The sequence below is a fragment of the Streptococcus dentiloxodontae genome (assembly GCF_053206925.1).
Genome location: NZ_JBRUHR010000021.1, coordinates 1 through 41,060, shown reverse-complemented (window position 1 = coordinate 41,060; position 41,060 = coordinate 1). Strand labels below are relative to the sequence as shown.

35 protein-coding genes are annotated in these 41,060 nt (G+C 41.0%); 30 read left to right on the top strand and 5 right to left on the bottom strand.

The genetic code is table 11. The annotated features are described in order from the left end of the window. Positions 1–212 precede the first annotated feature (212 nt). The 12 genes from ACVRZ8_RS09305 to ACVRZ8_RS09250 all read left to right on the top strand — a co-directional run bounded on the left by ACVRZ8_RS09305 (position 213) and on the right by ACVRZ8_RS09250 (position 18,373). Entirely contained in the window at positions 213–1,256 is a 1,044-nt protein-coding gene (locus ACVRZ8_RS09305; protein WP_447449050.1) for a LacI family DNA-binding transcriptional regulator, read from the top strand. Between the two features lie 497 nt (positions 1,257–1,753). Then, positions 1,754–3,946, top strand: a complete 2,193-nt coding sequence (locus tag ACVRZ8_RS09300) for a PTS transporter subunit IIBC (protein WP_447449049.1) — start codon at positions 1,754–1,756, stop codon at positions 3,944–3,946. A 54-nt stretch (positions 3,947–4,000) separates the two neighbouring features. Next, positions 4,001–4,822 (top strand): endonuclease/exonuclease/phosphatase family protein, encoded by an 822-nt coding sequence (locus ACVRZ8_RS09295; RefSeq protein ID WP_447449053.1) that lies wholly within the window; start codon positions 4,001–4,003, stop codon positions 4,820–4,822. Then, the gene (locus tag ACVRZ8_RS09290; RefSeq protein ID WP_447449048.1) at positions 4,822–5,790 is read left to right on the top strand and encodes an aldose epimerase family protein; all 969 of its coding nucleotides are present in this window, start codon (positions 4,822–4,824) and stop codon (positions 5,788–5,790) included. Before ACVRZ8_RS09295 ends, ACVRZ8_RS09290 begins: the two co-directional genes overlap by 1 nt. A 22-nt stretch (positions 5,791–5,812) precedes the next feature. Beyond that, positions 5,813–8,068 (top strand): glycoside hydrolase family 65 protein, encoded by a 2,256-nt coding sequence (locus ACVRZ8_RS09285; RefSeq protein ID WP_447449047.1) that lies wholly within the window; start codon positions 5,813–5,815, stop codon positions 8,066–8,068. Between the two features lie 9 nt (positions 8,069–8,077). Continuing rightward, entirely contained in the window at positions 8,078–8,737 is a 660-nt protein-coding gene (gene pgmB / locus ACVRZ8_RS09280) for a beta-phosphoglucomutase (protein ID WP_447449046.1), read from the top strand. 288 nt (positions 8,738–9,025) lie between these two features. After that, positions 9,026–9,820 (top strand): hypothetical protein, encoded by a 795-nt coding sequence (locus ACVRZ8_RS09275; protein WP_447449045.1) that lies wholly within the window; start codon positions 9,026–9,028, stop codon positions 9,818–9,820. A gap of 323 nt (positions 9,821–10,143) precedes the next feature. Continuing rightward, complete coding sequence (dapD, locus tag ACVRZ8_RS09270) at positions 10,144–10,842, top strand: 2,3,4,5-tetrahydropyridine-2,6-dicarboxylate N-acetyltransferase (RefSeq protein ID WP_447449044.1); 699 nt, start codon at positions 10,144–10,146, stop codon at positions 10,840–10,842. A gap of 73 nt (positions 10,843–10,915) precedes the next feature. Further along, positions 10,916–12,049 (top strand): N-acetyldiaminopimelate deacetylase, encoded by a 1,134-nt coding sequence (locus ACVRZ8_RS09265; RefSeq protein WP_447449043.1) that lies wholly within the window; start codon positions 10,916–10,918, stop codon positions 12,047–12,049. 173 nt (positions 12,050–12,222) lie between these two features. Then, positions 12,223–16,899: an antigen I/II family LPXTG-anchored adhesin gene (locus ACVRZ8_RS09260; protein ID WP_447449042.1), complete on the top strand. Its 4,677-nt coding sequence runs from the start codon at positions 12,223–12,225 to the stop codon at positions 16,897–16,899. Positions 16,900–17,171: 272 nt separating this feature from the next. Continuing rightward, positions 17,172–17,702 (top strand): 5-formyltetrahydrofolate cyclo-ligase, encoded by a 531-nt coding sequence (locus tag ACVRZ8_RS09255; RefSeq protein WP_447449041.1) that lies wholly within the window; start codon positions 17,172–17,174, stop codon positions 17,700–17,702. Continuing rightward, positions 17,693–18,373: a rhomboid family intramembrane serine protease gene (locus tag ACVRZ8_RS09250; RefSeq protein ID WP_447449040.1), complete on the top strand. Its 681-nt coding sequence runs from the start codon at positions 17,693–17,695 to the stop codon at positions 18,371–18,373. Before ACVRZ8_RS09255 ends, ACVRZ8_RS09250 begins: the two co-directional genes overlap by 10 nt. A gap of 27 nt (positions 18,374–18,400) precedes the next feature. Here the strand turns inward: ACVRZ8_RS09250 and galU are convergent, their stop codons facing one another. Both galU and ACVRZ8_RS09240 read right to left on the bottom strand, forming a co-directional pair. Then, on the bottom strand, positions 18,401–19,312 hold the full coding sequence (gene galU, locus ACVRZ8_RS09245; protein ID WP_447449039.1) for a UTP--glucose-1-phosphate uridylyltransferase GalU: 912 nt from the start codon (positions 19,310–19,312) through the stop codon (positions 18,401–18,403). Position 19,313: 1 nt separating this feature from the next. After that, positions 19,314–20,342 carry an NAD(P)H-dependent glycerol-3-phosphate dehydrogenase gene (locus tag ACVRZ8_RS09240; protein ID WP_447449052.1) on the bottom strand — a complete coding sequence of 343 codons (1,029 nt, stop codon included), beginning with the start codon at positions 20,340–20,342 and terminating at the stop codon, positions 19,314–19,316. A 298-nt stretch (positions 20,343–20,640) separates the two neighbouring features. On the opposite strand from ACVRZ8_RS09240, the gene ACVRZ8_RS09235 reads away from it, so the two are divergent. Both ACVRZ8_RS09235 and ACVRZ8_RS09230 read left to right on the top strand, forming a co-directional pair. Then, a complete protein-coding gene (locus ACVRZ8_RS09235; RefSeq protein ID WP_447449038.1) occupies positions 20,641–22,347 on the top strand; it encodes an ABC transporter ATP-binding protein in 1,707 nt (568 codons plus the stop codon). Between the two features lie 201 nt (positions 22,348–22,548). Continuing rightward, on the top strand, positions 22,549–24,312 hold the full coding sequence (locus tag ACVRZ8_RS09230) for an ABC transporter ATP-binding protein (RefSeq protein ID WP_447449037.1): 1,764 nt from the start codon (positions 22,549–22,551) through the stop codon (positions 24,310–24,312). A 679-nt stretch (positions 24,313–24,991) separates the two neighbouring features. Here the strand turns inward: ACVRZ8_RS09230 and ACVRZ8_RS09225 are convergent. Beyond that, positions 24,992–25,783, bottom strand: coding sequence for a formate/nitrite transporter family protein (locus tag ACVRZ8_RS09225; protein WP_447449036.1), 792 nt, complete (start codon positions 25,781–25,783; stop codon positions 24,992–24,994). A gap of 120 nt (positions 25,784–25,903) precedes the next feature. Between ACVRZ8_RS09225 and ACVRZ8_RS09220 the strand changes: the two genes are divergently transcribed. The 12 genes from ACVRZ8_RS09220 (at position 25,904) to ACVRZ8_RS09165 (ending at position 33,708) form a co-directional block, all read left to right on the top strand. Continuing rightward, entirely contained in the window at positions 25,904–26,272 is a 369-nt protein-coding gene (locus tag ACVRZ8_RS09220; protein ID WP_447449035.1) for a YbaN family protein, read from the top strand. A gap of 23 nt (positions 26,273–26,295) precedes the next feature. Further along, positions 26,296–26,742: a dUTP diphosphatase gene (locus ACVRZ8_RS09215; protein ID WP_447449034.1), complete on the top strand. Its 447-nt coding sequence runs from the start codon at positions 26,296–26,298 to the stop codon at positions 26,740–26,742. Next, on the top strand, positions 26,739–27,212 hold the full coding sequence (locus ACVRZ8_RS09210; RefSeq protein ID WP_447449033.1) for an isochorismatase family protein: 474 nt from the start codon (positions 26,739–26,741) through the stop codon (positions 27,210–27,212). Before ACVRZ8_RS09215 ends, ACVRZ8_RS09210 begins: the two co-directional genes overlap by 4 nt. Positions 27,213–27,391: 179 nt before the next feature. Continuing rightward, positions 27,392–28,759, top strand: coding sequence for a DNA repair protein RadA (gene radA / locus ACVRZ8_RS09205; protein WP_447449051.1), 1,368 nt, complete (start codon positions 27,392–27,394; stop codon positions 28,757–28,759). A gap of 124 nt (positions 28,760–28,883) precedes the next feature. After that, on the top strand, positions 28,884–29,759 hold the full coding sequence (locus tag ACVRZ8_RS09200) for an SHOCT domain-containing protein (protein WP_447449032.1): 876 nt from the start codon (positions 28,884–28,886) through the stop codon (positions 29,757–29,759). Between the two features lie 151 nt (positions 29,760–29,910). Continuing rightward, entirely contained in the window at positions 29,911–30,444 is a 534-nt protein-coding gene (locus ACVRZ8_RS09195) for a hypothetical protein (RefSeq protein WP_447449031.1), read from the top strand. Continuing rightward, complete coding sequence (locus ACVRZ8_RS09190) at positions 30,435–30,683, top strand: hypothetical protein (protein WP_447449029.1); 249 nt, start codon at positions 30,435–30,437, stop codon at positions 30,681–30,683. The genes ACVRZ8_RS09195 and ACVRZ8_RS09190 overlap by 10 nt, the downstream gene beginning before the upstream one ends. A gap of 59 nt (positions 30,684–30,742) precedes the next feature. Beyond that, on the top strand, positions 30,743–31,276 hold the full coding sequence (locus tag ACVRZ8_RS09185; RefSeq protein WP_447449028.1) for a hypothetical protein: 534 nt from the start codon (positions 30,743–30,745) through the stop codon (positions 31,274–31,276). Next, the gene (locus tag ACVRZ8_RS09180) at positions 31,267–31,812 is read left to right on the top strand and encodes a hypothetical protein (protein WP_447449027.1); all 546 of its coding nucleotides are present in this window, start codon (positions 31,267–31,269) and stop codon (positions 31,810–31,812) included. The genes ACVRZ8_RS09185 and ACVRZ8_RS09180 overlap by 10 nt, the downstream gene beginning before the upstream one ends. After that, a complete protein-coding gene (locus ACVRZ8_RS09175) occupies positions 31,803–32,051 on the top strand; it encodes a hypothetical protein (protein WP_447449026.1) in 249 nt (82 codons plus the stop codon). The genes ACVRZ8_RS09180 and ACVRZ8_RS09175 overlap by 10 nt, the downstream gene beginning before the upstream one ends. Before the next feature lie 65 nt (positions 32,052–32,116). Beyond that, positions 32,117–32,650, top strand: coding sequence for a hypothetical protein (locus tag ACVRZ8_RS09170; protein ID WP_447449025.1), 534 nt, complete (start codon positions 32,117–32,119; stop codon positions 32,648–32,650). Continuing rightward, positions 32,641–33,708, top strand: coding sequence for a hypothetical protein (locus tag ACVRZ8_RS09165; RefSeq protein ID WP_447449024.1), 1,068 nt, complete (start codon positions 32,641–32,643; stop codon positions 33,706–33,708). The genes ACVRZ8_RS09170 and ACVRZ8_RS09165 overlap by 10 nt, the downstream gene beginning before the upstream one ends. Before the next feature lie 380 nt (positions 33,709–34,088). Here ACVRZ8_RS09165 and ACVRZ8_RS09160 read toward each other — a convergent pair whose 3' ends face one another. Then, positions 34,089–36,386: a carbohydrate-binding domain-containing protein gene (locus tag ACVRZ8_RS09160; RefSeq protein ID WP_447449023.1), complete on the bottom strand. Its 2,298-nt coding sequence runs from the start codon at positions 36,384–36,386 to the stop codon at positions 34,089–34,091. Positions 36,387–36,591: 205 nt separating this feature from the next. Here ACVRZ8_RS09160 and ACVRZ8_RS09155 point away from each other — a divergent pair, with 205 nt between their 5' ends. Further along, positions 36,592–37,095: a beta-class carbonic anhydrase gene (locus ACVRZ8_RS09155; RefSeq protein WP_447449022.1), complete on the top strand. Its 504-nt coding sequence runs from the start codon at positions 36,592–36,594 to the stop codon at positions 37,093–37,095. 105 nt (positions 37,096–37,200) lie between these two features. Further along, positions 37,201–37,917 carry a TIGR00266 family protein gene (locus tag ACVRZ8_RS09150; RefSeq protein WP_447449021.1) on the top strand — a complete coding sequence of 239 codons (717 nt, stop codon included), beginning with the start codon at positions 37,201–37,203 and terminating at the stop codon, positions 37,915–37,917. Between the two features lie 90 nt (positions 37,918–38,007). On the opposite strand, the gene ACVRZ8_RS09145 is transcribed toward ACVRZ8_RS09150, so the two are convergent. Then, positions 38,008–38,400 (bottom strand): Lrp/AsnC family transcriptional regulator, encoded by a 393-nt coding sequence (locus ACVRZ8_RS09145; protein WP_447449020.1) that lies wholly within the window; start codon positions 38,398–38,400, stop codon positions 38,008–38,010. Positions 38,401–38,515: 115 nt separating this feature from the next. On the opposite strand from ACVRZ8_RS09145, the gene ACVRZ8_RS09140 reads away from it, so the two are divergent. Both ACVRZ8_RS09140 and gltX read left to right on the top strand, forming a co-directional pair. Continuing rightward, the gene (locus ACVRZ8_RS09140) at positions 38,516–39,064 is read left to right on the top strand and encodes a cysteine hydrolase family protein (RefSeq protein ID WP_447449019.1); all 549 of its coding nucleotides are present in this window, start codon (positions 38,516–38,518) and stop codon (positions 39,062–39,064) included. A gap of 61 nt (positions 39,065–39,125) precedes the next feature. After that, positions 39,126–40,580, top strand: coding sequence for a glutamate--tRNA ligase (gene gltX, locus ACVRZ8_RS09135; protein ID WP_447449018.1), 1,455 nt, complete (start codon positions 39,126–39,128; stop codon positions 40,578–40,580). Positions 40,581–41,060: the final 480 nt, after the last annotated feature.

Genomic DNA, 41,060 nt, shown 5'->3' with positions numbered 1-41,060 from the left:
CATAGGAATCTTTCTAATGATGGTTTTGTCGCTTTTCATTATAAGTCATATGGGACTTTTTGTGTATACACTCAAAAAGCCCTATAATATCTGAATGAGATTTACCCACTACAGATATTATAGAGCCATTTAAACAGTCCTGTTTTTTTAATTGATAAATAGTTGACAGCTGAACTTTAAATGGCTATTCTAAAAGGAGGAAGGAGAAGCTTATGGTTACAATAAAAGACGTCGCAAAAAGAGCAGGCGTGTCAGTCTCGACAGCTTCTCGTGTCTTGCACAACAATAGAATGATTAGTGAAGCGACTAAAAAACGTGTCAGACAGGCTATGAAAGAGCTGAATTATTCTCCCAATTATTCTGCTCAAAATCTTGTTAAACGCCAATCAAATACCATTGCCATTGTTTTACCTGTGAGAGAGAATTTTGAGGCATTGGGAAACAATCCTTTCTTTATGCAGATTATCCAAGGAATTGCCAGTGTCTGCACGGATAAAGGATTTATGGTTAGTTTAGCAAGCGGCCGCAGTGAAGAAGAGCTGATTCAAAATGTTGATACCTTAATTAAAAGCGGAAAGATTCAAAAATTTATTTTTCTTTATTCCAAAAAAGACGACCCTGTTTTCAATTCGGCTCAAAAAGAAGATGTGGATTGTGTGGTTGTCGGACAGGGTCATGGTACTGAAAATAACCGAACGTATTTTGTTGATAATGACAATCAAAAAGCTGGTTTTGATGCAACTCAGTTCTTATTGTCCAGAGGCTACCATCATATTTTATTTGCTTATACGAATTTAGATGAAACCGTTCAGGCTGCTCGTTTTGAGGGGTATTTACAAGCGATTAAAGAACAGAATCTGCTTCCTCAAAGTCTGCTTTTCTCTAGAGTTGATGAAGCTGAAAATTTGCAGCATTTCAGTGATTTTTTGGAAGAACACCGCAGTCTGGATGCCATTATTGCTAGCGATGATATGTTGGCGATTCGTATCCAGAGGCAGTTATCTTGGTTAGATAAGTCAGATAAACAGATTGGTATGCTGAGTTTTAATAATTCCCTGGTGACAGAGTTAGCCAGCCCTTCTTTGACTTCTGTGGAAATTTTTCCCTATCAGCTAGGTGAGGCTGCAGCTCAATTATTATTAAAGGAACACCGCTCTTTAGACAAACAGCCTGTTTTACTTCCTCATGAAATTATCGAAAGAGCCTCTACTGCAAGAGGTTGGGCAAAAAGTCCAACCTCCAAGTATACATTATAAAGCAGTGGTTGGGACTCAAAAATCCAGTGAATGTTTTGAGGTAAACAAGTGGCTTTAGCTAACCTAGAGTTTCCCCTGCATAGTTCCTTGGCACTTCAGGGTCATCAACAACTGTTGAATGGCAATTTCGTTCGCGTTTTGCGCTTTTGACCTGACCTAATTTGAGGTCCAATTTCACTTGACTTTATCTGCTAACTCAAAAGGATCCCCCAACCTTTTGAGCTATACAGAGGTGGGTTAAAGAGGTTTGAAAGACTTTTTTATCGGGAGATAAAACTTGCGAAGCAGATGTCAAAAACAGTCTGGGGATAGACTATTTTAGAACAACAAGTAAAAATAACACTTTGCTGACGAACTTTTTTGTTAGTTATGATGTTCTTTCTTACTTCCTTTTAAATTTTATTTAAGGAAGCGCTTTACAAAAAAAATAAAAGTGCTATAATAGAAGTATAAAAACTACGCAAACGTTTGCATAACGTTTCGCTAAGGAGGAAAACATGAATAAACTGAAAGAAAAATTCGGTTTCGAATTCTGGCAAAAATTCGGTAAATGTCTGATGGTTGTTATCGCTGTTATGCCAGCAGCGGGGCTTATGGTTAGTATTGGTAACTCACTCACCTTGATAGATCCAACCAATACAATTCTTGTAACTGTTGCTAATGTTATTGCACAGATTGGTTGGGGAATTATCAATAACCTTCACATTCTGTTTGCCTTAGCTATTGGTGGCAGTTGGGCTAAGGAACGTGCTGGTGGTGCTTTTGCTGCTGGTATCGCATTTATCCTTATTAACCTCATTACTGGTCACGTTTATGGCGTTACACTTGATATGATTGCTGATACGTCAAGCAAGGTTCACAATATTTTTGGCGGAACCATGCTAGTATCTGATTATTTCATTAGTGTACTTGGACAGCCAGCGCTTAACATGGGTGTTTTCGTTGGTATCATTTCAGGTTTTGTTGGGGCTACAGCTTACAATAAATACTATAACTTCCGTAAACTTCCAGATGTGCTGTCATTCTTTAACGGGAAACGTTTTGTACCATTTGTAGTTATCTATCGTTCAACACTTGTTGGTTTGCTTATGGCACTTGTTTGGCCAGTTATCCAATCTGCTATCAATGGCTTTGGTATGTGGATTGCTTCTTCTCAAGATACAGCACCATTCTTTGCACCATTCCTCTACGGAACGCTTGAACGTTTGCTTCTTCCATTTGGTCTTCACCACATGTTGACTATCCCAATGAACTATACTCAGTTGGGTGGTACTTATGAAATTATGACTGGTGCTCAAGCTGGTAAAACCGTTCTTGGTCAAGACCCACTCTGGTTGGCATGGATCCAAGACTTGATCCACTTTAAACAAAGTGGTGATACCTCAAGTTATAATCACTTGATTGAAACAGTGACACCTGCTCGCTTTAAAGTTGGGCAAATGATTGGTTCAACCGGTACACTTATGGGGCTTGCCTTTGCTATGTACAAAAATGTTGACTCAGACAAGAAGAAAAAATACACTGCTATGTTTATTTCAACAGCAGTTGCAACCTTCTTGACTGGTGTTACAGAACCAATTGAATACATGTTTATGTTTGTTGCGATGCCACTTTATATTGTTTATGCCCTTGTTCAAGGGGTAACATTTGGTTTGGCCGATGTGCTCAATCTTCGTGTTCACTCATTTGGTAATATTGAGCTCTTGACACGTACACCAATGATAATTCAGGGTGGCATTTTCATGGATTTGGTGAACTTTATCATCGTTTCAATCCTTTCAGGTGTGGTTATGTACTTCATCGCCAATTTCATGATTAAGAAATTTAACTTTGCAACTCCAGGACGTAACGGTAACTACGACGATTTATCAGCTGAAGAAGAATCAGCTTCTGGAACAACATCATCAAATGGCAGTGCGGATGCCAATTCACAAGTTGTTAAAATCATCAATGCCCTCGGTGGTAAAGCTAACATTGCAGATGTTGATGCTTGTATGACACGCCTGCGTATCAGTGTAAATGACACAAATAAAGTAGCTTCTGAGGAAACATGGAAAAAACTTGGAGCTATGGGACTTATTCTTAAAGGTAACGGGGTTCAAGCTGTTTATGGTCCTAAGGCTGATGTATTGAAATCAGATATCCAAGATTTGCTTGACTCTGGAGTAGATATTCCTACTGTTGAACTTGATGACAGTACTGAATCAAGTTCTGAGGAAACAAGTTTCCAAGGAATTACAGAAGAAGTTCAGACAGTTGCTAGCGGTCAGGTTATTCCAATTGACCAGGTTAAGGATCCTGTCTTCTCTCAAAAAATGATGGGAGATGGTTTCGCTGTTGAGCCGGACAATGGCAGCGTCTATTCTCCTGTGACAGGTGTTGTAACCAGTGTCTTCCCAACAAAACATGCTGTTGGTTTATTAACAGATAATGGTTTAGAAGTTTTGGTTCATGTTGGTTTGGATACGGTTGCTTTAAATGGTGCGCCATTCTCAACAAAAGTTACAGATGGTCAACGTGTTACAGCAGGTGATCTATTGTTAGTAGCTGACCTAGATGCAATTAAATCTGCTGACCGAGAAACAACAATTGTCGTTGTATTTACCAATACAGCAGAAATTAAATCAGTCACTTTAGAAAAAACAGGACAGGTTGCTGAAAAAGCAATTGTCGCAAAAGTTGAAATTTAAAAATTAAGCATCGTTTGGCAAATTTGTCAAACGATTACTTATAGGAGTCTTGTCATTATGAAATGTTTAACGCTAAATGTTCATAGTTGGTTGGAAGACAATCAACAGCAAAAATTTGATTCTTTGCTCCAACATTTACTAACAGAAGATTACGATATGATTTGTTTACAGGAAATTAATCAATTAATATCCTGTAAAGCCGTGACAGCTCCTCTTAATTATCTTGCTTTAGATATTAACCCAGATATTCATGAAGATAATTATGCCCTACTTCTTGTCGAAGAGCTGGCGCAGCGAGGTCACAATTACTATTGGTCATGGGCTTATAATCATATTGGTTATGGAAAATATCATGAGGGTGTTGCTATTTTAAGTAAAGATAGCTTTACTCCAGAGGCCGTCCTGATTTCAAACGAAGATGATGAGACAGATTATCATACAAGACGAAGTCTGGTAGCTAAATTCAATAAACAGTTTTCTTTAACCGCTGTCAGTTTGCACCTTTCATGGTGGAATAAGGGCTTCCAGTCAGAATGGCAGCGCTTATCAGATTATTTAGAAAAGGCTGGGGAACCCTTAATTCTTATGGGAGATTTTAATAATCCTACAGACAAAGAAGGGTATCAGGCGATACTGTCAAGCCAGTTACGCCTAAAGGACAGCCACACAGCAGCAAAAATAATTACTGGCGACTATACAATTGCTGATGATATTGATGGCTGGGAAGGCAATCAAAACCGGTTAAAGGTTGACCATGCTTTTTTAAGTAAGAAATTACAGATTCAGTCTTCTGAAGTTGTCTTGGACAATAACCGTTACCCTGCAGTCAGTGATCATTTTGGTCTGGCGGTTTGCTTTGATTTGGAGGGAAGCTGATGGAATATTTTGGCGACTACCAAGGAAGGCCTGTTTATAAATTCACCTTAGAAAACGCTCAAGGAACTCAGGTTAGCGTGTTAACAATAGGAGGGCTTATCCATCAGTACTCTGTCTTACAAGGTGATGATAGGATAAATACTGTGGTGTCGCTTCCTAGTGTTGATGACTATTATCGCAACCCTTTTCAAATCAATAAACAAATTGGCCGAGTAGCAGGCCGAATAAAAGATGCCAATTTCTCTATGGGGGATAAGAAGATTAGCTTACAGCCCAATGATCATGGGAATATATTGCATGGCGGAGATAAGGGATTGGCTTACCAGCATTTTGAAGGCAAACAGATAACATCTGCTAGCTTGCAGCTGCATACAGTAATGAAAGAGCAAGAAGATGGTTTTCCAGGAGACTTGGATTTAAAAATTACGTATGATTTGCAGCAGGATAATCGTTTGAATATCACTTATCAAGCGACGGCTCTTAATAAGGATACGGTTTTTGATCCGACTGTTCATATTTATTGGCAGTTGAGCGATCAGCTGTCTCACACAAAACTTTGGATAGATTCAGCTGAACGGGCAGAGGTTACAGATCAGCTTGTTCCAACAGGACAATTTCAGAAGTGTGAGGGCAGTGGCTATGATTTTAAAAAGGAAAGAAATCTAGCTGAGGCACTTGCTGCGTTAGGACATGGTATAGATGATGCTTATCATCTTACTGCTAAAACTGAAAGTCCCTGTGCCATTATCAGAGACGGTTTGAGACATCTCAAAATATCGGTTTACAGTCAGCGAAATGCCTTGGTGGTGTTTACAGCAGATCCCCTGTCAAAGGGCAACCTTTCGGCTGTAGCTACAGAACCCCAGACTCTTCCAGATGCGGTTCATCATCCATCGTTTGGAGATATTGTTATCAAAAAGGGGCAAACTAAGACAATCCAATTAGCTTTTAAAGCAGAAACAATCTGAAAATAGAAAGTAGAGACATAATATGAAACGTATTTTTGACATCAACCCTTGGCAAATCATTTCACACGAATTAAAAAGTGAAGACAAGCGTCTCCAAGAAAGCATGACAAGTATCGGTAATGAATATATGGGAATGCGGGGAATGTTTGAGGAAACCTACTCTGCTGATACTCATAAAGGAATCTACCTTGGCGGCGTTTGGTTCCCAGATAAGACACGTGTTGGCTGGTGGAAAAATGGCTATCCTGAATACTTTGGAAAAGCTATTAATGCTGTGGATTTCGTTAGCTTAGATATTAAAATTAATGGAGAATCTGTTGACCTAGCCAAAGACCAATTTAGTGCTTATGAAGTCAATCTTGACATGCAAGAAGGCATTCTTTACCGCTCATATATTGTTGAAAAAGGCAGTGCTAAGGTTAAAATCAGTTTTCAACGTTTGGTCAGCGTTGCTTTCAAGGAACTCTATGCTAACCGCATTAGCGTTGAAAATCTTGGTCAAGAATCTGTCGCGCTTGAAATCGATTCCTTTATTGATGCAGATGTTTTCAATGAAGATTCAAACTATGATGAACAATTCTGGGACGTTTTGGATAAATCAGCTACCGACTCAGGAGCGACTTTGGTTGCCAGAACCATTGCAAATCCTTTCGGAGTCCCTCAATTTACTACACAAATGACGGCTCATCATTTGACGGATTTGGCTGCAAGTTCTCCTGTTTTGACAGATAAATCAACGACTAATAAATTTAAAGGTCAGCTAGAAGCAGGTCAAACCAGTATTTTTGAAAAACGTGTTCTTGTGCTGACTTCTCGTGATTACGATACTAGAGAGGCCCTTCAAGCGGCTTCTGATAAATTGGCTGATTTAGAAGCACAGCTTTCATTTGAACAGATTAAAGATGATCAAGTAAAGGCTTGGAAAGAACGCTGGAAAAAAGCTGACGTCACTATTGAAGGAAATGACGAAGCCCAACAAGGGATTCGCTTTAACCTTTTCCAACTCTTTTCAACTTATTATGGCCAAGATGCCCGTTTAAATATTGGTCCTAAAGGTTTCACAGGTGAAAAATATGGCGGTGCAACATACTGGGATACAGAAGCCTTTGCAGTTCCTCTATTTTTATCAGTCGCAGACAAGTCAGTTACTGAGAACCTTTTGAAATACCGTCACGAACAACTAGAGGGTGCTTATCACAATGCGAAACAGCAAAATCTAGCAGGTGCCTTGTATCCGATGGTAACCTTTAACGGAATTGAATGCCACAACGAATGGGAAATTACTTTTGAGGAGATCCATCGTAACGGAAGTATTGCCTATGCCATCTACAATTACACTCGTTATACAGGAGATGACAGCTATGCCACTCATGATGGTTTTGATGTCCTAGTTGGTATTGCTCGTTTCTGGGCTGATCGTGTACACTATTCACAGCGCAATGATAAGTATATGATTCACGGAGTAACAGGACCAAATGAGTATGAAAATAACATTAATAATAACTGGTATACCAATATTCTTGCTCGCTGGTGTCTGACTTATACTAACGAAGTTGCTGACAAGGTTTCGCCAGAAAAATTGGCAGAGCTTGGTCTTGAAAAAGCAGAACGTCAGCGCTGGCAGGAAATTGTTGAGAAAATGTATCTGCCAGAAGACAAGGAATTGGGTATCTTTGTACAGCATGATGGTTTTCTTGACAAAGATTTAACACCAGTTGCAGAATTGGCTCCAGAAAATCTGCCTTTAAATCAAAACTGGTCATGGGATAGAATTTTGCGTTCGCCTTATATCAAACAGGCTGATGTGCTGCAAGGAATCTATTACTTTATCGACGATTTCTCTCAAGAAGAAAAGAAACGTAATTTCAACTTTTATGAGCCTTTGACAGTACATGAATCCAGCTTGTCACCATCTATTCACTCTATCTTAGCAGCGGATTTACACGACAAGGCTAAGGCTGTTGAAATGTATGCGCGCACGGCTCGTCTTGATCTGGACAACTACAATAACGATACAGAAGACGGCCTGCATATCACTTCGATGACAGGTAGCTGGCTGTCTATTGTTCAAGGATTTGCAGGAATGCGTATTCGTGATGGCAAATTATACTTCTCACCATTTGTTCCAGAGGAATGGACAGGTTATCATTTCCATATTAATTTCCGAGGACGTCTATTAAAAGTTATTGTTGCTAAAGATGATGCACGTATTGAGCTTTTGTCTGGTGATGATTTGGTTATTGTCCTTAATGATAAAGAAGTAACATTGACAAAATAGGAGAATTTTATGAAAGGTGCACTATTTGATTTAGACGGTATCATCGCAGATACAGCAGTATATCATTTTGAAGCTTGGCGAAATTTAATAAAAAAACATTTCAATGCTGAAATTCCTGATAGCTTGGAAGAAAAAACCAAAGGCGTCAGCCGCGAGGATTCCCTGCGTGTTATTTTAGATTACTTGAATATCACAGTTTCGGAGAATGAATTTGCTGCGCTTGCAGCAGAAAAAAATACCGCCTATGTTGAAGCCTTGGATGGCTTAAGCAGAAAAGATATTCTGCCAGGTATTGAACAGCTTATTGCTGATTTTAAAGCTCATCATGTCAAATTAGCCTTAGCTTCTGCCAGCAAAAATGGGCCTATCATTTTAGAAAAGCTGGGCTTGTCAGCTGATTTTGATGCTATTGCAGATCCTAGCAAGGTTGCAGCAGGCAAACCAGCTCCGGATATTTTTCTGGCAGCTGCAGCAGCTATTGATTTGTCTCCTGAGTTCTGTGTTGGTCTTGAAGATTCAGTAGCAGGAGTGACCGCTATTAATGATGCAGGAGCGGTTTCCATTGCAGCAGGCGGCAAAGAGCTTGATCATGCTCATCAGCGTTTTGACAGCACAGCAGATTTCACCTATGCTGCTATTGAAGCGGCTTGGGAAAAATACCATCATTGATATTGAGTCTCGTTAACAAATAATAAAGCAGTTTGCATCTCTGAACAAAGAGCTTTCATTAGGTATAAAATCCTAGTGAAGGCTTTTTTTATTTGTTGATTTTTCTGAGTTCTCAAGGATTTACAGACTTGTGTGAATAGCTGTCTGTAAGTTTATTTTAGAGGGATCTAGCCTTCTTATTTCTTGAATTTATCAAAAATAACAATCAACTTTCATTTTGTTGACATTTAGGAGCAAGAGAAGCATTTTTTTATGAAAGCGCTATAATATAAAGGAGAGGGGGATGTTATGCGTATGAAAAAAATTATAGTAAGTATTACATTAGTTTTATCCTTATTTGTTTTTGTTGGCTGTCAAACAAAGACAAATTCCAATAAGACCCAAAACAGCTCTTCTGCTAAAAAATTGGATAAATCTGAGATTATTGAGAAATTATCAAAAGCGAATCAATCATTGGAGGAGCTAACTCAAACAGTTACAGCTTCTATCACGAATGGCAGTAAAAACTCGAAACAAGTTCTAAAAAGTGATGCTGTCTATGCTTCTAATGGAGAAGATTTTGACAAATTGCATTATACTCAAAAGAACTATGAGAACGGTCAATTAGTTTTAGACCAAGAGAAAATTTTTTCGGCTGATAAGGAACTGCTTTATACTGTCACTAAAAAAGATGGCAGCAGAGACGAGACATATACCTATAATTATACGATAAACAGTCTAAAACCTGATGTGAAGAGCCTTGTTGATGTTGTTGCTGATATGGAAGATGATCTTGACCTTGAAACCAGAAGTAACGGTTATGTTTTAACATTAAATAACCAAGAAGTTGATTTTCAAGAGCTTTTTTCAGATGAATTTAATTTAAATCTAGGAGATGATGAATCATCTGATATTGATAAAGAATTAGAAGCTGTTATAGATAAAAAAACGTTTTATTTAACTTCCATAACCCTTAAAGCAAGCTCAAAGGTTAATGATTCTTCACTTGTGATTTCTATTAAATGTGACAATTGGAATGATGTAGACCGCTCTTTATTTGACATTCCAGAAGAACCAAGTAGCACAAGTGATGCAGCTGCTTGATAATTTTAAGTGCACAAATAAAAGCGGGACAAAGGGGAATACCTACTGCGTCTTACAAGTAAAACGACAAAAAGAAGCTGAGTACTTTTGTTCCAGCTTCTTTTTCAACACTTCATTTTAAGCAGTTGGCTTGAAAGGGTCTCATATTATTAATTGCTCTGCTGATGAGTTGGTCTCAAAATTGGAAGAGTGCAAAAGTATTCGCTAGGATTTTTAATTTGTCAAAAGCTATCAGAAAAAATTCCTTATTAGCAGTTTTCACAGCTTTCTAAGCGTCTGAATTTTTGTTATAATAAATCTAACTTAAATTTGAGGAGAAAATCATGACTGCACAAAAAATGTCTGCGCAAGAAATTATTGCTTTTATTGGAAATGCTGAGAAGAAAACCAATGTCAAGGTAACCTTTGAAGGAGAATTGGCTGGTGCTGTTCCTGAAGCGGTTGTCAAACTTGGCAATGTTCTTTTCGGAGACTGGAAAGATGTTGAGCCGCTTCTTGCTAATCTGACGGAAGACAAGGACTATGTGGTGGAGCAAGACGGCCGTAATTCTGCTGTGCCCTTGCTTGATAAACGCAACATCAATGCTCGTATTGAGCCAGGTGCTGTTATCCGTGACCAAGTGACCATTGAAGATAATGCTGTGGTTATGATGGGTGCTGTCATCAATATTGGTGCTGAAATCGGTAGCGGGACAATGATTGATATGGGAGCTATCCTTGGCGGCCGTGCAACGGTTGGTAAAAATAGCCATATCGGTGCAGGCGCTGTACTTGCTGGGGTCATTGAGCCTGCTTCAGCTGATCCTGTTCGTATCGGAGATAATGTTTTAGTCGGTGCCAATGCGGTTATCATTGAAGGTGTACAAGTGGGCAATGGTTCAGTTGTTGCAGCAGGTGCTATTGTCACCCAAGATGTCCCTGAAAATGTCGTCGTAGCTGGTGTGCCTGCGCGTGTTATCAAAGAAATTGATGAAAAAACACAGCAAAAAACGGCTTTGGAAGACGCTTTGCGTAATTTGTAATTAAAAATGAAAGTGGGTCAACAAACCGAATAGCTGGTTTCCTGTCCCACTCTTTTTCTTGAAAGGATAACAGATGACACTTGATTTAATCAAAATTCGTCGTGATTTACACCAAATTCCAGAGATTGGTCTGGAAGAATTCAAAACACAGGCTTATCTCTTGGAGCGTATTGCAGAAATAACGGCAGAAAAAGACTTTGTCGAGCAGCGGACTTGGCGGACAGGCATTCTGGTCTTTCTGAAGGGTTCGGCGCCTGAAAAAACAATCGGTTGGCGGACGGATATTGATGCTCTGCCAATTGTCGAAGAAACGGGTCTGGAATTTGCCAGCAGGCATGAAGGCCGTATGCATGCCTGCGGTCACGACATGCACATGACGACTGCTCTAGGCTTGCTTAATGAGTTGGTGCAAATGCAGCCAAAAAATAACCTCCTCTTTCTCTTCCAGCCAGCTGAAGAAAATGAAGCAGGCGGTATGCTCATGTATGAAGACGGTGCTTTTGGAGACTGGCTGCCTGATGAATTTTACGGCTTGCATGTTCGTCCTGATTTCAAGGTTGGTGATATTGCAACCAATACAGGAACGCTCTTTGCAGGAACCTGTGAAGTGTTAATCACCTTTAAAGGTAAAGGAGGACATGCGGCCTTTCCGCATGAAGCCAATGATTCCTTAGTAGCTGCTTCTTACTTTGTGACGCAGGTGCAGACGATTATCAGCCGCAATGTGGATCCTATCCAAGGCGGTGTGGTGACCTTTGGTTCTTTTCATGCAGGAACAACTAACAATGTTATCGCTGAGACCGCCCAGCTTCACGGGACCATTCGCACCCTGACTCAGAAGATGAGCCTGCTTATCCAAAAACGTGTGACTGATCTGGCTAAGGGTGTGGCCGCTTCTTTTGGCATGGAGGTAGATATTGAGCTTAAGCAAGGCGGCTACTTGCCCGTTGAGAACAATCCTGACTTAGCGCATGAGCTGATGGATTTTTTTGGCAATAGCTCAGCTGTCAATCTGATTGACTGTCCTCCTGCTATGACGGGAGAAGATTTCGGCTATCTTCTTCATCAGGTTCCTGGGGTTATGTTCTGGCTGGGAGTTGATACGCCTTATGCGCTTCATCACCCAAAAATGAGCCCTAAGGAAGAAGCTCTGCCATTTGCCGTAGCGGAAATTTCAAAATTTTTAAAGAGCAAGGCCAACCACTAATTTCTATCCAATCCTTCTGAGTTATCAGAGGGATTTTAAATTGACAAAATAACTTTTTTTACGGAAATATTAATTTTTTCAAAAATTACTTGATTGATTAGAGAAAAGTGATATAATTAAATATGCATTCATATGTAAGAAAACTTTAAGTAAATGAGGAATTAGTTGAGGAAATGAATAAGAAAGAAATCTACGGTTTTCGTAAAAGTAAGATTAGTAAAACCTTGTGTGGGGCCATTTTAGGAACTGCTGTTTTGGCTGCTATGTCGGGTCAATCAGCTGCAGCTGAAGAGACGACTACGACAAGCAGTGTTGATACTGCTGTGGTTGGTACAGAAACAGGCAATCCAGCTACAAATCTGCCAGACGCTCAGGAAAATCCTAGTGACGAAGCCACTAAGAGTCAGGAACAGGCCGGAGAAACAGAAGGTTCTCTACCAGTTAATGTCTCTACAACAGAGCTTGATCAGGCTGCAGAGGAAGCTAAGGCAGCGGGTGTTACTGTTGAGCAAGACGACATCGTCGATGAAGGAACGGTTAAAACTGCTGAAGAGGCTGCCCAAAAAGAAGCTGAGATCACAGAAGATTATGCACAGCAAGCTGAAGAAATCAAGAAAACGACCGATCAATACAAGGCAGATGTAGCCGCAAATCAAGCCGAAACGGCTCGTATCAATGCGGAAAATCAGGCAAAAAAAGAGCAGTATGAAAAAGATATGGCTGCTCACGAGGCTGAAGTCAAACGTATTACTGATGCCAATGCTGCGGCTAAAGCGGACTATGAAGCTAAGCTAGCTCAGTATCAAAAAGATTTAGCTGCTGTCCAAAAAGCTAATACGGATGCTCAATCGGCTTATGCTGCAGCTAAGGAAGCCTATGATAAGGAATTAGCCCGTGTACAGGCTGCTAATGCAGCGGCAAAGAAAGCCTATGATGAAGCAGTGGCAGCTAACAATGCCAAGAATGCAGCCATTACAGCTGAAAATGAAGCAATTAAGCAGCGCAACGCAGACGCTAAAGCGACTTATGAAGCAGCGCTGAAGAAGTACCAAGAAGACTTAGCAGCGGTTCAAAAGGCTAATGCGGATAACGATGCAGATTATGCAGCTAAGAAAGCCGCCTATGATGCGGAATTGGCTCGTGTCCAAAAGGCTAATGCAGACGCTAAAGCTGCCTATGAACAGGCAGTAGCAGATAACACAGCGAAAAACCAAGCCATTACAGCTGAAAATGAAGCAATTAAGCAACGTAACGCAGACACTAAAGCTGCATACGAAGCAGCAGTGAAAAAATACGAGGAAGACCTCGCTGCTGTTCAAAAGGCTAATGCAGATAATGAAGCAGATTATCAGGCTAAATTGGCCGCCTATCAAACAGAGCTGGCCCGTGTTCAAAAAGCTAATGCAGATGCTAAAGCAGCCTATGATCAAGCTGTCGCTGAAAATACCGCTAAAAATGATGCGATCAAAGCTGAAAATGAAGCCATCAAGCAACGTAATGCTCAAACAAAATCTGACTATGAAGCGGAACTGGCTAAGTATCAGTCAGACCTTGCCAAATATCAGCAAGACCTTGCAGATTACCCAAGAAAACTGCAGGAATATCAAGACGAACAAGCTGCCATTGCGGCTGCCCTTGCAGAACTTGAGAAACATAAAAATGAAGATGGTAACCTGACAGAGCCATCAGCTCAAAGCTTGGTTTATGATTCAGAACCAAATGCCCAATTATCAATAACCACTGATGGAAAAATGCTGAAAGCTTCTGCGGTTGATGAGGCTTTCAGCCATGATACAGAACAATATTCTAAGAAGAATCTTCAGCTTGATAACCTTGATGTTAGTTACCTTCAACAGTCTGATGATGTCGCTTCATCAATGGAGCTTTACGGCAATATTGGTGATAAGGCTGGCTGGACAACTACTATCGGCAATAGCACAGAGGTCAAGTGGGCTTCCGTTCTTTTGGAGCGCGGTCAAAGTGTGACAGCCACATATACCAATCTTGAAAAATCTTACTACAATGGTAAGAAGATCTCTAAGGTTGTCTTCAAGTACACGCTCGATCCTGATTCAAAATTCCAAAATGTTGACAAGGCTTGGTTGGGAATCTTTACGGATCCGACCCTTGGTGTTTTTGCCTCTGCTTACAGTGGTACCTCAGAAAGCAATACGTCTATCTTTGTTAAAAACGAGTTTACTTTCTATGATGAGGACGGCAATCCGATTGATTTTGATAATGCCCTTCTGTCTGTTGCTTCCCTCAATCGTGAAAATAACTCGATTGAGATGGCTAAGGACTACACAGGTGATTTTGTTAAGATTGCCGGCTCTTCTGTTGGTGAAAAAGATGGCAAGATCTATGCGACAGATACGCTTAACTTCAAGCAAGGTCAGGGCGGTGCTCGCTGGACCATGTATAAGCGAGGTAGTGAGGAAGGTTCAGGTTGGGACTCTTCTGATGCCCCTAACTCTTGGTATGGAGCAGGTGCCATCCGTATGTCTGGTCCAAACAACAGCATTACGCTAGGAGCTATTTCATCAACTCTAGTTCTGCCAGCGGATGCAACCATGGCTGTCGATGCTCCTAAGAGACCAAACATCTGGTACTCACTCAATGGTAAGATTCGTGCGGTCAATGTTCCTAAGATCACCAAGGAAAATCCAGAACCGCCAGTAGCACCAACACAGCCAACAGCACCAGTTTATGAACAGGAAAAAGATCTGGAGCCAGCACCGCTTGAACCAACTTATGAAGCAGAGCCAACGCCACCGACTAAGACTCCAGAACAAGCAGAGCCAGATGCGCCAACGCCACCAACTTATGAAGTAGAAAAAGATCTGGAGCCAGCACCGGTAGAGCCAACTTATGAAACCGAGCCAACGCCACCGACCCCAACGACTCCTCAATCGGAGCCAACTAAACCAACGGAACCACAATATGAAACCGAGAAGCCTCTGGAACCAGCACCGGTAGAGCCGACTTATGAAAATGAGCCGACCCCACCGACGCCAGTCACTCCTCAGGAAGAACCAACTAAGCCAGAAGAGCCGACTTATGAAACCCTGCCAACGCCTCCAGCTGATCCAGTTTACACAGATGCTCCAACGCCACCAGCTGTGCCAACCGTTCATTTCCATTACCACAAACTGGCTGTTCAGCCTCAAGTCAATAAAGAAATCAAGAACAACAATGATGTGGATATTGATAAAACCTTGGTGGCTAAGCAATCTGTAGTGAAATTCCAGCTCAAAACAGCCGACCTTCCAGCTGGACGTGACGAGACGACCTCCTTCGTCTTGGTTGACCCGCTGCCATCTGGTTACAATTTAAACTTGGAAGCAACAAAAGCAGTCAGTCCGGGATTTGATGTCACTCATGATGCTGATAAGAACATCGTTACTTTCACAGCAACGGCTGAAACCTTGGCGAAGTTCAATGCTGACTTGACTAAGTCTGTGGCAACAATTTACCCAACGGTAGTAGGACAGGTTCTAAACGACGGTGCAACTTATAAAAACAACTTCACCCTTACGGTCAATGACGCTTACGGTATCAAGTCTAATGTTGTCCGTGTGACCACTCCTGGTAAGCCAAATGACCCTGATAATCCAAGCAATAACTACATCAAGCCGCACAAAGTTAATAAAAATGAAAACGGTGTGGTGATTGACGGCAAGACAGTTCTAGCTGGAACGACCAACTATTATGAACTGACTTGGGATTTGGATCAGTACAAGGGAGATAAATCTTCAGAAGATACCATTCAAAAAGGGTTCTTCTATGTTGATGATTATCCAGAAGAAGCACTTGATTTGCGTTCGGATTTGGTGAAGATTACGGATGCCAATGGCAAAGAAGTAACCGGTATTACCGTTGAAAACTTTAACAATGTTTCAGAAGCACCAGATCACATCCAAGATTTGCTGAATAAGACAGGTATTACACCAAAAGGTGCCTTCCAATTATTCTCAGTAGATGATCCGCAGTCCTTCTATGACGCTTATGTTGTTAAGGGAATCAACTTGACTATTATTGATCCAATGAAGGTTAAGGCTGAGATGGGCAAGACCGGCGGCAGTTACGAGAATAAAGCCTATCAAATTGACTTTGGCAATGGCTATGAATCCAATGTCGTGGTCAACAATGTGCCTAAGATAGATCCTAAGAAGGATGTAACTTTAACGCTTGATCCGGCTGATACAACTAATGTTGATGGCCAAACGGTTGCGCTCAATCAAATCTTCAACTATCGTTTGATTGGCGGTATCATTCCGATAAATCATTCTGAAGAGCTCTTTGAGTACAGCTTCTACGATAACTATGATCAAACAGGAGATCAATATACTGGTCAATATAAAGCTTTTGCCAAAGCTGATATTACTTTGAAAGACGGTACAGTAATTAAGGCTGGAACAGATCTGACACAGTACACAGAATCAGTTGTAGATACTGCTAATGGTTCAATTACCATTACTTTCAAAGAAGATTTCTTGCGTTCAATATCTGTTGATTCCATGTTCCAAGCAGAAGTCTACCTTCAAATGAAGCGTATCGCAGTCGGTACCTTTGAAAACACCTATGTTAATACGGTCAATGGTGTCGCTTATGCTTCCAATACAGTCAAAACGACAACCCCTGCCCCTGTTCCGCAGGATCCTGACACTCCGCATAGTGCAGTCTCTGTTCACTATTCATTTGAAGAAACTCCTGCTCGCACCCAAACAGCAAATGAACTGCCAACTACTGGTACGGCTGATAACCTTTACATGCCTGTATTAGGCTGGACAGCTATCTTGGCAGGATTGGGGCTAACTGGTTTGAAACGCAAACAGAAAAAACAAAACTAAGAACAAATCCTTGGGGATGAGGATTAGCTCGTTAGTTATTGTTACGCTTAGTCCATTTAGATGTGACTGAACTTTCGTCAATACCTATTTTACAGCATCCGGTAGAGACATAAATAACATGATGAAAACCGCTCCGTTTGTATGGGACGGTTTTTTTGTATGGCCGAGAAACTTTGTTGATTTTAGAAAATGCGGTGATATGTTTAATTGTTTTCGGGCACCTTAGTGCTTCTGTTACTGCTTTTTTAGAAAATTTTTGCTATTATATCTTTATGACAAAATCAGATATTCGACAGCAGGTCTTAGCGCAGCTTAAAGCACAGCCTTCTGAAAGGAAAAAAATAACAGATTTGCGGCTGCTTGCTGCATTGACAGCTCTGCCATGTTACAAAAAAGCCAGAACGCTGGCAACCTATTTAGCCTTTTCGCATGAATACGATACGCAGCTGTTGATTGAACAGGCCAGACGAGACGGAAAACGAATTGTGGTGCCCAAAACCTATCCTAAAGGACAGATGATTTTTGTGGATTATGATGAAAATGATCTTATGGAAACCCGATTTGGTTTGTTGGAGCCAATGAGCAGTCAGGCTGTGGACAAGTCTAAGATTGACCTGATTCATGTACCTGGTCTGGCTTTTAATGCGGCTGGTTATCGTATTGGCTACGGGGCAGGTTATTATGACCGCTATTTAACAGATTATAAAGGAGCAACTGTCAGCACTATTTATGCTTGTCAGCGGCAGGACTTTTTGCCAGATGAGTATGATATAGCTGTTAAGGAGGTAGTGCAATGCAAGTAACAAATTGGCGTAAGACCCCTGTGACCGTTTTTTTGGTAGGAGTGACAGCTTTTGTATTTATCAGCCAATATTTTCTTTTTGGCTTTAATGCAACTTCTCCCATTAATCTTTTTAAAATAGGAGCCATGTGGGGAAACTATGTTCAGCATGTTCCTAGCAGTCTTTGGCGTCTGGTGACTCCCATTTTTATTCATATTGGCCTGCAGCATTTTCTGTTCAATATTATCACGCTTTATTTTCTGGGACAAATGGCAGAGCAAATTTTTGGCTCACTGCGATTTTTCATTTTTTACCTGTTGTCAGGAATTATGGGAAATGCCTTCACACTTTTGTTGACACCAGATGCGGTTGCAGCAGGAGCATCTACTTCTTTGTTTGGCTTATTTGCGGCTATTGTCGTGTTGGGTTATTTTGGACGAAATCCTTATTTAAAACAATTAGGACGCTCCTATGCGGCTTTGATCATTCTCAATTTACTGTTTAACCTCATTACTCCGGGTGTTGGAATTGTAGGACATCTGGGCGGTTTAGTCGGTGGCGCTCTGGCAGCAGTATTTATTCCTAATCAAGTAGAATCCAATACTTTTTCAAAGATCTGGCAAGCAACTGCTTTTGCTGCTTATATTGCTTTATTGGCTGCAGTATTGGTTTATGTTTATGTTCTTCAATAAAAAAAATCTCGGGTATCCGAGATTTTTTTAGTCTTCTTTGAGCTCACCAGAGAGTTCACGCCCCAGTTCAATAATATGCTGTTTAAGGATGTCTTTGATTTGAGGATGCTTGAGAGCATAGTCAATAGAAGTTTTCATAAAACCGAACTTATCTCCGACATCGTAGCGTTCGCCAGTAAACTCACGAGCAAAGACACGCTGCGTTTTATTCAGTGTATCAATGGCATCAGTTAGCTGAATCTCATTGCCAGCTCCGGGCTCCTGTTTTTCCAAAATAGCGAAAATTTCAGGTGTCAGCAGGTAACGCCCGATAATAGCTAAGTCGCTTGGGGCATCTTCTGGATCTGGTTTTTCGACAAAGGTTTCAACGCTGTAAAGACCTGCTTCTCCATCACCTTGAGGTGCGATAACTCCGTATGCAGAAACCTCTTCATGAGGCACAGGCATAACAGCAATAGTAGAGGCATGAGTGTGCTCATAATCATTCATGAGCTGTTTGGTCAGAGGCACGGCATTGTCATTGGTAATATCCATCAAATCATCGCCCAGCATAACTACAAATGGTTCATTGCCCACAAAAGCCTTGGCTTGGAGAACAGCGTCGCCAAGTCCGCGCGGATGGCTTTGACGAATGAAATGAAGGTTGATAGCTGTCGTATCGTTAACTAATTTGAGAAGATCCGTTTTACCCTTTTGTTCTAGGTTGTACTCCAGCTCAAAGTTTGAGTCAAAATGGTCTTCGATAGAGCGTTTTGATTTTCCTGTAACCACTAAGATATCTTCAATACCTGATTTAAGGGCTTCTTCAACAATAAATTGGATGGTTGGTTTATCAACAATTGGCAGCATCTCTTTGGCTAGAGCCTTGGTTGCTGGCAAAAAACGTGTTCCTAATCCTGCTGCGGGAATAACAGCCTTTCTCACTTTGGTATGTTTCATACTAATTCTCCTTTTTATCCCATTCGTTTTCAGATTTGAATTCTGTTGACATCATCTCTAAAATGGCAGTCTTAATATCTGCCCCTTCATAGATAACACGGTAGATGGCAGTGGTAATAGGCATGTAAACATCTAATTCCTGAGAAATTTCATAGGCAACCTTAGTTGTTGAAATCCCTTCAATGACCATGCCCATATTGCGTTCAACATCTTCCAATTTTTCACCGCGCCCCAGAGCATCTCCAGCTCGCCAATTCCGAGAATGAACAGATGTCCCAGTAACGATGAGATCCCCGACACCAGATAAACCGCTGTAGGTTAATGGATCTGCCCCCATTTTCACCCCTAGACGTGTAATTTCGGCCAGTCCGCGTGTGATAATAGCAGCTTTAGCGTTGTCTCCATACCCCATACCATGAAGAGCTCCCGCTCCGACCGCGATAATATTTTTTAAAGCGCCAGCGGTTTCCACCCCAACGACGTCAGTATTGGTATAAAGACGGAAGTAGTTGTTGCTAAAAACGTTCTGCACATATTTTGCTGCTTCAATATCCTTAGAGGCAGCAGTAATAAGGGTAATGTCGCGGACAATGGTCTCCTCAGCATGGCTGGGACCAGAAACGACTACAATGTCACTGCGCAAATCAGCAGGAATCTCTTCTTCCAAGATGGTAGATAGGCGTTCGTGGGTAACAGGCTCTAGTCCCTTAGAAGCATGCATAACAGTCGCCTTGTGATTGAGAGTTTCTGCAACTTGTTTCGCTACGAGGCGCGTAACTTTGGTCGGAACAACAAAGAGCACAGCATCCACACTGTCAAGAGCTTCTGCTAAATCTTTGTAGGCCTTGATATTCTCATCCAAAATCGCATCTTTGAAATAACGTGTATTAGTGTGTTTTTCGTTGATTTCATCAATTTGCTCGGGGATATTCCCCCAGATACGAACGTCGTGACCATTATCGTTTAGGACTTGAGCTAAAGCGGTTCCCCATGAACCGGGGCCCAAAACAGCAATTTTTTGTTTTTCCATGTTATAACTAATAAATGGCAGATCTGCTTTATAATCGAAAGTCTGCACGATTCCTTTCATAGTAGTAGCCCTAAGGCCAATCTCAAGCTATCTGCTGTTTGAAGGCAGATAACTTATGCTCTCACATTATAACATAGGAAGGGCTTTCTTGTCTTATTTTTGCCGTCTGTAAAGAAGCTAATTGAGCTAATTTGTTTGACTTTCTAAAATTTTTTGATTATAATAGAAAACAATTAAATGTATTAATAAGAGGCCCTGCAGGTGCGTGTTGGGGCTTTTCTTACGCTTGGGAGGAAATATGCTTTTTAGAGTTCTTAAACCCTATAAATGGCAAGCTTTGCTATCAGTCATTCTGGTCTCAGCTTATGTCGCCAGCATGCTTTTGCAGCCTCGTTATTTAACCAATGTGTTAAATGCGGTGCGTCACAACAATCAAGAGCAAATCTATTCGGTCGGGATTTTACTGCTCGTCATTGCTGGTATTGGGCTGCTTTGCGGAGGGATCAATACGATCGTTTCAGCTTATATCGCACAGGGTGTTTCAGCGGATATTCGTGAAGAAACCTTCAAGAAGATTCAGACTTTTTCTTATGCTAATATTGAAGAATTTAACGCAGGGAATCTCGTTGTACGTATGACCAATGATGTCAATCAGATTCAAAATCTTATCATGATGACTTTTCAAGTCCTGATTCGTTTGCCTCTGCTTTTCATAGGAGCTTTCATCTTTGCCGTCCAAACCCTGCCCAGCCTCTGGTGGGTCATCGTGGCAATGGTTGTCTTGTTTGGAGGGATTTCTTTTGGAATCACAGGAGCTATGTCAGCTAAGTTTGGACGTTTCCAAGAGCTGATGGATAAAATGAATGCTGTTGCCAAAGAAAATTTGCGCGGCGTTCGTGTGGTTAAATCGTTTGTTCAAGAGCGTCAGCAGTATGCCAAATTCCGTGATATATCAGATGAACTTTTTGGCTTAAATCTTTATATTGGCAATGGCTTTGCCATCATGCAGCCTGTTCTTACCTTTATCGCCTTTATGGCCATTTATGTAGCTATCTGGTTTGTTTCGACCCTCGTCGAGACAGACAGTTCAGCTATTGATTCGATCACGTCATTTGTGACTTATCTCATGCAGATTATGTTTGCGCTTGTGATGGTTAGTTTTATGGGGATGCAAATCAGCCGTGCTTTCATTTCCCTTCGCCGTATTCAGGAAATACTTGCGGCTGAGCCGGCCATGACCTTTGCGACCAATGAGGTTGAAGATTTAGAAGGCAGTCTGGTCTTTGATCATGTGACCTTTACTTATCCTAATGACGATGAAGCCATGCTTAAAGATATTAGTTTTGAAGTACAGGCAGGTGAGATGGTCGGTGTAGTTGGGGCTACTGGTGCTGGGAAATCAACGCTGGCGCAGTTAATTCCGCGGCTTTTTGATCCTCAGGAAGGTGCTGTCAAGATTGGCGGCCGTGATCTTCGCAATCTCAGTCAAGAAACGATGCGTCGAACAGTTTCAATTGTTCTGCAAAAGGCTATCCTCTTTTCAGGAACAATCGCAGATAATCTCCGTCAAGGAAAAGCTGACGCTGATCAATTTGCGCTTGAGCGTGCGGCTACGATTGCTCAAGCCAAGGAATTTATCGATCGTATGGATGAGTCTTACCAGAGTCATGTGGAAGAGCGCGGAAACAACTTTTCAGGCGGTCAAAAGCAACGCATGTCTATCGCACGCGGGGTTATCGGCAATCCTAAAATTCTCGTTTTGGACGATTCAACTTCGGCGCTTGATGCCAAATCTGAAAAGCTGGTACAAGAAGCCCTCAACCACGATCTCAAAGATACGACTACCATTATCATTGCTCAGAAGATTTCTTCAGTTGTTAAGGCAGATAAGATTTTGGTGCTTGATGAAGGCCGTCTCATCGGACAGGGCACTCACAAAGAACTTGTTGCAAACAACGATGTCTATCGTGAAATCTATGAAACGCAAAAAGGAAAGGAGGCTTAGGACGTATAGCTACGTTCTAAGGTTGGAAATACCGGCAGTATACTCTTTTAGTTTATCTTTTATTACTTCGTTAGCTCACTTTGCCGTACTCCAGTACAGCCTGCAGTTTGCTGCCTTGTGCTAAAAGCAACCTAAAAGACTATAATTATTAACTAGCCGTGTGAGGCTTACTCACGGATTCTTCCGACAGATGAACTTATTATGAAAACAGCTCGTTTTTTCTGGTTTTATTTAAAAAAACATAAAATAGCAATGTTTGTCATTGTGCTTTCGATCATCCTATCGACCTTCTTACAAGTTATGGCTCCTGTCTATATGGGACAGGCTATCGCTGAACTGTCAACGGTTGCCAGTCAATTTGCCAAGACGGGTCAGACAGATCTCTCTAATTTCTGGTCTATCATGGCTAAGCTGTTCTTAGCTTACCTATTTACAGCCGTTTCAATGGCTGTCTACACTCTGCTTTTCTCACGGATTGTGGCTTTCTCAACTCATCGTATGCGAAAGGGTCTCTTTGGAAAACTGGGACGGCTGACTGTAGCTTTCTTTGATCGCCATCAAGACGGGGATATTCTGTCTCGTTTCACCTCGGATTTGGATAATATTCAAAACTCTCTTAATCAATCGTTAGCCTCTGTTGTTCAAAATGTAATTCTCTACATTGGACTTGTTATTGTCATGTTTGTGCAAGATGTGCGTCTAGCTTGGGTGACAATGGCAACCACACCGATAGCTTTACTGATTTTAACAGTTATTGTTCGTACGGCTCGCAAGTACACCGATCTCCAGCAAGAGGAGGTTGGCAGTCTTAATGCTTATATGGACGAAAAAATTTCAGGCCAAAAGGCGATTATCGTTCAAGGTTTACAAAAAGATGCTATTGACGGTTTTATTGAACGTAATAACCGTGTTCGCAAGGCCACTTTTAAGGGTCGTCTCTTCTCAGGTCTGCTTTTTCCTATCATGAATGGAATGAGTCTTATCAATACAGCTATTGTCATCTTTGCAGGCTCTGCTATTCTTTTAAATGACAAGTCCATGCCGACTGCAGCGGCACTTGGTCTGGTCGTGACCTTTGTCCAGTTTTCACAGCAATACTACCAGCCCATCATGCAAATTGCAGCAAGCTGGGGAGAACTTCAGCTGGCATTTACAGGAGCTGAGCGTATTCAGGAAATGCTTGATGAAAAAGAAGAAGTTCGTCCGAAAGATGCTCCTAAGTTTACAGAACTCAAAGAAGGTGTTGAAATTAAGGACATTACTTTTGGCTACCTTCCTGCCCAAAAGGTGCTTCAAAATGTAAGTATTTCAGCCCCTAAAGGTAAAATGATTGCTGTTGTTGGGCCGACAGGATCTGGTAAAACTACCATCATGAATCTCATCAATCGTTTTTACGATGTGGATGCAGGAGCTATTGCATTTGATGGCCGTGATATTCGTGATTATGACCTTGACAGTTTGCGTGGCAATGTCGGAATCGTGCTACAGGAGTCGGTGCTCTTTTCTGGAACGATTGCGGAAAATATCCGCTTTGGCAATGACGAACTTTCTCAAGAAATGGTAGAAACGGCCGCGCGTGCTACACATATCCATGACTTTATCATGAGCTTGCCTGAGGGGTATGACACCTATGTGACGGATGATGAGAATATCTTTTCGACAGGTCAAAAGCAGCTCATTTCGATTGCACGGACACTCTTAACAGATCCGCAGGTCTTGATTTTGGACGAAGCAACGTCAAATGTTGATACCGTGACAGAAAGTAAGATTCAGCGTGCTATGGAGGCCGTTGTTGCGGGACGCACTAGCTTTGTTATTGCTCACCGTCTCAAAACGATTCTTAATGCAGATGAGATTATCGTTCTCAAAGATGGCAAAGTGTTAGAGCAGGGCAATCATTTTGAACTTCTCAAACAAAAAGGCTTTTATGCTGAACTTTACCACAATCAATTTGTTTTTGAATAAATAAAAAAACTTGAAGCTGGGACGAAAGTGCTCAGCTTCGTTTGTTTATATAGTCATAATGATAAGATGCAGTGGTTGAGTGGGCTCTAATACATTGATAAATCAGCTTTTAGGGTCCTTTTTGATGTCAAGTTTCACTTGACTTTATTTCCAACCTCAACTAGACAATTCCTGACTAGTTGAGCTGTGTGGAGGTGGGTTGAAAAGGTTTGGGAGACCTTTTTAATCGGGAAATAAAACTTGCAAAGCAAGTGTCAAAAAAGTCCACTGGGCTGTTTTAGGTCAGCAACTAAAAACTAGAGCTTGATGAGAAATCAAGTTTCTACGAAACTACTAATTTCTGCCCCACTCTCTTTCTATAAGTCAATAAGACTTGAAATGAAAAGAGTTTTTTATGATGAGTAAGAGGGCGTATACTATTCTTGAAATCGCGAACTGCTTATTCTAGACTAGCTTATTGCTCAGATTTACAAGGTAACTGTTCCCTTGGTTCCTGCCTATTTAAATACTGCTGTTATTGGCTGAGTTTTTCTTATCATGCTAAGGACGGGCTATAGCAGCTCCATTGTTTTACCATCATTTTTTGCCTGCGGGAATGCTGTATTGGATTTGCCACAATGATAATAGTATTTGTCCCAAAAAATCTCTCAGAATGTTTTTTCCAAGAGATTATTTTTAGTTATTGTTCAATATGTTTCGTTTTGGTTTGATTGAGCCAGGCATAGGCGATACCGATAAAGAGGCCTCCGCCAATCCAGTTACCAAAAAAGACGACAACCCACTGACGCAGAACATTAAAGACATCCAGTCCTTTAATTCCTTGAATGTCGCTGAAAGCTGCCAGCATAAACGAAGCGAAGTTTGCTATTAAGTGTTCATTGACAAGAAAAACAAACATGAAAATGGCAGAAACAACAAGCGGAATTTTAGCAGCTTCTTCCTTCACCAAAAGATAAGCGAGGATAGCAACATTGACGAACATGTTGGCAGTAATACCTTCGATGAAATTTTGCCAGTCAGTTTTGGCTAATTTAGTTTCAACAGCTGTGACAAGAAAACTAGTATCTTGAAGATGATCGTAGGAAAAAGACTGGTTGAAAAGATAAGCCAGAATACTTGCGCCGACAAAGTTAAAGAAAGTACAATAAACTAAAATCAGCACTGCTTTTGACCAAGAAATTTGCTTGTAATAAGCACCAGCTGTTAAGTACATCATATTCGATGTTGCCAGCTCGCCATTAAAAAAGAGGACATAGGCCAAACCAAAGGCAAAAATAAAGGCAAAAACAAAGCGTGCTAATGCAGGAAACTGCCCCGCAATAATATCAGCTCCTACGACTCCGACAGCGGTACTCATGGTTAGAAAAGCGCCAGCAAACATAGAACGCAGGGCATAGCGAGAGAGGCTTTCATCAAAAAGGGCTTCCTTTTTACTGCAAGCCGCACCAATTTTTTCTTGGAAGGGATTCATAGGGGCTCTCCTTGTTCACTTATTTTCAAAAAGTATATCATAAATAAGAAAATATTGAAAGGGGTTTCACAGTGTTTTTCCTGCTTGTTCATTTTAAGGCCGGCATGGTAAAATAAGCCTATGAAGAAATTTAGTTTGCTTTTAGCTGGCTTTGTGAGTCTGGCTCTTGGTTTGATAGGAGTTCTTCTGCCTATTTTGCCGACCACCCCCTTTCTCCTTTTGTCTGGCTCTTGTTTTGCAGCTTCTTCGGAGGGTTTTGATCAATGGCTGCGCAAAACCAAGGTTTACCGGTTTTATGTTGCGGATTATGCAGAGACTAAGGCTATTGCCAAAAAACGTAAAAAATGGATTCTCCTGCAAATCTATGTACTCATGGGAATTTCCATCTTTTTTGCTCCGCTATTGCCTGTAAAAATCGGCTTAGGACTGTTGACACTTTTTATTACTTACTACATTATCTGGAAAATTCCGAATAAACCAGAAGACTAGACTATATAAAAACGAGGTATTTTATGACTAAAATTCGTGGATTTGAACTTATCTCAGCTTACACAGACCAGACCTTGCTGCCAAAAAGAGAGACGGCTCACGCAGCGGGTTATGATTTGAAAGCAGCGAAGCGAACAGAGATTCCAGCGGGCGAAATTGTGCTGGTGCCAACAGGGGTCAAGGCTTACATGCAGCCAGGCGAGGTTCTCTATCTTTACGATCGTTCGTCCAACCCCCGCAAGAAAGGCTTGGTGCTGATTAACTCGGTCGGTGTTATTGATGGAGATTATTACGATAATCCTGCAAACGAAGGCCATATCTTTGCCCAAATGAAAAATATCACAGATGAAATGGTCGTCCTTGAAGCAGGCGAGCGCATTGTTCAAGGGGTTTTTGTGCCATTTTTGGTTGCTGATGGTGATGAAGCTAGCGGTGCACGGACAGGCGGATTTGGAAGTACAGGGAAATGACAGCAGACTATTTACTGGTTATTGATATGCAAACAGACTATGTTGGGGAGAAAAAAGGTTATCCTGCTTCCTTGCTGGCAGCAGTGAACGCTAAAATTGCCAGCTACCCTGCAGAACGCGTGCTGTATGTGGTCAATCGCTTTTTCTGGGAACTGAACTCTAAGCCCAAAACTTTTGCTCAGGGTTTATCGGTAGTGTCTGATTATATCTTTGAAAAGCGGCGCGCCTCCTGCTTGACTAATCCGACTTTAAAGGATTTTCTGAAAAACAGCGGAGCAAAAAGCTTAGAATTTATCGGCGTTGATGGCAACGGCTGTGTCAATGGCTCTGTATTGGCAGCGGTGCGTGAAGGTTATCAGGTCAGCGCTGATTTGGCTGCAATCGGTGTTCTCAATAAAAAGAAATTTCAAAGGACGCTGCAGCACTGGGACGTCTGTCAAGTAGAAATGAAAAGTGAACTAGATGGATGATTAGAAATAAATAACAAACCATGATAGATACAAGAATTACGTGTACATTTTCTAGTTGTTTTGGATAAGCACAGGCAGTATAAAATGATGGTGCTTATAAGATTAGAACATACTTATGTGTCTGTTTGTTCAGCAGAAGAAAAATAGTTATCTAATAAATTTATAAAAGGAGAACAATCATCGCTAAGAAAAAATCAACCTTTGTCTGTCAGGAATGCGGCTACAATTCGCCCAAATATTTGGGACGTTGTCCTAATTGTTCGTCCTGGTCTTCTTTTGTTGAAGAAATTGCAGTTGAAGAGGTTAAGAATGCTCGCGTCAGCTTGACCGGTGAAAAAAGCAAGCCTGTCAAAATCAAGGATGTGGATTCTATTAACTATAACCGCACCAAAACCGATATGGACGAATTTAACCGTGTCCTTGGCGGCGGTGTGGTACCGGGCAGTCTGGTGCTCATCGGTGGGGATCCTGGTATCGGAAAGTCAACCCTGCTCCTGCAGGTTTCGACCCAGCTGGCTGATAAGGGGACTGTTCTTTATGTTTCCGGAGAAGAATCGGCTCAGCAGATTAAACTGCGCAGTGAGCGCCTAGGTGATATTGATAATGAGTTTTATCTCTATGCAGAAACCAATATGCAGAGTATTCGTGCGGAGATTGAAAAAATTCAACCTGATTTTTTAATTATTGACTCGATTCAAACCATTATGAATCCTGAAATCTCCAGTGTTCAGGGTTCGGTTTCGCAGGTGCGTGAGGTGACCGCAGAGCTCATGCAGTTAGCTAAGACCAACAGTATCGCCACCTTTATCGTTGGTCATGTGACCAAAGAAGGCACCTTAGCGGGACCGCGCATGCTGGAGCATATGGTGGATACAGTGCTTTACTTTGAAGGAGAGCGCCACCATACCTTTCGTATCCTGCGGGCAGTCAAAAACCGCTTTGGTTCGACCAATGAAATCGGGATTTTTGAGATGCGTTCAGGCGGGCTGGCTGAGGTTATCAATCCCAGTCAAGTCTTTCTGGAGGAACGTCTTGATGGTGCAACAGGCTCAGCAGTCGTTGTGACCATGGAGGGGACCCGGCCTATTCTGGCAGAGGTGCAGGCCTTAGTGACGCCGACCGTTTTTGGCAATGCCAAGCGCACAGCCACAGGCCTAGACTTTAATCGTGTCAGCCTGATTATGGCAGTTTTGGAGAAACGCTGCGGGCTTTTGCTGCAAAATCAGGATGCCTACCTCAAATCAGCCGGCGGCGTCAAACTGGATGAACCAGCCATTGACTTGGCGGTCGCGGTAGCCATTGCTTCCAGCTACAAAGAAAAACCGACCAATCCGCAGGAAGCCTTTATCGGTGAAATTGGTCTGACCGGCGAAGTCCGTCGGGTTAATCGTATCGAGCAGCGTATCAATGAAGCTGCGAAGCTAGGCTTCACCAAAGTTTATGCCCCTAAAAATGCTCTGCAGGGTATTGAAGTTCCCAATGGCATCGCTGTTATGGGTGTTGCGACGGTGGGTGAGGTTTTAAAAGAGGTATTCTCTGATAATTAAAGCAATCATAAAAAAACTTGATTGACATTTTTTAATTTATTCTAATATTTTCTTAGAAAATATTGCTTGTCATAATGTGACCTGCTATAATGGGTTTATTAAGAAATTTGGAGGGGTATATAACATGAATCAGCAAGAGTGGCTTGATTATTTTAAAGCAGTAAATGGCCGTGAACCTAGTATTCCAGAAATGGCAGAGGCTGCAAAACGCGGAGAATTTTCTACGGAGGCTAAGGTCTCAGAAACATCTGAGAGTTATACGCAGCAAGCGCAAGCCAATAGTCAGCAGACAAGTAAGGCGAGTGAGCAATCACAATTTACACAAGCAAATAGTAATTCTTCGCAGTCTTATCAACAACAGGTACAGCAGGGAGCAACTACTAACGAACAGTTCACACAATTTGCCAATCAAGCCAATCAGACTATTCAGCAGGCTGGTGATAACATTCAGGCTATGTGGAAAAAACAAAATAATTATACAAAGACGAACATTATCATGCTGTGTATTGGGATGATTCCAACATTTTTCATTTGTATGTTCATTTATGGGCTGCATCTGGAATCATCTTACAGTTATTCTGGTTACAGTGGACTTACCTTTGGTTTGATTATTACTGTCTTGCTAATCAGTCTGATAGCCAATCTGATTTATTACATCCCAGCTTTGGTTAATAAAAGTCCTTATAAATGGTTGATTTTCTTTCTAAATCTATTTTTTGCCTGGACAATCCTAGGTTGGTTGGTTATTCTCATTATTTCTATTTCTACCAATAGCAGCCAGTCACAGCGCCAGAACAGTGAGATGATGATGCATATGATGGCCAGTAATCAGGAAGCTAACCGTCAAATGGCGCAAAATCAATTCCAATCACAGCAGCAGTCATCTTCTAATAGGGCAACTGTTACTGATGAACTGATGAAACTGCAAGGACTTAAAGATGCCGGTATTTTGACCGAAGATGAGTTCCAAGCTCAGAAGGCGAAAATTTTAGGGCAATAATTTAAAAGAGAACAAGACTCAATCATGATTTTAAGAGAATCAAAGAGTCTTGCTCTCTTATTTTTATATCTTTTGAAAAATCATTCATCAAGACTCCATTGGGGTGATATACTGGCCTTAATAACGAATGATAATAAAGAGAGGCTCTAACATGAAACAGAACTCACAAGATCGCATTTACCAGCTTTACCGCCATGCCTTCCAGCTTTTGGAAGAACAAATCGCCTTTTACATCAAGGAACATTACTCCGGAGTCAGTAAGATTGAATTCTCGCCTATCTTTATAGATGGGGATGGACGATTTACGATGTTTAGTATAGATGTTGTACCAGTCATTTACGATAATGATGGCAATCGGGCAATATTAGGTGGGGAAATCGGTAATGTTATTTATGATTCTTATGGATTATTGAGTGGGATAGATTCACTTGATATAGATGTTTATGGTAATGATTTTATTTATTTATCACACTCTAATTCGGGTGAAGAAATCAATGTATCTAAATACGATCACCTACCCGATGAAGCTAAATTGTCTGAGGATGTTTGTACTGATGCGAATATTGAAGCTCTTGTCCAAGATGGACAATTACAATCAGTTCACAAAGATATTAATGGGAGTCCAGAGGCTGTCATCACATATAATCTAGAGATAAAACAAGGGGATTTTACAAAATGGCATTAAGTGATGAGAAAATTCAAAATTTACAGGGACTTGTTAAGAAAAGATCTAAAGATGCGACTGGCAAGGTATTTTTCTCTAGAAAAGATAATCAATTCTACCAAATTCCTCATAGCCTCAACGACGTCACCCAAGCCATTGCTGTTGTTCCGGTTGCTGATGAACTTGGTTCAACCCCCAACTACCAAAACACCGCCATTGTTGTAACCTACTTAAAAGAACCTGCCATAGTTTACACTTAAGACTCACTGTAATTGGTGGTATACTGACTTTAATAACAGATAATAAGAGAGGATTTAAGATGAACCAAGCCCCAAACGACCGCCTTTACCAGCTTTACCGCCATGCCTTCCAGCTTTTGGAGGAACAAATCGCTATTTACATCAAGGAGCATTACTCCGGAGTCAGCAAGATTGAATTCTCGCCTATCTTTATAGATGGTGATGGTCAGTTTACGATGTTAACTTTGAAAGTTGTACCGGTCATTTATGATAATGATGGAAATCGAGCATTATTTAGTCGAAAAATTGAGAATTTTCACCCAGGTTCTTATGGTCTACGAGGCGGGATATCAACTCTGCGATTTGATGGTTTTGGCAATGATGCTATCCGTTTGTCGAGTTCTGCAACAGGTGAAGAAATTAATGTGTCGAAATATGATCATCTACCTGATGAAGCCAAATTATCAAGTCATAGTTCTATTGATAGGAATATTAGATTATTAGTTGAGGATGGTCAAATTAAAGGGGTTGAAAAGGATGTATTAGGCAGTCCTCAGGCTGAAATTATTTACAATCTAGAAATTCAAAGGGGAGAGTATTGGGAATGGGATTGAAGATGAAAGACAAAGGACAAGACCGCCTTTACCAGCTTTACCGCCATGCCTTCCAGCTTTTGGAAGAACAAATCGCTATTTACATCAAGGAACATTACTCCGGAGTCAGCAAGATTGAATTCTCGCCTATCTTTATAGATGGGGATGGTCGATTTACGATTTTAACCCTAAATGTTGTACCAGTCATTTATGATAATGATGGCAATCGGGCATTATTTAGTCGAAAAATTGGGAAATTTCATCCAGGTTCCTATGGCTTGTCAGGAGGGATTTCTACCCTTGATATAGATGTTTATGGCAATGATTTCATTTATTTATTAAGTTCTGCAACAGGTGAAGAAATTAATGTGTCGAAATATGATCATCTACCTGATGAAGCCAAATTATCAAGTCATAGTTCTATTGATAGGAATATTAGATTATTAGTTGAGGATGGTCAAATTAAAGGGGTTGAAAAGGATGTATTAGGCAGTCCTCAGGCTGAAATTATTTATAATCTGGAAATTAGAAGAGGGGAACACTGGAAATGGCATTAACAGACGAACAAATGCAGGATCTTCAAGAAATTATAAAAGAAAAAGTGGCAGGTAATACAAACGAAGTTATTGAAATAGTCGGTAAAGATAAATTTTATCAAATGATCCATAACCTCAACGACGTCACTCAAGTCATTGCTGTTGTTCCGGTTGATAATGAACTTGGTTCAAACCCCAACTACCAAAACACTGCCATTGTTGTAACCTACTTAAAAGAACCTGCCACAATTTACACTTAAAACTTACTGCAATTTATGAAATATACTGGCCTTCGTAACGTATGGTCAACAGGAAAGGAATTACTATGAAACAGAACTCACAAGATCGCATTTACCAGCTGTACCGCCATGCCTTCCAGCTTTTGGAAGAACAAATCGCCTTTTACATCAAGGAACATTACTCCGGAGTCAGTAAGATTGAATTCTCGCCTATCTTTATAGACGGTGATGGACGGTTTACGATGTTAACTCTTGATGTTGTACCTGTTATTTATGATAATGATGGTCATCGTGTAGTATTTGGTAAGGAAATTGGAAACTTTATTCCACCATCATATGGATTGTTAAGTGGAATTTCTACTCTTGATATAGATGTTTATGGCAATGATTTTATTTATTTATCACGCTCTAATTCGGGTGAAGAAATCAATGTGTCCAAGTGTGATCATCTGCCTGATGAAGCCAAATTATCCAAGCATAGCAGCGTAGATGAAAATATTGAACTTTTGGTTGAGCATGGTCAAATTAAAGGGATTGAAAAAGATTCGTTAGGCAGTCCTCAGGCTGAAATTATTTATAATCTGGAAATTAGAAGAGGAGAGTACTGGGGATGGCATTAACTGATGAACAGATTCAAGAGATTCAAAGACAAGTAAAAAAGCTTGTAAAATTAACTGATGGTAAGGTGTTTAGAACTGAAGATGGGCGAGATGATTACTATCAGATTAAGCACCGTCTCAACGATGTCACCCAAGCCGTTGCAGTTGTTCCGGTTGAAAATATGAAAGGGGAAAACCCCAACTACCAAAGTACCGCCATTGTTGTAGCAGGAACCCAGCTCTATGTAAAGGAGGGGCTTCAGCCAACAGCTATGAAGTCCACCATAAACGCCATTGACGCTAGCGGTGTTTTCGGTTTGAAGCAAGGACATTTGACCAAGCAGTATGAGACGGTCAAGCGTTTTTATGAAGAAACGATGGCTAAGATTGCACCTTACCAGGGCCGTGTTTCCAATATGTCTGGTTTCAGTCAGTCTGGTCCAGCGGTTGCCAAGGTTGCAGCAGACTACCATGTTGAGAAGGTGACCAATTTCATGGATTGGGGCAGTCAGATGGCGGTCAAGAATGGCGATATCACTGCTAGTGATTTGGCCTATCTGAACGAGCATGCCACGGTTTACAGTGATGCAGGGAAAAATTTGACCTATATTGATGGCGGTCGAGGTCAGATTGCCTATGGGCAGGTCAAAACAGTGGAAGGAAGTCCATTTCCCAAAGTACCATGGAAGGATCATGATCCAGGCTTTCCTAATATTAGAGAAAACGACTTGGCTATTGATAAATACTTTCTCAAAGGAAGCTTTTGTTCGGGCATGACACAGGAGCAGGTTCAGCGTGTATCAGAGGTTAAGGCAAGTCAAGGGGGTCAGAGTGCAGAGAGCTATCTGGCTGCTTATGAAGGAGTATATGGTCCTTTTGCTTCCTCTGAGCGTCAGCACTTATCCAAAGAAGGTCGCAGATTAGGGACGGCCTCTGCCATATCAGCAGGGGAAAAGAGGACATCGAAGGAACAATTGCGAGAGGTTAAGCGAACGCGTCCTGAGGTAGTAGAGGCTACAAGGCGAGGTCGAGGCCGAGGCGGCGGTCGTGATGACAGAGGAGATGATGGCCGCGATTAGGGTGGCGGAAAACCCTGAAATCAAGGATTGGAACAGACAGCCATGATTGTTGTGCAACACCCGCAGAAGGTTGAAACCTAGAAGATTACGTATAAATAAATATCCTTTGGAATTATACTTCTCTGACAATGAGGACAGGAAGTAGACAGTTTATTCAGCTTAACTTATATTTTATTTTCAATATGGGTAGAGTGGTGAATGGTAGCTGAGATAGTGATGTTTCTATCTTTCAATCCGATTGAATCTATGGTATTAAAAGATATTCCATATGACTTATAACGATTACTTTCATTATAAGTCATATGTTTTTTTGTATATTCAAAAAAACATAATACCCTAAAGTGGTTTTATCCACTACAGATATTATGGAGTCTTTTTTATTATTTACCAGATAAGAAGTCTACCAAGGCTTGATACCATTTGGTCAACAAGGGAATCCAGAAAGAAGTTGTTGTCTTACTGGCTGAAGTTGTTCTCTGATTTATCGTTTTTGTTTGGTTTGGCTGATTTGAGATCTTTTCGTTAGTGGTTTCCCTTGAAACTGCTCTGTTTTTATCGCCTGCTTGCTGCTTGGGCATCTTGTAATCAGCTGTATTTTCTAATTGTGTATTAGAAAATGAAAGAGAAGTTTGCTGGCTATGGGCAGTTTCTGAAGCTGTTTTAGGATCTGACTGCCCAGAAGTACTTGTCTCAGAGCTTGAAGTTTTCGATTGGCTTGATTGAGAAGCACTTGTTGATTGATTCATTTCGAAAGCTTGCCTTTCAGCTGTTTGGCTATTGACAGCTGTGCTGTTACTTGATCTGGTCAATGTATTATCCAAAGCACTGCCATTTTCAGAAGTGACAGTACTTGTTCCACTTGAGAATGTTGGAACTGTTCCATTTGGAAGTGTCGGCGGAGTAGAATCGTCAGTTGGCAGTGTCATCTCATCTTGGGGTTTCATTTGTCCACCGAAACCACCAAAAGCAGTTGCTGTCGTTTCTTCAGTTGCAGTTGCTGTTGTGCTAGAGCCATTTGAAAGACTGATGATATAGTTTGTACCAGAAGTTAGGGTTTCCGCTGAAAAGATAACATTGCCAAAATCGGCCTCTGCAGTTGCTGCCGCAATGACATTGCCTTTTGAGTCGGTTACTGTAATGGTATCGCCAGCGGAGCCGGAAATATTTGCCATAATATAAGGCTGACTGGATCCTGTCGTAAAAGCTTGCGCCATACCTTGATTTCCAATAGCCCAGACTGTCCCGCCAGAAATAATGCCTGTACCATCATAGTCAAGAGCAGAATTATCAACACTCGTTTGGGTTACATAGAGAGAGCCGCTGGATATGAACACATTACCATTAGAATCTAAACCGTCACCGGCAGCAAGCACATGAACTGCTGCGCCTGCAATATTAATTGCTACATCATTTTCAATATCTGCTGTTGTGTTAGTTAGGTTTGAGAGATTGGCATCATCTTTGCTTGTCCATTCAGTTGCATTGATTCCATCATCACCAGCATCGATAGTTACACTTCCGCCTGTTAGATTGACATAGCGAGCTTCAATCCCCTCATCGCCAGAAGTAATAGTCACGTTAGAAGAACCCTGAACGGTAACTTCATCCCCCGCTGTCATTCCTTTATCGGTTGCTGTGATTATCACTGTCGAATCTGTAATGGTCAAATCAGCCGAATTGACATCTATATCGTCTTCTACTTGGATGCCATCATCTTCAGCCGATATAGTCACATTAGAATTATAAATGCTTACGCTGGAAGTTGCATGAATACCGTCCTTGGCGGCAGAAGTCAAGGATAAGTTTATGTTATCGGCAGTTACACTGCCTGCTTTAATAGCATGTACAGCTGTACTTGTAATAGTCAAAGTACTTCTATTTTTGCTTGAAATATAGAGTGCCCCTCCTGTCTCAATAGTATTAGTCAAAGATGATGAAATTGTGCTATCTGATAGAAGGTTGATGTGCAAATCACCCGACGCATAAAGATTAGATTCACTTAGATTAGCCGCATCAAGGTTGAGTGTTACTGCGTCAGCTACATCATCAGCTACTGTGATGCTGTAGCCACTGGCTGTTCCTGTAATGGTATAGGTTCCAGCTGATGTGATGGTAAGAGTTGTTCCCTCAACCGTGACAGCTGACGAGCTTGTCGTTACCCCATCACTGTCAAAATTAATGCTTGCGGCCTCGTCTGCAGCTGTCTCTGTTACTGTTGCCTCACTGGTCTGCTTACTTTGAGAAATAGCAGAGCTATTTTCACTGCTGGCTATCTCACTATTTGCAGTTTCGCTGGTCTGGTCAGTTGCCTGTTTGCTGGCTGAGTTTATGTCAGTCGTGTTATTTGCTATTTCAGAACTCTCTGCTGTAGATGTTGCTGTGCTTTCAACATTTTCACTGCTTGTGACCGCTTGGCTGTTTTCAGAAATAACCGTTTCTGCCGTATCTATCTGGGCACTGCTTGCTGTATTATCAGCTACAGTATCTGCTGTGCCATCAGTTACACTACTGTTTGCTTCAGTCGTTTCATCAGCCAAAACAACTTGTCCTGCCCCTAAGAGGGTAATTGCCCCTGCTAAGGCAACCCCTGTTGCCAACCCCTGCTTGGATTTGCGTTTTACCTCATGTCCTGTGACTTTTGCCAAAGCAGAGCGATTGAAAATATGTTTTTTATTCATGTGATTACCTATTCTTTCTAAAATTTATGGGCATCAGTTTAGTCAATCAGACTTAAACTATTCCTAAAAAATACTTTTTATTATTAAAATAATATTAAGCTTAAAAACACCTTATTTTGCTAACAGCTTAAAAAAGACAAGCAAGTTCATTTTTGGTAAGATAGAGGAACTCAGAAAAAAGGGTTATTATTAGATAGGAGTCTTTATGTCTTATTTTGAAAAATATCTTCAAGCCAATAGAGCCTATGTTGATTTGCATGGGACGGCTCATCTGCCAATTAAACCTAAAACTCGTGTGACTATCATTACTTGTATGGATTCTCGTCTTCATGTTGCACCAGCCTTGGGCTTGAACCTTGGTGATGCTCATATTTTAAGAAATGCAGGCGGTCGTGTGACAGAAGATATTATTCGCTCCTTGGTTATTTCCCAACAGCAATTAGGAACGCGTGAAATCGTGGTCATTCACCACACGGACTGCGGAGCTCAGACCTTTACCAATGAAGAATTTGCAGCGCAGCTCAAACAGAACCTTCATGTTGATGTTGGGAATCAAGATTTTTTGCCTTTCACGGATGTTGAAGATTCTGTTTGTCATGATATGAAGCTGCTCAAGAATAGTCCGCTTATTCCCAAGGATATTGTCATCAGCGGTGCTGTCTATGATGTTGATACGGGGCGTCTGACAGAAGTTTCTCTAAAAAAATAAATTTCACAAATACCAATTTGCAGCTATGTACAGCGCTTACTTGACAGTCTAATTTAAGAAGATTACAATATTTTTATCATCTAGATAATACATAGGAGGTTGCGCATGCCTGATAATCGTATGAATTTTGCTATTGACAGTAATATGCAGTTTCCCTTAGTGGAAATTGCTCTTGAAACAGGAGAATCGGCCTATATCCAACAGGGGAGTATGGTTTATCATACACCGAGTGTTAGTCTCAATACAGCACTCAATGGTCGCGGCAGCGGTTTAGGAAAACTCGTTGGTGCTATTGGACGCTCTATGACATCGGGAGAGTCGATGTTTATCACTCAGGCAGTTTCTAATGCTCCTGACGGAAGATTGGCCTTGGCACCTTCTTCACCGGGACAAGTTATTGCCCTAGAGCTTGGTGAAAAGCAATATCGTCTTAATGATGGCGCCTTTTTGGCAATGGATGGTTCAGCTTCTTATAAAATGGAGCGCCAATCATTGGGACGTGCTTTTTTCGGAGGTCAAGGAGGCCTGTTTGTCATGACAACAGAAGGCCAAGGCACCTTGCTGGCTAACAGTTTTGGTTCTATTAAAAGGATTGAACTGATAGGTCAGTCTATTACGATTGACAATGCACATGTTGTTGCTTGGAGCCGTGACCTCAATTATGAAATCCATTTGGAAAATGGCTTTTTACAGTCTATTGGAACAGGCGAAGGAATTGTTAATACTTTTGCAGGTTATGGAGAAATTTACATTCAAAGTTTAAATCTGCAGCAATTTGCTGGTGCCCTTCAGCAGTATATTACAACTGGCAGCAGCAGCTAATTAACAATTATTGTAAAAAAACACTTGCTATCTTATACAGGTAGCAAGTGTTTTTAACGAATAAGAAAATAAATGGCATTGAGCAGTCAGCTATTTTAGACGTTTTAAAATAGACTCGATATTATAACGTCCCCATTTGGCCAATTCTTCCAGAAATAATTTAAGATCCTCATCTGAAAAATGGCTTTTTAATAAATAACAGGCGCGCCCAGCGACTTTATAAAATTCATCAATTTCAGGACAGCTGTTTATAAATACCTCAAATGTCTGAAATTGATTGCTATCCATATAAACCATAATAAATTGCTGATTTGGATAATGAACATTAACAGAAAAGCCACTTATGAGACCTTCTTCTTGTAGCTTGATAATTCTATTGCCCACGGCTTGACCAGTTAAATGGACAGCCTTTCCAATCTCCTTGTTAGTAAGACGGCTATTACTTTTTAAACTGTTTAAAATTTGTTGATCAATCTGATCCATAATAAAAGATTCCTTTCAAGATGAAAATAAACAGTCCGTTCTTTTTTCATTGGCCTATGTTTATTTAATCAGCGAAGTATTATACTCATTATATCATCAAAAAAGGAGTTCTCACATGAAACAGGCATTGTTAGTAATAGATGTGCAAAATGATTATTTTAAAGGCGGAAAGTGCGAGTTAGTCAATCCGGATACTGCGCTGGCCAATATTAACCAATTAGAATCTTGTTTTTTGGAAACAAATCAACTGATTATTTATATTCAGCATGTTAAGAATGACAAGCAAGCAGATTTCTTTGCTAAAAACAGTGAAGGTGCTCGTTTGCATTCAAATTTATCCTTAGATTCTAACTCTATTATTATTTCAAAGTCCTATCCAAATAGCTTTATAGGGACAAATCTGGAGGAGATTTTAAAAGATTGGGAGATTGAACAGCTGGTTATTACTGGTATGATGACGCATATGTGTATAGATTCAACAACAAGAGCTGCCAAGGAAAAAGGTTATCAGCCTATACTCATTCAAGATGCAACAGCAACAAAAGCTCTTGATTATCAGGGTCAAATAGTTGGTGCTGAAGCTGTACAAAAGAGCTTTATTAGCGCACTGCAAAATTTTTCGCAAGTTAAAACGACAGCTGAATTTTTGTTGATCCATATTTAACTTGTTGGCAGAAGGATTTGTGTTATAATGTTACTGTTTAACAATATCATAGGAGAAATACATGTCACAACCTATTCGTGTGCGTTATGCACCAAGTCCAACGGGACTCTTACACATCGGAAATGCGCGGACAGCGCTCTTTAATTATCTCTATGCGCGCCATTATGGCGGAACATTTATTATTCGTATTGAAGATACTGACCGCAAGCGTCATGTTGAGGATGGGGAGCGTTCGCAGTTAGATAATCTGCGTTGGCTGGGGATTGACTGGGATGAAAGTCCGGAAACCCATGAAAACTATCGGCAGTCTGAACGTCTGGATCTTTATCAAAAATACATTGATCAACTGCTCGCAGAAGGCAAGGCTTACAAATCATACATTACTGAAGAGGAATTAGCAGCGGAGCGTGAACGCCAAGAAGCAGCAGGTGAAACACCGCGCTACATCAATGAATTTCTTGGTATGAGTGAGGAGGAGAAAGAGGCTTATATTGCAGAACGTGAAGCGGCTGGGATTGTACCGACGGTTCGCTTGAAAGTCAACGAAGCCGGTATCTACAAGTGGACGGACATGGTTAAGGGCGATATCGAGTTTGAAGGTAGCAACATTGGTGGTGATTGGGTTATCCAGAAAAAAGACGGATACCCAACTTACAACTTTGCCGTTGTTATTGATGACCATGATATGCAAATTTCCCACGTTATCCGTGGAGATGACCACATTGCCAATACGCCCAAGCAGCTCATGGTTTATGAAGCCCTTGGCTGGGAGGCGCCAGCATTTGGTCATATGACCCTTATCATCAACTCTGAAACAGGAAAAAAATTGTCCAAGCGTGATACCAATACGTTGCAGTTTATCGAGGATTACCGCAAGAAAGGCTACATGTCGGAAGCAGTCTTTAATTTTATTGCTCTGCTCGGCTGGAATCCTGGTGGTGAAGATGAAATCTTTTCACGTGAAGAATTGGTTGAGCTCTTTGATGAAAATCGTCTCAGCAAGTCGCCGGCAGCTTTTGACCAAAAGAAACTGGACTGGATGAGCAACGAATACATTAAAAACGCGGACTTTGATACCGTCTTTGAAATGGCCAAACCTTATTTAGAAGCTGCGAGCCGCTTGACGAATAAGGCTGAAAAATTAGTTGAACTTTACAAGCCTCAAATGAAGTCAGTTGATGAAATTGTGCCATTGACAGACCTCTTCTTTGAAGAGTTTCCGGCATTAACAGATCAAGAAAAAGAATTCATGGCTGGTGAAACTGTACCAACCGTTCTGGAAGCCTTTAAAGCTAAGTTAGAAGCTATGTCTGACGATGATTTCAAATCTGAAAACATCTTCCCGCAAATCAAAGCCGTTCAAAAAGAAACTGGCATCAAAGGAAAGAACCTCTTTATGCCAATTCGTATCGCTGTTTCGGGCGAAATGCATGGACCAGAACTTCCTGATACTATTTATCTACTTGGCCGCGAGAAATCAATTGCACATATTGAGAATATGCTTAAGCAATTATAAAACTAAAGAGAGTGGAACAAAGAAAATATCCAGAGAATATTTTCTTCATGAGCCTAAAAGCAAAAAAAGCGAATTGGTCATTCGAAGTATTTGCTGTTCCTTAGCCTCTTAGTTTGAGGCTTGGGTAAAAATCATCTGCTGGATAAAGATTATCCCATCTTTTGCACAGTTGGCTAAGATAACTGCTGTCATTTGCGCAGCAAGAGATAAGGAGATTTAACCTGCTACTGCGTTTTACAAGTAAAACAGTAAAATACAAGGGGTTGGGGACTTTGTACGATTCCCTAAAAATTAGACAAAAACTATTAGTGAAAGGATTTAGTTCTGTATTGCATAGAACTGAGTCCTTTTAGTGGCTCTTTGTCAACTGTAGTGGGTGACTTATAACTAAGCACGAGAGAGAATCAGATTGGTTCTCTCTCTTTGCATGTTCAAAGCGATAAGAATTTTAGTTTTAAAGTTTTTGAAGTTTCGAAAGCC

Bases quoted from the DNA above. Each gene is read 5' to 3' on its own strand.
- dapD (WP_447449044.1), top strand. From the start codon at position 10,144: ATGACTGCACAAAAAATGTCTGCGCAAGAAATTATTGCTTTTATTGGA.
- ACVRZ8_RS09155 (WP_447449022.1), top strand. From the start codon at position 36,592: ATGTCTTATTTTGAAAAATATCTTCAAGCCAATAGAGCCTATGTTGAT.
- ACVRZ8_RS09265 (WP_447449043.1), top strand. From the start codon at position 10,916: ATGACACTTGATTTAATCAAAATTCGTCGTGATTTACACCAAATTCCA.
- ACVRZ8_RS09285 (WP_447449047.1), top strand. From the start codon at position 5,813: ATGAAACGTATTTTTGACATCAACCCTTGGCAAATCATTTCACACGAA.
- ACVRZ8_RS09215 (WP_447449034.1), top strand. From the start codon at position 26,296: ATGACTAAAATTCGTGGATTTGAACTTATCTCAGCTTACACAGACCAG.
- ACVRZ8_RS09195 (WP_447449031.1), top strand. From the start codon at position 29,911: ATGAAACAGAACTCACAAGATCGCATTTACCAGCTTTACCGCCATGCC.
- ACVRZ8_RS09150 (WP_447449021.1), top strand. From the start codon at position 37,201: ATGCCTGATAATCGTATGAATTTTGCTATTGACAGTAATATGCAGTTT.
- ACVRZ8_RS09200 (WP_447449032.1), top strand. From the start codon at position 28,884: ATGAATCAGCAAGAGTGGCTTGATTATTTTAAAGCAGTAAATGGCCGT.
- ACVRZ8_RS09235 (WP_447449038.1), top strand. From the start codon at position 20,641: ATGCTTTTTAGAGTTCTTAAACCCTATAAATGGCAAGCTTTGCTATCA.
- pgmB (WP_447449046.1), top strand. From the start codon at position 8,078: ATGAAAGGTGCACTATTTGATTTAGACGGTATCATCGCAGATACAGCA.
- ACVRZ8_RS09305 (WP_447449050.1), top strand. From the start codon at position 213: ATGGTTACAATAAAAGACGTCGCAAAAAGAGCAGGCGTGTCAGTCTCG.
- ACVRZ8_RS09185 (WP_447449028.1), top strand. From the start codon at position 30,743: ATGAACCAAGCCCCAAACGACCGCCTTTACCAGCTTTACCGCCATGCC.
- ACVRZ8_RS09275 (WP_447449045.1), top strand. From the start codon at position 9,026: ATGCGTATGAAAAAAATTATAGTAAGTATTACATTAGTTTTATCCTTA.
- ACVRZ8_RS09165 (WP_447449024.1), top strand. From the start codon at position 32,641: ATGGCATTAACTGATGAACAGATTCAAGAGATTCAAAGACAAGTAAAA.
- ACVRZ8_RS09175 (WP_447449026.1), top strand. From the start codon at position 31,803: ATGGCATTAACAGACGAACAAATGCAGGATCTTCAAGAAATTATAAAA.
- ACVRZ8_RS09145 (WP_447449020.1), bottom strand. From the start codon at position 38,400: ATGGATCAGATTGATCAACAAATTTTAAACAGTTTAAAAAGTAATAGC.
- ACVRZ8_RS09225 (WP_447449036.1), bottom strand. From the start codon at position 25,783: ATGAATCCCTTCCAAGAAAAAATTGGTGCGGCTTGCAGTAAAAAGGAA.
- ACVRZ8_RS09180 (WP_447449027.1), top strand. From the start codon at position 31,267: ATGGGATTGAAGATGAAAGACAAAGGACAAGACCGCCTTTACCAGCTT.
- ACVRZ8_RS09300 (WP_447449049.1), top strand. From the start codon at position 1,754: ATGAATAAACTGAAAGAAAAATTCGGTTTCGAATTCTGGCAAAAATTC.
- ACVRZ8_RS09240 (WP_447449052.1), bottom strand. From the start codon at position 20,342: ATGGAAAAACAAAAAATTGCTGTTTTGGGCCCCGGTTCATGGGGAACC.
- ACVRZ8_RS09160 (WP_447449023.1), bottom strand. From the start codon at position 36,386: ATGAATAAAAAACATATTTTCAATCGCTCTGCTTTGGCAAAAGTCACA.
- ACVRZ8_RS09230 (WP_447449037.1), top strand. From the start codon at position 22,549: ATGAAAACAGCTCGTTTTTTCTGGTTTTATTTAAAAAAACATAAAATA.
- ACVRZ8_RS09170 (WP_447449025.1), top strand. From the start codon at position 32,117: ATGAAACAGAACTCACAAGATCGCATTTACCAGCTGTACCGCCATGCC.
- galU (WP_447449039.1), bottom strand. From the start codon at position 19,312: ATGAAACATACCAAAGTGAGAAAGGCTGTTATTCCCGCAGCAGGATTA.
- ACVRZ8_RS09255 (WP_447449041.1), top strand. From the start codon at position 17,172: ATGACAAAATCAGATATTCGACAGCAGGTCTTAGCGCAGCTTAAAGCA.
- ACVRZ8_RS09290 (WP_447449048.1), top strand. From the start codon at position 4,822: ATGGAATATTTTGGCGACTACCAAGGAAGGCCTGTTTATAAATTCACC.
- ACVRZ8_RS09140 (WP_447449019.1), top strand. From the start codon at position 38,516: ATGAAACAGGCATTGTTAGTAATAGATGTGCAAAATGATTATTTTAAA.
- ACVRZ8_RS09220 (WP_447449035.1), top strand. From the start codon at position 25,904: ATGAAGAAATTTAGTTTGCTTTTAGCTGGCTTTGTGAGTCTGGCTCTT.
- ACVRZ8_RS09190 (WP_447449029.1), top strand. From the start codon at position 30,435: ATGGCATTAAGTGATGAGAAAATTCAAAATTTACAGGGACTTGTTAAG.
- ACVRZ8_RS09210 (WP_447449033.1), top strand. From the start codon at position 26,739: ATGACAGCAGACTATTTACTGGTTATTGATATGCAAACAGACTATGTT.
- ACVRZ8_RS09250 (WP_447449040.1), top strand. From the start codon at position 17,693: ATGCAAGTAACAAATTGGCGTAAGACCCCTGTGACCGTTTTTTTGGTA.
- gltX (WP_447449018.1), top strand. From the start codon at position 39,126: ATGTCACAACCTATTCGTGTGCGTTATGCACCAAGTCCAACGGGACTC.
- ACVRZ8_RS09260 (WP_447449042.1), top strand. From the start codon at position 12,223: ATGAATAAGAAAGAAATCTACGGTTTTCGTAAAAGTAAGATTAGTAAA.